Annotated in this window: 55 protein-coding genes (2 of these 55 cut by a window edge); 25 read left to right on the forward strand and 30 right to left on the reverse strand. The window is 70.3% G+C overall.

Features of this window, described 5'->3' with window-relative positions; translation table 11 throughout:
• The 3 genes in view from NQV15_RS16570 to NQV15_RS16580 are tightly spaced (at most 7 nt apart) and all read left to right on the forward strand, a layout consistent with a single transcriptional unit that may run on beyond the window.
• Window positions 1–601 carry the 3' portion of an aspartate/glutamate racemase family protein gene (locus NQV15_RS16570; protein ID WP_232403505.1) on the forward strand. Its footprint begins 203 nt before the window's first position, so only the last 601 of its 804 coding nucleotides appear in the window; its start codon lies beyond the left edge, outside the window; its stop codon occupies window positions 599–601.
• A complete protein-coding gene (locus tag NQV15_RS16575; RefSeq protein ID WP_232403506.1) occupies window positions 598–1935 on the forward strand; it encodes an FAD-dependent oxidoreductase in 1338 nt (445 codons plus the stop codon). Before NQV15_RS16570 ends, NQV15_RS16575 begins: the two co-directional genes overlap by 4 nt.
• A 7-nt stretch (window positions 1936–1942) precedes the next feature.
• A complete protein-coding gene (locus NQV15_RS16580; protein WP_232403507.1) occupies window positions 1943–3238 on the forward strand; it encodes an MmgE/PrpD family protein in 1296 nt (431 codons plus the stop codon).
• 17 nt (window positions 3239–3255) lie between these two features.
• On the opposite strand, the gene NQV15_RS16585 is transcribed toward NQV15_RS16580, so the two are convergent.
• From NQV15_RS16585 to NQV15_RS16625, 9 genes are all read right to left on the reverse strand, one after another.
• Window positions 3256–4107, reverse strand: a complete 852-nt coding sequence (locus tag NQV15_RS16585) for an alpha/beta fold hydrolase (protein ID WP_232403508.1) — start codon at window positions 4105–4107, stop codon at window positions 3256–3258.
• Window positions 4104–4967, reverse strand: coding sequence for an alpha/beta fold hydrolase (locus NQV15_RS16590; RefSeq protein WP_232403509.1), 864 nt, complete (start codon window positions 4965–4967; stop codon window positions 4104–4106). The genes NQV15_RS16585 and NQV15_RS16590 overlap by 4 nt, the downstream gene beginning before the upstream one ends.
• On the reverse strand, window positions 4967–6109 hold the full coding sequence (locus tag NQV15_RS16595) for an acyl-CoA dehydrogenase family protein (RefSeq protein ID WP_232403510.1): 1143 nt from the start codon (window positions 6107–6109) through the stop codon (window positions 4967–4969). Before NQV15_RS16595 ends, NQV15_RS16590 begins: the two co-directional genes overlap by 1 nt.
• Before the next feature lie 76 nt (window positions 6110–6185).
• On the reverse strand, window positions 6186–7064 hold the full coding sequence (locus NQV15_RS16600; RefSeq protein WP_232403511.1) for a VOC family protein: 879 nt from the start codon (window positions 7062–7064) through the stop codon (window positions 6186–6188).
• Between the two features lie 42 nt (window positions 7065–7106).
• Window positions 7107–8303: a flavin reductase family protein gene (locus tag NQV15_RS16605; protein WP_232403512.1), complete on the reverse strand. Its 1197-nt coding sequence runs from the start codon at window positions 8301–8303 to the stop codon at window positions 7107–7109.
• Window positions 8296–9084, reverse strand: a complete 789-nt coding sequence (locus tag NQV15_RS16610) for an ABC transporter ATP-binding protein (protein ID WP_232403513.1) — start codon at window positions 9082–9084, stop codon at window positions 8296–8298. Before NQV15_RS16610 ends, NQV15_RS16605 begins: the two co-directional genes overlap by 8 nt.
• Window positions 9081–9860, reverse strand: coding sequence for an ABC transporter permease (locus NQV15_RS16615; protein WP_232403775.1), 780 nt, complete (start codon window positions 9858–9860; stop codon window positions 9081–9083). Before NQV15_RS16615 ends, NQV15_RS16610 begins: the two co-directional genes overlap by 4 nt.
• Before the next feature lie 5 nt (window positions 9861–9865).
• On the reverse strand, window positions 9866–10666 hold the full coding sequence (locus NQV15_RS16620) for an ABC transporter permease (RefSeq protein WP_232403514.1): 801 nt from the start codon (window positions 10664–10666) through the stop codon (window positions 9866–9868).
• A gap of 84 nt (window positions 10667–10750) precedes the next feature.
• Window positions 10751–11734, reverse strand: a complete 984-nt coding sequence (locus NQV15_RS16625) for an ABC transporter substrate-binding protein (RefSeq protein WP_232403517.1) — start codon at window positions 11732–11734, stop codon at window positions 10751–10753.
• Between the two features lie 233 nt (window positions 11735–11967).
• Between NQV15_RS16625 and NQV15_RS16630 the strand changes: the two genes are divergently transcribed.
• The 6 genes from NQV15_RS16630 (at window position 11968) to NQV15_RS16655 (ending at window position 18323) form a co-directional block, all read left to right on the forward strand.
• Window positions 11968–12723, forward strand: coding sequence for an IclR family transcriptional regulator (locus tag NQV15_RS16630; RefSeq protein ID WP_232403519.1), 756 nt, complete (start codon window positions 11968–11970; stop codon window positions 12721–12723).
• Window position 12724: 1 nt separating this feature from the next.
• Window positions 12725–13453: an IclR family transcriptional regulator gene (locus NQV15_RS16635; protein ID WP_232403521.1), complete on the forward strand. Its 729-nt coding sequence runs from the start codon at window positions 12725–12727 to the stop codon at window positions 13451–13453.
• A 128-nt stretch (window positions 13454–13581) separates the two neighbouring features.
• Window positions 13582–14982: an MmgE/PrpD family protein gene (locus NQV15_RS16640; RefSeq protein ID WP_232403522.1), complete on the forward strand. Its 1401-nt coding sequence runs from the start codon at window positions 13582–13584 to the stop codon at window positions 14980–14982.
• A 40-nt stretch (window positions 14983–15022) separates the two neighbouring features.
• The gene (locus tag NQV15_RS16645; RefSeq protein WP_232403523.1) at window positions 15023–15862 is read left to right on the forward strand and encodes an alpha/beta fold hydrolase; all 840 of its coding nucleotides are present in this window, start codon (window positions 15023–15025) and stop codon (window positions 15860–15862) included.
• Window positions 15863–15876: 14 nt separating this feature from the next.
• On the forward strand, window positions 15877–17049 hold the full coding sequence (locus NQV15_RS16650) for an acyl-CoA dehydrogenase family protein (RefSeq protein ID WP_232403524.1): 1173 nt from the start codon (window positions 15877–15879) through the stop codon (window positions 17047–17049).
• 20 nt (window positions 17050–17069) lie between these two features.
• Entirely contained in the window at window positions 17070–18323 is a 1254-nt protein-coding gene (locus NQV15_RS16655) for a PucR family transcriptional regulator (protein ID WP_232403776.1), read from the forward strand.
• A gap of 4 nt (window positions 18324–18327) precedes the next feature.
• Here the strand turns inward: NQV15_RS16655 and NQV15_RS16660 are convergent, their stop codons facing one another.
• On the reverse strand, window positions 18328–19794 hold the full coding sequence (locus tag NQV15_RS16660) for a 4-hydroxyphenylacetate 3-hydroxylase family protein (RefSeq protein WP_232403525.1): 1467 nt from the start codon (window positions 19792–19794) through the stop codon (window positions 18328–18330).
• Window positions 19795–19933: 139 nt separating this feature from the next.
• Here NQV15_RS16660 and NQV15_RS16665 point away from each other — a divergent pair, with 139 nt between their 5' ends.
• The 4 genes from NQV15_RS16665 to dmpG all read left to right on the forward strand — a co-directional run bounded on the left by NQV15_RS16665 (window position 19934) and on the right by dmpG (window position 23576).
• Window positions 19934–20716 carry an IclR family transcriptional regulator gene (locus NQV15_RS16665; RefSeq protein ID WP_232403526.1) on the forward strand — a complete coding sequence of 261 codons (783 nt, stop codon included), beginning with the start codon at window positions 19934–19936 and terminating at the stop codon, window positions 20714–20716.
• Window positions 20717–20812: 96 nt separating this feature from the next.
• Entirely contained in the window at window positions 20813–21613 is an 801-nt protein-coding gene (locus tag NQV15_RS16670; protein WP_232403527.1) for a 2-keto-4-pentenoate hydratase, read from the forward strand.
• The gene (locus NQV15_RS16675) at window positions 21610–22560 is read left to right on the forward strand and encodes an acetaldehyde dehydrogenase (acetylating) (protein WP_232403528.1); all 951 of its coding nucleotides are present in this window, start codon (window positions 21610–21612) and stop codon (window positions 22558–22560) included. Before NQV15_RS16670 ends, NQV15_RS16675 begins: the two co-directional genes overlap by 4 nt.
• On the forward strand, window positions 22560–23576 hold the full coding sequence (gene dmpG, locus NQV15_RS16680; RefSeq protein ID WP_232403529.1) for a 4-hydroxy-2-oxovalerate aldolase: 1017 nt from the start codon (window positions 22560–22562) through the stop codon (window positions 23574–23576). Before NQV15_RS16675 ends, dmpG begins: the two co-directional genes overlap by 1 nt.
• Window positions 23577–23594: 18 nt before the next feature.
• Here dmpG and NQV15_RS16685 read toward each other — a convergent pair whose 3' ends face one another.
• Window positions 23595–25073, reverse strand: coding sequence for a mannitol dehydrogenase family protein (locus NQV15_RS16685; RefSeq protein ID WP_232403530.1), 1479 nt, complete (start codon window positions 25071–25073; stop codon window positions 23595–23597).
• Window positions 25074–25095: 22 nt separating this feature from the next.
• A complete protein-coding gene (locus NQV15_RS16690; protein ID WP_232403532.1) occupies window positions 25096–25509 on the reverse strand; it encodes a hypothetical protein in 414 nt (137 codons plus the stop codon).
• 66 nt (window positions 25510–25575) lie between these two features.
• Here NQV15_RS16690 and NQV15_RS16695 point away from each other — a divergent pair, with 66 nt between their 5' ends.
• Window positions 25576–26061, forward strand: coding sequence for a PGPGW domain-containing protein (locus NQV15_RS16695; protein ID WP_232403533.1), 486 nt, complete (start codon window positions 25576–25578; stop codon window positions 26059–26061).
• Here the strand turns inward: NQV15_RS16695 and NQV15_RS16700 are convergent.
• Window positions 26058–26645: a hotdog domain-containing protein gene (locus NQV15_RS16700; protein WP_232403536.1), complete on the reverse strand. Its 588-nt coding sequence runs from the start codon at window positions 26643–26645 to the stop codon at window positions 26058–26060. The genes NQV15_RS16695 and NQV15_RS16700 overlap by 4 nt on opposite strands.
• 99 nt (window positions 26646–26744) lie before the next feature.
• Here NQV15_RS16700 and NQV15_RS16705 point away from each other — a divergent pair, with 99 nt between their 5' ends.
• Both NQV15_RS16705 and NQV15_RS16710 read left to right on the forward strand, forming a co-directional pair.
• Window positions 26745–28301: an AMP-binding protein gene (locus NQV15_RS16705; protein ID WP_232403537.1), complete on the forward strand. Its 1557-nt coding sequence runs from the start codon at window positions 26745–26747 to the stop codon at window positions 28299–28301.
• Window positions 28302–28390: 89 nt separating this feature from the next.
• A complete protein-coding gene (locus tag NQV15_RS16710; RefSeq protein WP_232403538.1) occupies window positions 28391–29761 on the forward strand; it encodes a hypothetical protein in 1371 nt (456 codons plus the stop codon).
• A 162-nt stretch (window positions 29762–29923) separates the two neighbouring features.
• Here NQV15_RS16710 and NQV15_RS16715 read toward each other — a convergent pair whose 3' ends face one another.
• From NQV15_RS16715 to NQV15_RS16755, 9 genes are all read right to left on the reverse strand, one after another.
• Entirely contained in the window at window positions 29924–30481 is a 558-nt protein-coding gene (locus tag NQV15_RS16715; RefSeq protein ID WP_232403539.1) for a hypothetical protein, read from the reverse strand.
• Window positions 30482–30596: 115 nt separating this feature from the next.
• Complete coding sequence (locus NQV15_RS16720; RefSeq protein ID WP_232403540.1) at window positions 30597–31208, reverse strand: hypothetical protein; 612 nt, start codon at window positions 31206–31208, stop codon at window positions 30597–30599.
• Window positions 31205–32671, reverse strand: a complete 1467-nt coding sequence (locus NQV15_RS16725) for a WXG100 family type VII secretion target (protein WP_232403541.1) — start codon at window positions 32669–32671, stop codon at window positions 31205–31207. Before NQV15_RS16725 ends, NQV15_RS16720 begins: the two co-directional genes overlap by 4 nt.
• A gap of 2 nt (window positions 32672–32673) precedes the next feature.
• Window positions 32674–32964, reverse strand: a complete 291-nt coding sequence (locus NQV15_RS16730; RefSeq protein WP_232403542.1) for a hypothetical protein — start codon at window positions 32962–32964, stop codon at window positions 32674–32676.
• 100 nt (window positions 32965–33064) lie between these two features.
• Window positions 33065–34369: an ABC transporter substrate-binding protein gene (locus NQV15_RS16735; protein ID WP_232403543.1), complete on the reverse strand. Its 1305-nt coding sequence runs from the start codon at window positions 34367–34369 to the stop codon at window positions 33065–33067.
• An 89-nt stretch (window positions 34370–34458) separates the two neighbouring features.
• Complete coding sequence (locus tag NQV15_RS16740) at window positions 34459–35559, reverse strand: branched-chain amino acid ABC transporter permease (protein ID WP_232403544.1); 1101 nt, start codon at window positions 35557–35559, stop codon at window positions 34459–34461.
• Window positions 35556–36455 (reverse strand): branched-chain amino acid ABC transporter permease, encoded by a 900-nt coding sequence (locus NQV15_RS16745; protein WP_232403546.1) that lies wholly within the window; start codon window positions 36453–36455, stop codon window positions 35556–35558. Before NQV15_RS16745 ends, NQV15_RS16740 begins: the two co-directional genes overlap by 4 nt.
• A 10-nt stretch (window positions 36456–36465) precedes the next feature.
• Window positions 36466–37185: an ABC transporter ATP-binding protein gene (locus NQV15_RS16750; RefSeq protein ID WP_232403547.1), complete on the reverse strand. Its 720-nt coding sequence runs from the start codon at window positions 37183–37185 to the stop codon at window positions 36466–36468.
• Complete coding sequence (locus NQV15_RS16755) at window positions 37182–37940, reverse strand: ABC transporter ATP-binding protein (protein ID WP_232403549.1); 759 nt, start codon at window positions 37938–37940, stop codon at window positions 37182–37184. Before NQV15_RS16755 ends, NQV15_RS16750 begins: the two co-directional genes overlap by 4 nt.
• Before the next feature lie 211 nt (window positions 37941–38151).
• Between NQV15_RS16755 and NQV15_RS16760 the strand changes: the two genes are divergently transcribed.
• Complete coding sequence (locus NQV15_RS16760) at window positions 38152–39144, forward strand: winged helix-turn-helix transcriptional regulator (protein ID WP_232403552.1); 993 nt, start codon at window positions 38152–38154, stop codon at window positions 39142–39144.
• 11 nt (window positions 39145–39155) lie between these two features.
• Here the strand turns inward: NQV15_RS16760 and NQV15_RS16765 are convergent, their stop codons facing one another.
• Window positions 39156–40118: a winged helix-turn-helix transcriptional regulator gene (locus NQV15_RS16765; protein WP_232403554.1), complete on the reverse strand. Its 963-nt coding sequence runs from the start codon at window positions 40116–40118 to the stop codon at window positions 39156–39158.
• Between the two features lie 148 nt (window positions 40119–40266).
• Between NQV15_RS16765 and NQV15_RS16770 the strand changes: the two genes are divergently transcribed.
• Together NQV15_RS16770 and NQV15_RS16775 are read left to right on the forward strand one after the other, a co-directional pair.
• Entirely contained in the window at window positions 40267–41502 is a 1236-nt protein-coding gene (locus NQV15_RS16770) for an acetyl-CoA acetyltransferase (protein ID WP_232403557.1), read from the forward strand.
• A gap of 38 nt (window positions 41503–41540) precedes the next feature.
• On the forward strand, window positions 41541–43058 hold the full coding sequence (locus tag NQV15_RS16775; RefSeq protein WP_232403560.1) for a carotenoid oxygenase family protein: 1518 nt from the start codon (window positions 41541–41543) through the stop codon (window positions 43056–43058).
• Window positions 43059–43185: 127 nt separating this feature from the next.
• On the opposite strand, the gene NQV15_RS16780 is transcribed toward NQV15_RS16775, so the two are convergent.
• From NQV15_RS16780 to NQV15_RS16790, 3 genes are read right to left on the reverse strand one after another with little or no spacing between them, the layout of a single operon-like run.
• Complete coding sequence (locus NQV15_RS16780; RefSeq protein WP_232403563.1) at window positions 43186–43968, reverse strand: enoyl-CoA hydratase/isomerase family protein; 783 nt, start codon at window positions 43966–43968, stop codon at window positions 43186–43188.
• Complete coding sequence (locus NQV15_RS16785) at window positions 43965–44681, reverse strand: VOC family protein (protein ID WP_232403565.1); 717 nt, start codon at window positions 44679–44681, stop codon at window positions 43965–43967. The genes NQV15_RS16780 and NQV15_RS16785 overlap by 4 nt, the downstream gene beginning before the upstream one ends.
• A gap of 8 nt (window positions 44682–44689) precedes the next feature.
• A complete protein-coding gene (locus NQV15_RS16790; protein ID WP_232403567.1) occupies window positions 44690–46396 on the reverse strand; it encodes a class I adenylate-forming enzyme family protein in 1707 nt (568 codons plus the stop codon).
• A 246-nt stretch (window positions 46397–46642) separates the two neighbouring features.
• Between NQV15_RS16790 and NQV15_RS16795 the strand changes: the two genes are divergently transcribed.
• The 3 genes from NQV15_RS16795 to NQV15_RS16805 are packed head-to-tail and all read left to right on the forward strand — an operon-like array spanning window position 46643 to window position 49298.
• Window positions 46643–47449: an enoyl-CoA hydratase-related protein gene (locus NQV15_RS16795; RefSeq protein ID WP_232403569.1), complete on the forward strand. Its 807-nt coding sequence runs from the start codon at window positions 46643–46645 to the stop codon at window positions 47447–47449.
• 8 nt (window positions 47450–47457) lie between these two features.
• The gene (locus NQV15_RS16800; RefSeq protein ID WP_232403570.1) at window positions 47458–48438 is read left to right on the forward strand and encodes an NAD(P)H-dependent flavin oxidoreductase; all 981 of its coding nucleotides are present in this window, start codon (window positions 47458–47460) and stop codon (window positions 48436–48438) included.
• Window positions 48435–49298 carry a crotonase/enoyl-CoA hydratase family protein gene (locus tag NQV15_RS16805; protein WP_232403571.1) on the forward strand — a complete coding sequence of 288 codons (864 nt, stop codon included), beginning with the start codon at window positions 48435–48437 and terminating at the stop codon, window positions 49296–49298. Before NQV15_RS16800 ends, NQV15_RS16805 begins: the two co-directional genes overlap by 4 nt.
• Window positions 49299–49365: 67 nt before the next feature.
• Here the strand turns inward: NQV15_RS16805 and NQV15_RS16810 are convergent, their stop codons facing one another.
• Together NQV15_RS16810 and NQV15_RS16815 are read right to left on the reverse strand one after the other, a co-directional pair.
• Window positions 49366–49761 carry a nuclear transport factor 2 family protein gene (locus tag NQV15_RS16810; RefSeq protein ID WP_232403777.1) on the reverse strand — a complete coding sequence of 132 codons (396 nt, stop codon included), beginning with the start codon at window positions 49759–49761 and terminating at the stop codon, window positions 49366–49368.
• Between the two features lie 5 nt (window positions 49762–49766).
• Window positions 49767–51503, reverse strand: coding sequence for a class I adenylate-forming enzyme family protein (locus NQV15_RS16815; RefSeq protein WP_232403572.1), 1737 nt, complete (start codon window positions 51501–51503; stop codon window positions 49767–49769).
• 245 nt (window positions 51504–51748) lie between these two features.
• On the opposite strand from NQV15_RS16815, the gene NQV15_RS16820 reads away from it, so the two are divergent.
• The 3 genes from NQV15_RS16820 to NQV15_RS16830 are packed head-to-tail and all read left to right on the forward strand — an operon-like array spanning window position 51749 to window position 55154.
• Window positions 51749–52519, forward strand: a complete 771-nt coding sequence (locus NQV15_RS16820; RefSeq protein ID WP_232403573.1) for an SDR family oxidoreductase — start codon at window positions 51749–51751, stop codon at window positions 52517–52519.
• Window positions 52516–53565 carry an NAD(P)H-dependent amine dehydrogenase family protein gene (locus tag NQV15_RS16825; RefSeq protein ID WP_232403574.1) on the forward strand — a complete coding sequence of 350 codons (1050 nt, stop codon included), beginning with the start codon at window positions 52516–52518 and terminating at the stop codon, window positions 53563–53565. The genes NQV15_RS16820 and NQV15_RS16825 overlap by 4 nt, the downstream gene beginning before the upstream one ends.
• Entirely contained in the window at window positions 53562–55154 is a 1593-nt protein-coding gene (locus NQV15_RS16830) for a long-chain-fatty-acid--CoA ligase (RefSeq protein ID WP_232403575.1), read from the forward strand. Before NQV15_RS16825 ends, NQV15_RS16830 begins: the two co-directional genes overlap by 4 nt.
• A 39-nt stretch (window positions 55155–55193) precedes the next feature.
• Here the strand turns inward: NQV15_RS16830 and NQV15_RS16835 are convergent, their stop codons facing one another.
• Window positions 55194–55904 (reverse strand): VOC family protein, encoded by a 711-nt coding sequence (locus NQV15_RS16835; protein ID WP_232403576.1) that lies wholly within the window; start codon window positions 55902–55904, stop codon window positions 55194–55196.
• On the reverse strand, window positions 55901–56371 hold the 3' end of the coding sequence (locus tag NQV15_RS16840; RefSeq protein ID WP_232403577.1) for a long-chain-fatty-acid--CoA ligase. 1104 nt of this gene lie beyond the right edge of the window; 471 of the gene's 1575 nt are visible here — the last part of the coding sequence; its start codon lies off the right edge, out of view; its stop codon occupies window positions 55901–55903. Before NQV15_RS16840 ends, NQV15_RS16835 begins: the two co-directional genes overlap by 4 nt.

A 56371-nucleotide genomic window follows, 5' to 3' on the forward strand; every position in this document is an offset into this window, starting at 1 on the left:
CGAGGCCGCCCTGCGGGCGCAGGACGAGGGATATGACGCCTTCTTCATCGCGACGATCCCTGACACGGCGTACGAGGAGGTGCGGACCCTGGTCGACATCCCCGTCGTGACGTTCGGCCAGACCTCGGTGCTGATGGCCGGGATGCTGGGAGACTGCGTGGCGATCGTCAACTTCATCGCCGCGCTCGAGCCCCAGCTGCGCCGCAACCTGCGCAGCTACCGGCTCGACCAGCTGGTCGGCCCGATCGTGCAGGTCGAGGCGGGATTCACCGACGTCATGGGGGCCTATGCCGACCCCGAGCCGCTCATCGAGGCCTTCACCGCGGCCGCCCGGACCGCGATCGCCGCCGGGGCCACCGTCATCGTCCCGGGCGAAGGGCCGCTCAACGTGTTCCTGGCCGACCAGGGCGTGAACCGCGTCGACGACGTGCCGGTGCTCGACTCGCTCGGCACCTGCGTGCGGATCGCGGAGCTGCGGGCCCACCAGCACCGGGACTCGGGGCTGTTCCCGAGCCGGGTGGGGTTCTACGGATCGCAGCCCGAGCGCGGCCTCGTCGACGCCGCCCGCGCCTTCTACGGCCTGACGCCGGCGTCGCGATGAGCGAACCGGCCGACTGGGACATCGAGGTCGACGTCGTCGTGGTCGGCGGCGGGGCGTGCGGCGTGATGACCGCGCTCCGCGCCGCCCAGGACCCCGATCTCGTGGTGGCCGTGCTGGAGAAGTCGACCCGCGAGGGATGCAATGCGGCGATCTCCAGCGGCAGCCTCGCCGCCGGAGGCACCCGTTTCCAGCGGGCGGCCGGGGTCGACGACTCGCCCGAGCAGCACGCTCGCGACATCCTGGCGCTCAGCCACGACGAGGAGTGGGCGCACATCGTGCACGCCCTGTGCGCCGTCGCCCCTGATGTCGTCGAGTGGCTGGCCGATGAGCTCGGCTACCCGATCGAGATCGGGCTCGACATGCCCCGCGCCGGCATGTCGGTGCCGCGCCTGCACGCCGACATCGGACGGCTGGGCGGCGGACGGCTCATGGCACACCTGCGCGCAGCGCTCGATCGGATGCCCCACGTGGCCTTCGTCGACGAGTCGCCCGTCGTGGGCGTGGTCGTCGACGGCGGGACGGTGGTGGGCGTCGAGACCGTGCAGAACGGGCAGCGCCAGCGGGTGCGGGCCGATGCCGTCGTGCTCGCATCGGACGGCTTCGCCGCGTCCGCCGAGCTGTTGCACCGACACTGCCCCGACATCGGGGACCCGTTCTACGGCGGCGTCTCCACGAGCACAGGTGACGCCACGAGGTGGCTCGAGCCGCTGGGTGCGACGTTCCGCAACATGGCGGCGTGTCTGCGCAGCGGACTGGTCGTGGTGGACCGCGGGACCCGGGTCTCGCCGGCACTGCAGTTCAACGGCGCGGTGCTCGTGAGCACCGACGGGCGCCGGTTCACCGACGAGGAGGCTCATGGCTACTCCTCCATGGCCGGCATCCTGCGCGAGCAGCCCGGCGAGCGGGCCGCGATGATCTGGGACGCCACCGCGATGGCGACGGTCCGCGAGACCGAGATGATGCGGGACTGCTTGGCGGCCGGTGCGATCAGCGACCTGCCGGACGTCGCCGCTGTCGGCGGAGTCCTCGGGCTCACCGAGCAGGAGACGGCCCGCGCGCTGGCCCCCCTCCCGGACCGGCGTCCGCTGGTGGCTCCCTTCCACCTCGCCTGGGTCACGCACGGGGTGCTGACGACCCAGGGCGGCGTGGTCGTCGACACGGACGGCCGCGTGCTCGACGCCCACGGCGATCCGGTCCCCGGCCTGTACGCCGGGGGCGGCACGGTGTGCGGCCTGGCCGGGCCGTCCTCGGACGGGTACTCCTCCGGCAACGGACTGCTCTCGGCCCTCGGCTTCGGCTGGATCATCGGCAACGCCCTGGCAGGTGCCCGGTGAGCCGGGCGTGACCGACGGCCTGGCCGGGCTGATCGCGCGCTGGGCGCTGCCGGCCGCCAGCCGGATCCCGCCCGATGTGCAGGCCAAGATGCAGACGCACCTGGCCGACTCGGTCGCGATCGCCCACGCCGCATCGGTCCGGCGGGTGGGCCGGGACATCACGGCCGTGGCCGCTCGCAGCGGCGGCAACGGTCCCGCGCGGGTGCTCGGGAGCACCTCGGTGCGCCTCGGCCCGACCGGTGCGGCCTTCGCGAACGCGGCGCTCGTCCACGCCCTCGACCTCGACGACATCCATGACGCCGCCCGTCTGCACCCCACCGCCGTGACGCTCCCGGCCGCGCTGGCCGCCGCCGATCTGGTCGGTGCCGACCAGGCGGGGGTCGCCCGCGCGGCTGCCGTCGGCAATGAGCTGATGTGCCGCCTGGGGACAGCGGTCGCGCCCGACGGGACGGGCCCGGCGTCGGGATGGTTCCTGACCCAGCTGCTCGGCTACGTCGGCGCCGCCGTCACCGCCGGGCTCCTCCTGGGGCTGGACGAGGCGGCCGTGGTCTCGTCGATCGGTCTGGCCACGATGCAGGCGGCCGGCGCCAAGCAGGCGGGCTTCGGCACCGGGTCGACAGCGCGCGCGATCTACCCCGCATTCGCGGCCGAGGGCGGGGTCCGCTCTGCACTGCTGGCCGAGGGCGGCTTCGTCGGACCCGCGCGCGGCCTGGACGGCGAGGCCGGGATGTTCCCGCTCTACCTGGGGGGCCGGCTCGACGCGTCGCAGGCGCGTCGGCTGGTCGACTCCGAGCGCCGGTGGGACTTCCTGGACACCCAGCTCAAGCGCTGGCCGTCGTGCCGGCTGTCGCACCCGTACATCGCCGCCACGCTCCGCGCCCGGCCGCTGGTGCCGGCCGACCGGGTCAGCCGCATCGTGGTCGAGGCCAACCGGGCGGCCGCCCGCCTGTGCCGTCCCCTGGAGTCCAGGACCCGGCCGGTCACGCTCGCCGACGCGAAGTACTCGGTGCCGTTCATGGTGGCCTTCACGCTCGTCCACGGCGAACCGACCCTGGCCGGCCTGACCGATGCCTCGCTGACCGACGCGGCCGTCCTGCACGTCGCCTCGCTCGTCGAGGTGGTGGAGACCGGCACCGACTCACCGGGAGAGCCCGGTGCGCACATCGCCTTCACCGGCGACGGCCACCAGGAGATCGTCACCGCGACCGGCACGCCGCCCATGAGTCCGGCCGAGGCCCGGCGCAAGCTGGCGGCGTGCCTGGCCGGCAGCTCGTCCGACGACCTGCCGTTCGTCCCCGGGTGAGGCGTGCCGGCCCCGGTCTACGCCCGGCGCTCGGCCAGCCAGGCGCCGATCAGCCGGTTGAACTCCTCGGCCCGCTCGACCTGCGACCAGTGGCCGCACTGGCTGAAGATGTGGGCATCGGCGTGCGGCAGGACCTGCAGCAGCTCCCACGTGCGGGACACCGGGATCACGACGTCCTGCGTGCCGTGGATCAGCAGCACCGGGACGTCGAGGCGCGACAGCGCCTCCATGTCCAGCGGCAGTGCCTCACGGTCGCGATCGCGAGCCGCGACGACCTCGGCGAGGCGATCACTCGCGGTGTCGTTGAGGGCCGACCGGTAGCGCAGCGACACCAGCTCGTCGGTCACCAGGGAGGTGTCCACGACGAAGGTCTCCAGCGTCCTGCGGATGCCCTCCTCGGTGAGCTGCGGGTTCGAGTGGCTGGCCAGCGCCTTGGTCAGCTTCGCGCCCCCGGTGCCCATCGAGACGATGCCCAGGAGCCGCTCGGGGTGCTCGATCGCGAACTGGAAGGCCACCCACCCGCCGAGCGAGTTGCCGACGATCCAGGTCTTCTCGATGCCGAGCGCATCCAGCACCCGTACGGCGTGCTCGACCCAGGCACGGATGCCGTACTCGGTCCCGGGAGCGACGACCGTCTGGCCGTATCCGATCGAGTCGATCGCGATGCAACGACCGTGCTCGGCCAGCGACGGCAGGTTCAGCCACCAGTTGGCAGCGGCGGTGACGCCCGTGCCCGAGCCGTGCAGGAACAGGATCGGATCGCCCGTGCCGAGATCGTGCAGGTGGGTGATCTCGCCGGGCGCCGTCTCCAGCCAGGTGTCGTCCAGGCCGAAGAACTCGTCGGTCGCGTAGTCGGGGATCGTGGTCATGCGATGTCCTTCGCGTCTGCGGCGTGGTCGGCCACGAAGCCGAGCAGCAGCCGGTTGAACTGCGAGCCCCGCTCGTACGGGACCCACAGCCCGGTCTTCTTGAACAGGTGCAGCTGGGCGTCGGGGATCTGCTTGAGCAGGAACAGGGCGTTGTCGAATCCCTGCACCCGGTTCTCGGTGCCCCACACGATGAGGGTCGGGACGCCGATGCTGCCCAGGTCCTTCCACAGCGGCTCCGCCGGGACGCCGGCCGACTCCGCGCCGGCCCGACGCTCCTCGCCGCCCGCGACGGACTCGGCGTAGCGCTCCTCGACCAGCTCGTCGGTCACGAGCGTCTTGTCGAACATCATCAGCTCGAGGTACGCGCGCATCTTCTCGCGTGACGGCCCCTCGCCGCCGTAGTACGAGCGGATGGCCTTCTGCCCCTCGGACGGCGAGGCGCTGAACAGCGGCACCCCTCCGGCGCTGGAGACCAGGGCCAGGCGCTCGACGCACGCGGGGTGGCGCAGGGCCATCGCGATCGCCACCGCGCCACCGGTGGCCAGGCCGACCACCGTGGCGCGCTCGATGCCGAGCTGGGCCAGCATCGCCGCGAACAGATCGGCGTACGGGCCGTACTTGCCGCCCTTCAGCTCGATCGCATCGGACTGCCCGTACCCGGGCAGGTCGACGACCAGGACCCGCGCGTGCTCGGACAGCTCGGCCAGGTTGGAGCCGAAGTTGCCCCAGCCGGAGGCGCCCGGCGCCCCGCCGTGGATGCACAGCAGGACGTCCGGGCCGGTGCCGGCCTCGTGGTAACGAAGCGCGACACCGTCGACCGTGACGGTGCGCGAGGTGGACTCGGGGGTGATCGCCGACATCAGACCTTCACCGCGGCCGGGATCTGACCGCCGAAGTGGTTCAGGCCGTAGGCCTGGAACAGCGGACCGGAGTAGTTCTGCACGTGGTGCAGCGCGCTCTGGCAGTCGCGCCACATCCGCTGCATCGGGTGCGCCGCGTGGATCTGCGAGCCGCCGCTGACCTTGAACAGCTGATCGGCGGCCTCGGCGGCGCGGTGCGACGCCGCGACCTGGTTGCGGCGGATCTCGGCGCGCTCGCCCAGCGTCAGCAGGCGTCCGGAGCTGACGATGTCGAAGGCGCGGTCCATGTCGTGCAGGACGTGGCGGAAGCTGGCGTCGATGTCGGCCGCGGCCGGTCCGAGAGCCGAGAGCTGGAACGGATCGGCGCTGGCCGAGCCGAACCGGCTGCTGCGCTGGCGCGTCCACGCGACGTACGAGGCGAGCGTGCCCTGGGCCAGGGCGATGGTCGCGGTCGTGATCGCACCGGAGAACACGACGTTGCGCGGCATCGCGTACAGCGGCACGTCCCGGCCGGCGACCTGGCCGGCGCTGCCGTCGGTGACCGGGTTGGTGCGGATCAGCCGGTGAGACGGGACGAAGGCGTCCTTGACGACGATGTCCTTGGAACCGGTGCCGCGCAGCCCCATGACGTTCCACGAGTCGTGCATGATCTCGTAGTCGGCGCGCGGGATGACGAAGTGGATCGTCTCCCGGTCGGTGACATTGCCCTCCTGGTCGGTGATCAGGCCGCCGATCATGACCCACTGGCAGTGGTCGGTGCCCGACGAGAACGGCCAGCGGCCGCTGAACATGTAGCCGCCGTCGACCGGCCGCGCGCGGCCCATCGGCGCGTACGGGGACGCGACCCACGTGTCGGGGTCGTCGCCCCAGATCTCGCGCTGCATCTCGACCGAGCCCTGCGCGAGCTCGTGCGGGTGGACGCCCACGACCCCGGCGACCCATCCGGCCGCGCCGTTGCGCTGGCCGATCGCGTGGACGACGCGCAGGAAGTCGGTGGGGTGGTCCTCGAAGCCGCCGAAGTCCTTGGGCTGCAGCATCCGCACGACTCCGGAGGCGCGCAGCTCGGCGGCGACCTCGTCGCTGACCCGGCCCAGCTCCTCGGACACCGGGGCGTCCGCCTCGAGCAGGTCGGCAAGCTCCATTACGCGATCTAGCACGGCGTTCATGTCAAAAAGTTCCTTCTGTGGATGGTGCAGTCTGGGCGGGGCGACCGGTGGGTCAGTGGTGGTCGACGCTGTGGTGGCCCCACAGGTGCGCGGTGTCGTAGCGCGTGGGCGTCCAGGTCTCGTCGTCGATCTTGATGCCGCCGGTCCCGAACTCCAGCCCCACGTTCGACGGGGTGATGAGGTAGAAGCTGGTCATGCGGTCGTTGCTGTGGCGGCCGAACGTCTTCAGCAGACGCTCCGGCTCGGTCTCGATGTGCTCGAGGGCGCGGCCGATGACGTCCAGGTCGGTGACCTCCAGCATGAAGTGGCCGACGCCCAGCGGACGCCCCGGGATCTGCGGCGTGAACGCGAAGCTGTGGTGGCGCGGGTTGCAGTGCAGGAACGTCGCGTACAGGTCGGGCGTCAGATCGATGTGGTCCGACAGGCGGAAGCCCAGGACGTCCATGAACAGCCGCTCGTACTTCTCGCGGTCCGACACGACCTGCAGGACGTGGCCCAGGCCCTCGGTGCCGGCGACGAACTCGGCGCCGATCGGCGAGGCGAACCGTGCCGAGGACGTGCCCAGGCCCCAGTAGATCTCGTGGTCGTAGCAGTCGTCGGGGTCGCGGAAGCTGATCAGGTCGCTGACCCGGCGCTCCTTGGCGACCTCGGGCCCGGGACGCGTGACGACGTACCCCGCTGCCGTCAGGCGCGACTCGAGCTCGGCCAGCTCGGCGGGACCCTTGGTCTCCCAGCCGACGGCCGAGACCCCACCGGTCTCACCGGCACGCACCTCGAGCCGGTAGACCTTCTCGTCCGCGCGGAACCGCAGCCGGTCCTCGCCCATGCGGTCGGCCATCAGGCCCAGCACGCGCTGGCCGAAGTCCTCCCACACGTCGAGGTCGGTGGCGGTGAACTGGATGTAGCCAAGAGCTGTGACGCTCGCGGTCATGTCGACTCCTACTGGTTCGAAACGGGGGTGGTCAGGTGGTGGTCAGTCAAGGACGCCGCCCTCGCCGAACCGGGCCCAGATGAGATCGGCGACCTCGGCCGCGCGGCGCCGGACGAGCTGGCCCCACTGGGCGACCGTCGCGCCGCTGGCGCCTGCCGGCGGCCCGGACAGCCGGACCGAGAGCTGCAATGCGCCGATGCTGGGCACCGAGGCGGTGATCGACCGGACGTCGTACGTCTGGTCGTCCGAGAGCTCCGGCTCGTAGTAGTCCAGGTGCTCCAGGTGCATCGCCTGCACCTGACGCTGCCGGTGCGGGGTGGGCTCGCCGTGGATGTAGCGGGTGACGTCCTGCCAGGTCTCCTGGTCCGGTCCCTCGCCGACCAGCGAGAGCGAGTAGCCCTGCTCGGCCACCCGGTGCGCCAGCTCGGCGCACCGGCCGCGGACCTCCTCGGCGCTGCGCGGCAGCCGCCCGATCCACCGGTCCACGGCCGTGTCGTCGGCAGGGTCCAGGTGCACCGAGCCGGCGGGCGGGACGTTGGGCAGACGCAGGCCGATCTCGAAGAACGTCCTGGTCGCTGATCCGCGCTCCGTGCCGATCACGACGTCGTGGTCGCCGATCAGCGCGAGCAGCGAGACGTCCGCACCGACCTCGGCCGCCAGGTCGGCCAGCGGCTCCATCGCGGCCTCGCTGAGGCGCGAAGCCCGGATCAGGTCGTGATCGGCCGGCGCCAGGAACGACGACGGCGCGAAGCCGCCGAACCCGCCTTGGAAGAACAGCAGCGGGCAGGTGGGCCGCTGCACCTCCAGCGAGCGCACCCGGCCCAGGACGATGAAGTGGTCGCCGGCGTCGACGATCTCGTGGTAGTCGCACTCGATCCAGGTCACCGACTCCTGCAGGATCGGCGCACCCGACGGGGAGGGTCGCCACGAGACGTCCTCGAACGACTCCGCTCCGCGCCAGCTGCCGACGAGGTCGGCCTGGTCGGCGGCCAGCACGTTGACGCAGAACGTCTCGGCCTCGCGCAGCTTGGCGAACGTGCGCGACCCGCGGTCAGGCAGGAACGCCACCAGGGGCGGGTCGATCGACACCGAGGTGAACGTGCCCACGACCATGCCGACGAGCTCGCCGTCGGACAGCGTCGCGGTGATCAGCGCGACACCGGTCGGGTAGTGCCCCAGGGCGTTGCGGAACGTCAGCGGGTCGATGGCGGCCGGGTCCGGCGCCGTCGGCTCAGACATGGCGGATCAACCGGTGGACCTGGCTGCGCAGGTCGGCGAACCGGGGCAGCGCCTTGGTGGCGACCTGCTCACGCTCACGGGGCAGGTCGACCGTCAGCATCTCGCGGATGCCGGCGGGCTTGCCACCGAGGGCCAGCACCCGGTCGGACAGGTACACCGCCTCGTCGATGTCGTGCGTGACCAGCAGGATCGTGATGCCCAGGTGGTCGCGCACACGCAGCAGCAGGTCCTCCAGATCGGCGCGGGTCTGCGCGTCGACGGAGGCGAATGGCTCGTCCATGATGACGGCGGCCGGCCGGTAGGCCAGCGCACGGGCGATCGCGACGCGCTGCTGCATGCCGCCGGACAGCTGCCACGGATAGGAGCCCGTCGCATCCGCCAGGCCGACCTCGGTCAGCGCGTCGATGGCGATCTTCTCCCGCTCGGCCTTGTCCAGCCCTGCCGAGCGCAGCGGGAGGACGACGTTCTCCAGCACGCTGAGCCAGGGCATCAGCGAGCGGCTGTAGTCCTGGAACACGATGGCCAGGCCGCGCGGCGGCGCGTCGATGCGGCGCCCGTCGAACAGCACCTCGCCCTCGCTGGGACGGCGCAGTCCGGTGAGGCACTCCAGGAGCGTCGTCTTGCCGACGCCGGAGGGACCCACGATGCACATCAGCTCGCCGCGCTCGACCTCGAAGTCCAGGCCCTTGAGCACCTGGTGGTCTCCGTACGCGTGGCCGACGCCACGCACCTGCAGGACCGGACCGGTCTGGCTGCCGGCGCCTGGGATGGTCTTCGTCATCGCTGGTCTTCTTTCTGGTTGGTGTAGCCGCGGTGCCAGGCCAGGACCCGGGACTCGAGCAGACCGAATGCCTTGTTCGTCGCGTAGCCGATGAAGCCGAGGACGATCAGGCCGGTCCACATCGCGACGATGTCGAACGTGCGCTGGGAGTTGAGGACGAAGTAGCCGAGCCCGCCGGGCGAGCCGACCATCTCGGTCAGCACCATCGCCACGACCGACATCGACAGGGCGACGCGGGCTCCGGCGAACACCTGCGGCATCGCGGCGGGGATCACCAGGTGGCGCAGGCGGTGCCAGCGCGTCAGCCGGTAGCTCGCCGCCACCTGGTGCAGGACGGGATCGACGGCGCGGACGCCCTCGACGGTGTTGAGCAGGATCGGCCACATCGAGACGAAGGCGATCGTGACGACCTTCATGTCGTTGCCGGTGCCCAGCAGCAGCATCATGATCGGCAGCAGCGCGACGCTGGGCAGGGCGCGCATGAACTCGACCAGTGGACGGGTCGCGTCCTCGAGAGCAGCCACGGAGCCGAGCAGCAGTCCCAGGGCGACCGCGACGACGAAGCCGATCGCGAACCCTGATAGCAGCCGGATGATGCTGGGCACGGCGTCGTCGACCAGGTGGTCGAAGAACCACAGCTCACCCAGGCGGCTGGCGATGTCGGACAGCGCCGGCCAGTAGAAGGAGGTGCTGCCGGCCGAGGCGAACCACCAGGCCGCGATCAGGAGCACCGGGAGCCACAGCTCCCAGGCGACGGTCTTGGCGACCTTGACCATGACGTTCACAGGGCATCTCCCGTACGGACCGAGGAGTGCCACCACAGGACGCGGCGCTGCAGCAGCACGAAGAGCAGGTTGAGCACCAGGCCGAGCAGTGCGGCGCTGAAGGCGAACAGGAAGGCCCGGTCGACGTCGTTGAGCTGCATCGCCTGCAGCAGCAGGTAGCCCAGGCCGTCGGTGCCGCCCAGGAACTCCGAGCTGATCGCCATCAGGAGCGAGATCGTCGCCGCGATGCGCAGCCCGGCGAACACGAACGGGAACATCGAGGGCGCGACGATGTAGCGCAGACGGTGCCAGCGGCTGAGGTGGTAGGCGCGGCCCACCCGCTTGAGCTGCGGGGAGATCTGGCCGACCGCGTAGCTGGTCTGGATGATGACCGGCCAGACCGCCGACACCAGGATCAGGACGACACCCAGCGTGCGGGTGGCCCCGAACAGGAGCAGGAACAGGGGCAGCAGCGCGATGGCCGGCACCGTGCGGCCGAAGTCGATGACCAGCTGGGTGCTGCGCCGGGTGGCCTCGTTGGAACCGATCAGCAGGCCGAGCGGGAGCCCGACGAGCGTGGCGAGGGCCAACCCCAGGAGGGCGGTCTGCACGGAGGTGGCGATGTTGCCCCAGTACTCGCCGGTGGGGACGACGTCCCGGGCCTCGGACAGCAGGTCCGCCGGGGTCGGGAATCCGCTGCTGGAGCCGGGGCCGATGGCGAACAGGTGCCAGACCACGAGCGCCACGATGATCGCGACGAGGCGAAGCAGCAGCCGTCTGGAGCGCGAGGGCGCCTGCGGGGGCTGGGTGCGGGTCACGGCACAACCTCTCCGGGTGATGTGTGTGGGCAGGGGAAGGACGGTGCGCCGGCTCGCCCAGCGAGCCGGCGCACCGGGGGCTCATCAGGGCTTGAACAGGATCTTCTGCGGCGAGGGCGCAGCCTGCTCGAACATGTCGTAGCGCTTGAGGTAGGCGATCGAGGTCGCGATGTCCTCGACGGTCAGCGGCTTCTCGGCATACACCGGCAGGGCAGCCTTGGCCAGGACGTCGGCGGGAGCATTGAGCACCTTCGCGGCGGTCTTGACCAGCAGGTCGCTGTCGCCGTTGACCTTGACGTTCGCCTCTCGCACGGCGTCGCCGAACGAGGCGATCAGCTCGGGGTTCGCCTTGGCGAACTTGCCGGTCGCCACGTAGACGTAGGCCGGTCCGCCGCCGCCGGAGTTGGTCGGCCCGACGACCCGCAGCTCGTCCTTGGCCCGCTCGATCGTGCCCACGGGCTCGGACGTCGTGGTGGCGTCGGCCTGCTTGGACTTCAGCGCGGTCAGCGGATCGGGGCTCTCGGTGAACTTGATCTTCGAGCTGTCTCCGCCGGCGTCATCGACGGAGCCCTTGAGATCGACCCACGGCTGGCTCTTGATCTGCGGGACGGCGATGGTCTTGCCGGTCAGGTCGGCCAGCGTCTTGATCGGGGAGTCCTTGCGGACCCACACGTTCGCGAAGCTGTAGTCCTCCTGGCCCTCGGGGATGCCGCCGTCGGTGGCGCCCGCGATGTAGACCAGGTCGAGACCCTGGCTGGCGGCGACCATCGACGTCGCGGTGTCGAGCAATGCGATGTCGACCTTGCCGCCGATCAGCTGGGGGACCATCTCGGAGGAGGTCTTGGCCGTCGTGATCTTCACGTCGAGGTCGTGGTCACCGAAGATGCCCTCGCTCTCGGCCGCATAGGCAGGCGCCCCGTTGAGCGATGCGAAGACCGCGAGGTTGACCTTGCCACCGGACGCATCCGATCCGCCGGACGAGTCGGAGTCCCCGGAGGAGCAGGCGGAGGTGGTGGCCAGAACGACGGCAGCGGCCGCCGCGAGGGCACTGAGACGCAGAGAAGCCATGTGTTTCGAGTCCTTAGTCATGCCGGGATCCGGCGTCGATCGGCCGTCGACGACGGCGTGTGACGAGCCTTACAAACCACGGTCCGCGGTTGGACCGATCACTCACCGAGTGGAATTTGGATTCAGGGGGCGAGGAGGTCGGTTGTCCGACCATGACCCACGTCACGTATGTTCAGCCATGCTGGAGCCGGTTCCACATACCGGAACGTAACAGAGGAGCACGGATGACGGACATGACCGGGAGACGGGGCGTTCTCGCCCGCGCATTCGACATCCTGGGATGCTTTGCGGGCGGCGCCGAGCGATCCGTCGCCGACGTCTGCCATGCCACCGATCTGCCGCCGGCGACGGTTCACCGGATGCTGGCGACCCTGGCCGAGCACGGCGCGATCGAGCGCACCAGCTGGGGCCGCTACCGCCTCGGCCCGAGCCTGTGGCGCCTCGGCCACGACGTGCACGAGATCCGCCGCCTGCGCGACTGCGCGCGCCCCGCGTTGATCGACCTTCACGCCACGACCCGGCTGCCGGTCGCCCTGGCCACCCGCGAGGGCGACCGCCTGCAGGTCATGGACAAGATCGCCGGCCGCAAGGTCGCCGGGTGGGCGTGGACCGCGCTCGGCACCCCCCTGCTGACCCAGCACCCCGGCGGACTCGTGCTGCTCGCGTGGGGGGCCACCCCCCAGCACCCCGGCACCCAGGCCCCGCCCGCCGGGCGCGACGAGTTCGCGTGGCGTCAGGAGCTGGCCGAGATCCGCCGACAGGGCTTCTGCCACAGCCGGCCGGCCGACGTCGCCGCCAACCCCGCGATCTGGGCCGCGGCTCCCGTGTTCTCCATCGACAAGTCGGTCACGACGTGCGTCATCATCGGTGGCGTGCACGGAGAGCACCCACCGGCCGCCCTCGGGCGACTGGCCCGCACGACGGCGACCGAGATCTCCGCCGGTCTGCGCCGCGGCGTCACCAGCCCTTCGCAGGGTGCCGAGGCCTGACATGGCTGTGATGACCAAGGCGGTCCACGCGATCGACCTGATCGCCCGGGCGCATCTGCCCGTCAGGCTGGGCGACGTGGCCGAGGCCCTGGGCATGCCGAAGTCATCGGCGCACCGGCTGCTGACCGAGCTGGCCGCGCACGACATGCTGCGCCGCGACGACACCGGTCGCTTCCTGCTCGGCCCCCGGCTGCTGTCGTGGGGCGTCGCCGCCGAGCTCAGCTACGACCTGCGTGGCATCGCCGAGCCGCACATGCGACAGCTCAGCCACGCCAGCGGTGAGAGCGTCAACCTGCACGTCATCCAGGCCGATCACCGGGTGTGCATCGCGGCCATCCGCGGGGCGGAGAACCTGTTCCCGCCCGTCTCGGTCGGCGAGGCGCTGCCGCTGGGCATCGGCGCATCCGGCAAGGTTCTGCTCGCCTTCTGCTCCGAGTCGCTGCAGGACCAGGTGATCGCATCGCTGTCGGCCGCGGGCGGGCCGGCGCCCACGCGCGAGCAGCTACGGGTGATCCGCACCAACCGCTGGGCCACCTCGATCGACGAGCAGCGCCTCGGACTGTCCGCGGGCGCAAGCGTCATCATCGGCCCCGGCGGCCGGGCACTCGGCGCCCTCGCGATCGGCGGGGACGTCGACCGCTTCCCCCCGGACCGCCTCGAGGACCTGCGGACCGCCGTGGTCAGCAGCGCGCAGGCCATCAGCGCGCAGGTCACCGGGCGCACCGGCTGAGCCGCTGCCACCCGACCTCCCCCGGGCCAAGGACCTTTCCGCTGGATGCGAGATGGCGACCACGGTCGCCGCCGCCCTCGAAGACTGGGGGTGCGCCATCTCGGCGCCTGCCCACCGAGAGGATGCCAGTGAGCGTCGCCACCCTTCCGCAGAGCGCCGGAGCCACGGCCCAGGTCGCTGCCTTCGCCAGCGCCGCCGACCGGCGCCGCGATCCGGCGACCCGCGACGCGCTGCGACGTCTGGTCGTGGACACGGTCGGAGTGACCGTCGCAGGTCTTGCGACCGAGCCGGTCACGCTGCTGCACGGGTGGCTGACCGACGAGGACCGGGGAACCGGTGATCCCTCCGGCGCCGCGGTCTGGGGCACGCCCCGCATGATCGGCCCCGCCGACGCGGCCCTCCTGAACGGCACCGCGGCCCACGTCCTGGACTGGGACGACGCGGCGCCCTCGATGGCGATGCACCCGGCGGCCGTCCTGCTGCCCACCCTGTTCGCCCTCGCCGCGCGGCGCCGGATCACCGGCGCCCAGCTCGATGACGCCTACTGCACCGGCTCGGCGGTCTTCCGGGCGGTCTCGGAGATCCTTCCCCACGCGACGCACTACGGGCGTGGCTGGCACAACACCTCGACGACCGGTCGTCTGGCGGCCACGGCGGCCGGTGCCGACCTGCTGGGCCTGACGCCGCTGCAGACCCAGCACGCCCTGGGCATCGCCGCGTCCCATGCCGCGGGCAGCCTGGCCAACTTCGGCACCATGACCAAGCCCCTGCACGCCGGCACTGCCGCCCGCGACGCCGTCATGGCCGTGGGGCTGGCCGCCCGCGGCTTCACGGCCAACCCCGACCAGCTGGAGTCGCGCGGCGGATTCCTCGACCTGTTCGGCGACCACGACCCCGAACGCGCTTCGACCCTGCGCGACCGGCTCGACCACTGGTCGACCGCGTGGACCGGCGACTACGCCATCAAGGCCTATCCGTCGTGCTTCGCCACCCAGCGTGCGATCGACGCCGGCATCAGCCTGCGCGAGGAGATCGGGAGCGCGGGCATCGAGCGGATCGAGGTGACCCTCGAGGCCGGGGGGACCCGCCCGTTGCGTGACGAGCTGCCCACGACCGGGCTCGAGGCGAAGTTCTCGCTGGAGTACACCCTGGCCCGGGCCCTCGTCAGCGGCGACGTGTTGCTCGCGGACTTCGCCGACGATGCGCTCGCGCACCCCGGTGTGGCCGAGCTGATGCCGCGCATCACGCTGACCGAGCGCCCCGCATCGTCCGAGCCGGGCCACACGGTCGTGCGCCTGCACACCGTCGACGGCCGGTTGCTGACCCGGACCGTCCACCACTCGCGCGGAGACTCCCACAACCCGCTGTCGTCCGGCGAGCTGTTCTCGAAGTTCCGCCAGTGCGTCGGTGGCGACGCCGCTGAGGCGACCCGCTGGTTCGACGCGCTGCACGCACTGCCCGACTCCGACGCCCCCTGCGACGTCCAGCCGCTGCTCGCCGGTCCCGGCGGCACGGCCCCCACCCGTTGAGCGCATCCCGCTCTCGTCCGACCCCAAGGAGAACCCGACCGTGACCGACACCTTCACCGAGGAAGCCACCAGCCGCTTCGTCGAGACGGCCAGTGGCCGCCTGCACTACAACGAGTACGGCAGCGGTCACCCGGTCGTCCTCCTGCACGGCTCGGGCCCCGGCGCGACCGGATGGAGCAACTACGCGCGCAACATGGAGGTGCTCGGCCAGAACTTCCGCTGCCTGGCGGTCGACATGCCCGGATGGGGCAAGTCCGACACCGTCTCGTACGACGAGCGTGACCACGCCGCGACGGCACAGCACTTCCTGGACGCGCTGGGCATCGAGAAGGCGGCCTTCATCGGCAACTCGATGGGCGGCGCGACGTCGATCATGTTCGCCGCGACCCAGCACGACCGGGTCAGCCACCTGGTCACGATGGGCGCCGGCGTCGGCGGGGCACACCTGTTCGTGCCCGGCGGCGGGCCGAGCGAGGGCGTCAAGGTCCTGCAGCGCACCTACCGCGACCCGTCGCTGGAGAACTTCCGCGACCTGGTCGACATCATGACCTACGATCCCGAGCACGCCAGCGACGAGCTGGTCCGCCAGCGCCACCAGGCCGCGGTCGACCACCCCGAGCACATCGCGAGCTTCGCCGCCGGCATCGGCCGCCCCCGGCCGCACATGGCCTCGCACGCCCAGATCGCCGGCATCACCGCGCCGTCGCTGTTCTTCCACGGCCGCGACGACCGCGTCGTGCACTACGAGAGCACGCTCAAGCTGGTCTCGCTGGTGCAGAACTCGCGGGCCGTCCTGCTCGCCCGCTGCGGCCACTGGGCCCAGCTCGAGCACGCCGACGAGTTCAACCGCACCGTCACCGACTTCCTCCTCCACAACTGAACGGGGCATCTGCCATGAACGAGGTCCACGAACGCATCCTGGCCCGGGCCGACGAGCTCGCCGCCGAAGCCCCGCTCAGCGACGAGCAGGGCAGCCTGACCGACACGACCGCCGACATCCTGCGCAGCTGCGGAGTCATGCGGATGCTGCAGCCCAAGGAGTTCGGCGGGATGGAGGCCAGCCCGGTCGACTTCTTCCGCACCCTGTTCGACATCGGCGTGCAGTCGTCGTCGGCGGGCTGGGTCGCCGGTGTCGTCGGCGTCCACGCCTTCGAGATGGCGCTGATGGACCACACGCTGCAGAAGGAGATCTGGGCCGATGACGCCGACACCTGGATCGCGTCGCCCTACGCGCCGCTCGGACGGGCCACACCCGTCGAGGGCGGCTACCGGTTCACCGGCCGGTGGCCGTTCTCGTCGGGCACCGATCACTGCACCTGGATCATCCTCGGCGGACTGATCGTCGACGCGGACGGTGCGCCCGTCCCGGGCGGCAGCCGGCACTTCGTCCTGCCCCGCGCCGACTACGAGATCATCGCCGACTCGTGGGACGTCGTGGGACTGCGCGGCACCGGCAGCAAGGACATCGTGATCCGCGATGCCTTCATCCCCGAGCACCGCGTGTTCGACCCGACGCCCATGGAGGACGGCGGCCTCGCCGACAGCGTGGGTCGCGGCGACTCGCCGTTGTACCGGATGCCGTTCCACCCGATGTTCACCGCCGGCATCACGACCGCGACGATCGCGATGGCGCGCGGCGCGCTGACCGCCTTCACCGAGGCCATGCAGCACCGGGTCACGGCCCGTGGCGTCAAGACGGCCGACAACCCGCACCAGCTGGCCGTCCTCGGCCGCGCGAGCGCCGATCTGCAGGCCGGCGAGGTGCAGCTGTTCGGCGACATCGAGTGGATGTGGGACAAGGCGCAGCGCGACGAGCGCTTCTCCGCCGAGGACCGTCTGCGTGTCCGTCGCAACCAGGTGCGCATCTCCCGCAGGGCCGTCGACGTGGTCGACGAGCTGTTCCTGAACGCCGGCGGATCGGCGCTGCGTTCGGACTCCACGCTCCAGCGGTACTGGCGCGACATCCACGCGGCCCTGAACCACGCGAGCAACAACGCCGACCCGATCTACCAGGCGTACGGCCTGAACTCGTTCGGCAACCCGTTGCCGAAGACCGTGCTGTTCTGACCGGTCAGGTGACCCCGGTGATGCCCTCTCGTGACCACGGGAGGGCATCGTCGCGTCCGGACGGGACCGCTGCCCCGGACGTCTCCGCAGGCTCACTGGGACGACTGGTCGACCGGCTCGGCACCGACCTGGACCGACCGGTCGTGCTCTACGACCCGGCGATGAACGTGCTGGCCTTCAGCGCGCACTCCTCGCACGACGTCGATGCCAACCGCAGCGCTGCGATCCTGTCCCGCCGGACGCAGCCCCGCGCCCTGGAGCTGGTGCACGAGGCGGGCGTCCACCGCGCGCACGTCCCGGTCGTCGTCCCGTCCGATGCTGGGCTGGCCGACCGGATCGGCATGCCCGTGCGTCACGGCGGCGCCCTCCTCGGCTACCTGGTGTGCGTCGCCGAGCCGGGCGATCTGCCCGTCACGGACCGCTACCGCTCGATCGTGGTGGATGCCGCCGCCGACCTCGGCCTGCTGCTGCACGCGGGAGACCTGCAACGACGCACGCACCGCGCCGCGACCGCGGCGACGGTGCGTGACCTGCTGGGCGACGACCCGGCGATCCGCGGGGACGCCGCCGGTCGGCTGCTGCGCCAAGGCATGCCCGCATCCAGCGCCGGACATCTCGTGCTGACCTTCTCGGGTCTGCCGCCCGGCGCGGACCCCGGGCACTCGTCGCTGCTGGAGCTGGAGGTGCTGCTGGACCGGGCGACCGGCACCGTCGCCTCGTCGGTCATCGGCGCCGTGATCGGTGGCGCCGCGGTGCTCGTCCTGCCCGTCGCGCCGGACCACCGACGCACGGTCCAGCGGCTGGCCGACCAGCTGCCGGACGAGGTGCGCCTGGGCATCGGAGCGCCGCGCACCGACCTGGTCCATGTCGCGGGCTCGGCCCGCGAGGCCGCCCTGGCGCTGTCCGGGGCCTGGCACGATCCGGCGCGTCACGGACGCATCGCACGGTGGCGTGACCTCGGGGCCGATCAGCTGTTGCTACGCCTGCCGCTGGACCGGATGGGGCCGGCCGACCTGCCCGAGCCGGTGCGGCTGCTGCTCGCGGCACGTGGCGGCCTCGAGCTGGCCAGGACGGCCGAGAGCTATCTCGACCACGGCGGCGATGCCCAGGCCACGGCGCGCGCCATCTCGATCCATCGCAGCACGCTGTACTACCGGCTGGACCGCATCGCCGCGCTGATCGGCGTCGACGTGCGTGACGGCTCGGTCCGCCACGAGCTGCACACCGGCCTGCGGGTCGCGACCCTGTGCGGACTGCGCCCGGTGGCCGGCTGACCGGTCATCCGCGCAGTCCGTCGGCCAGCAGCCGCTCGGCCATCCGCTCGGCCTCGCCGGTCTTCGGCGAGCTGAAGAACAGGACGCGTCCGATGATCGGGTCACCGGTGTAGTAGCGCTCGTACAGGGCCTGCCGCGCAGCGAACGGGCTGCAGGTCATGTCCCACACCATGCGCATGACCTGCAGGCGACGCTCGGCCGGCACGTCCGGTCCGTGCACGTACTTCTCGATCAGGTGGCCGATCTCGTCGTTCCGGAGCTCGCCCTCGGTCATGGCGATGGCGCCGCTGCCCGCGACGAGCCGCAGCACCTCGACAGCCTTGGCGATCGCCTCGGGGAAGAAGAAGGTCAGGGCCGAGATGCCGACCCGTGACTCCACCTCGGGCTCACCGGGCCCCGGCGCCACGGCGTCCGCGCCGGCCCGCCGGTTCGCGATCCGGCGGGACAGGTCGAGCGCGATCCCGTCCAGCAGGCCCTCGGCGACGTTCAGGCGTCCGACGACCTCGCCGATCTCCTCCTGGTAGCGCGGCGTGCCGGCGCGGCCGGTCGTGCGGGCCGCGACGGTCGCGAGCCCGGCCAGGAACCGCAGCTTCGCGGTGCTGCGAGCCGCCCCCTGCAACGGGCCGTAACCGACCGCATTGCGCACGATGCCGTTGTACGCGTCCAGATCGCCCGCGACGACGACCCGCTCCTCGGGCACGAACACCTCGTCGAACACCAAGATGGCATCGCTCTCGTCGAAACGGCTCGACAGCGGGGTGTCGAAGCGTCCGTCGCCGCGGTCGTAGGCCTGGCGGCACACGATCGACAGCCCTTCGGTGGCCAGCGGCAGGGTGAAGACCAGCGCATACTCCTCCTGGCCCGGCCGGCGGGGGACGTACGGACCGACGAACACCTCGTTGGCGACCGGCGCCAGCGTCGACAGCAGGCGCGCGCCGCTGACCACGATGCCCCCGTCGCGCCGCTCGACGACGTGCAGCGCCTCGGGCGGGGCGTCCTGCGTCGACCGGTCGCTCTGCGGGTCGACCAAGGTGTGGGTGACGGCCAGGTCCTCGCGCCGCAGGCGCTGGATGTACTCGCCCAGCCGGTCGGCCTCCGCCTGCTTGCCCACGAACAGCAGGCTGCTGCGGATGTCGAGCAGGTAGGCGTTCATGAAGTCCGGCAGGCGGCCCATCATCCCGTACGTCAGGTCGGTCCTCAGCCGATCGCACCGCAGCCGGGCGAGGACGTCGTCGTGGTCCTGCGCCTCCAGCAAGGTGGTGCTGTGGACCTCGCCGCTGTCCGCGTCGGTGGTCGTGAGGACGCCGGCCAGCTCGGGATCAGCCTGGGCGTCGTACAGCGCACCGAGCGTCGACAGCACCCCCTGGAACGCCGGGTGCGCCGTCACGTCGTCGACGCGCTCGCCGTCCACGAACAGCCGGCGCCCGTCCTGCAGGCTCTGCCGGTACTGCTCACCAGTGCGAATCGCCATGTTTCAGATCTCCTCGTCTCGACGTCCTCGACCCGCAGCGTAGGTTCGCCGGGCCACCCGATTCATCGGCCGGGACGCGGAACCTGGCGGCCCGGAGTCCGACACCGTGTCGGACGACGCCGCCGGGCAGACTGGGTCCATGAGCACCACGCCGGCAGCGCAGGAACTCGACCCGCGCTCCGTGCTGGCCAAGGTCATGGCGGTGCTGCACGCCTTCGCGGTCGACGATCGGTCGGTGTCGCTGGCCGAGCTGGCCCGGCGCACCCAGCTGCCCAAGGGCACGCTGCACCGGGTCTGCAGCGACCTGGTCACGGCACGCCTGCTGGACCGGGCCAGCGACGGCTACCGGCTCGGCGGGCACCTGTTCGAGCTGGGGATGCGGGCCTCGGTCGAGCGTGGCCTGGTCGACGTGGCCACCCCCTTCATGGAGGACCTGTACGAGCTGACCCACGAGACCGTCCACCTCGGGGTCCGGGAGGCCGCCGAGGTCATGTACGTCGCCAAGATCGGTGGGCACCGACAGGCACCGTCGCCGTCGCGGGTCGGCGGCCGGCTACCCCTGCACTGCACCGCGATCGGCAAGATCCTGCTCGCGCACGCACCGGCCGGGCTCGTCGACGAGTACCTGTCGCGCCCGCTGGAGCGCCGCACGCCGCGCACCGTGATCGCACCGGGCCTGCTGCGCCAGCAGCTGACCCAGGTGCGTGAGACCGGGCTGGCCTTCGAGTACGAGGAGTCGGCGGTCGGCATCGTGTGCGTCGCCGCGCCCGTGCTGGACGTCGAGCACGGCGTGGCCGCGGCGCTCAGCGTCACCGGGCCCGTCACCCGCTTCGACCCTCGACGCCACGCGAACGCCGTCCGGGCCGCCGCCGCGGGCGTCCAGACGACCCTGGCCCGGCAGGCCGCTCTGCGGGAGGACTGACCGCCACCCGCATACCGGTGAGCGGAACACCGGGCTGGCTGCGGCAGGCCCCACGCCGTGAGACTGGGTCGACAGCACCCACGACGGAAGAGATCGATGAGCTCCACCGCAGCAGCGACCTTGGCAGCAGCCGACCGGCTCGAACAGGCCCAGAGCACCCTCCGCCCCACACCCCCCGTCCGCGACATCCTCGGGTCCACCGACATCACCGCGGCCTATGCCGTCCAGGACGAGGTGAACCTGCGTCGCCGCGCGCGCGGGGCTCAGGTCGTCGGTCGCAAGATCGGCCTGACCTCTCCGGCGGTCCAGCAGCAGCTCGGGGTCGACCAGCCCGACTTCGGTGTCCTGTTCGACGACATGGTCCACGCCGACGGCAGCACCGTGCCCACCGGCCGCCTCCTGCAGCCCAAGATCGAGGCCGAGGTCGCCTTCGTCCTGGCCCAGGACCTGGACGGCGAGCTCGACCTGGCGACGGTCCGCGGTGCGGTCGATTATGCCGTCGCCGCCCTGGAGATCGTCGACAGCCGCGTGGCCGACTGGGACATCACGATCACCGACACCGTCGCCGACAACGGCTCCAGCGCGCTCTACGTGCTCGGCACCCAGCACGTGAGGCTCGACGAGGTCGAGCCGCGGGACGTCGAGATGTCGATGAGCATCGACGGCGAGGTCGTCTCGACCGGCAACGGCGCGGCCTGCCTCGGCGACCCGCTGGAGGCCCTGCTGTGGCTGGCCCGCACCGCCCAGGAGATCGGCGACCCGCTGCGCGCCGGTCAGGTCGTCCTGTCCGGCGCCCTGGGACCCATGGCCCCCGTCGTCGCCGGCAACTCAGTCCAGGCGCAGATCAGCCGACTCGGCTCGGTCTCCGTCAACTTCAGCACCGAGGAGAACGCATGACCCGCACGAAGGTGGCCGTGATCGGCTCCGGCAACATCGGCACCGACTTGATGTTCAAGGTGCTGCGCCTGTCCGACACGCTCGAGATGGCGGCCATGGTCGGCATCGATCCCGCCTCGGACGGTCTCGCCCGAGCGGCCAAGCACGGCGTGCCCGTGATCTCCGACGGGGTCGACGGCCTCATCGCGATGGACGGCTTCGACGAGATCGAGATCGTCTTCGACGCCACGTCGGCCAAGGCCCACGAGGCGAACCACGCCAAGCTGGCGCCCCTGGGCAAGAAGCTCGTCGACCTGACCCCGGCCGCGATCGGCCCCTACGTCGTCCCGCCGGTCAATCTCGAGGAGCACCTCGACGCGGACAACGTCAACATGGTGACGTGCGGCGGGCAGGCCACGATCCCGGTCGTCGCCGCGATCTCGCGCATCACCCCGGTGCCCTACGCCGAGATCGTCGCGTCGATCGCGTCGAAGTCGGCCGGCCCCGGCACGCGCGCCAACATCGACGAGTTCACCGAGACCACCTCGGCGGCCATCGAGGCCGTCGGTGGCGCCGGCCGCGGCAAGGCGATCATCATCTTGAACCCCGCCGAGCCGCCGCTGATCATGCGTGACACCGTGCTGGCCCTGATCGGCGATGCCGACCATGACGCCATTCGCGAGTCGATCCACACCATGATCGAGCAGGTCGCGGCCTACGTGCCCGGCTACCGCCTCAAGCAGGACGTCCAGTTCCGCAAGCTCGAGGAGGACGAGCCCGTCCACACCCTGACCCCCGAGGGCTCACCGGCCGTGACCCACCAGGTCACGGTCTTCCTCGAGGTCGAGGGCGCCGCGCACTACCTGCCCGCCTACGCCGGAAACCTCGACATCATGACCTCGGCCGCCCTGCGGGTCGCCGAGTCGCTCGCCGCCCGCTCGACCACCAAGACCCCGGAGACCGTCTGATGACCAAGATCTTCGTCCAGGACGTCACCCTGCGTGACGGCATGCACGCCATCCGCCACCGCATCAGCCCCGATGACATCCGCCGTGTCGTCACCGCACTCGACGAGGCCGGTGTCGACGCGATCGAGGTCGCCCACGGCGACGGCCTCGCCGGCGGCTCGCTGAACTACGGTCCCGGGAGCCACACCGACTGGGAGTGGATCGAGGCCGCGGCCGACGTCCTGAAGAACGCCCGCCTCACGACGCTGCTGCTGCCCGGGATCGGCACGATCCACGAGCTCAACCGCGCCTACGACCTCGGCGTGCGCTCGGTCCGCGTGGCGACCCACTGCACGGAGGCCGATGTCTCGGCCCAGCACATCCAGCACGCCCGCGAGCTCGGCATGGACGTCTCCGGCTTCTTGATGATGAGCCACATGGCGCCGGCCGAGAAGCTGGCCGAGCAGGCCAAGCTGATGGAGTCGTACGGCGCGCACTGCGTGTACGTCACCGACTCGGGCGGACACCTCACGATGAAGGCCGTCGCCGAGCGGGTCCGGGCCTACCGGGCCGTGCTCGACCCGGCGACCGAGATCGGCGTCCATGCCCACCAGAACCTCAGCCTGTCCGTCGCCAACAGCGTCGTCGCGGTCGAGGAGGGCGTGACCCGGGTCGACGCCTCGTTGGCCGGGCTGGGCGCCGGCGCCGGCAACTGCCCCATCGAGCCGTTCATCGCCGTGGCGAACCTCGAGGGCTGGGAGCACGGTTGCGACCTCGCCGCACTCGAGGATGCCGCCGACGACATCGTGCGTCCGCTGATGGACCGCGCCGTCCAGGTCGACCGCGAGACGCTGACCCTCGGCTACGCGGGCGTGTACTCCAGCTTCCTGCGTCACGCCGAGAACGCGTCGTCCCGCTACGGCGTCGACGTCCGCGACATCCTCACCGAGGTGGGACGTCGCAAGCTCGTCGGCGGCCAGGAGGACATGATCGTCGACATCGCGCTCGACCTGAGCCGCGACGTCGTCGCGAGCTGATCGCTCGTCGCGCTCACGTCACCGCTCACCCGGGCCTGACGTGAGCGCGGCGACCGCAGCGCGCGCGCCGTGGTCGCGCAGGCCCTGCAGCGCCTCCACGTAGGCGGCCACGAAGCGCGAGTCGTCGCGGAGCTCCTCGAACATCGACAGCTCGAGCATCGCCGTGGGATCGTCGCCCTGTCGTGATGCGGCCGCGGCGATCTCGTCGTGGCGCACGTCGTTGAGCTCGAGCGGCCGCCCCTCGTCGTCGGTGCCTTCTGCGTAGCGCGCCCATCCGGCCAGCGCGAGGACCGCCCGGTCGATGTCCCCGCCGGCCGCGAGCTGGGCCCGGACGACCGGGAGCAGGAACTTGGGCAGCCGCTCGGACCCGTCGACGCACTGCCGGGCCAGGGTGTCGGCGATGGAGCCGTTGCCGAAGCGCTCCATGAGGGTGGCCCGGTAGTCGGCGAAGTCGACATCGGGCACCGGCTCCAGGGTCGGCTGCGCCTCGTGCTCCATGTAGCCGCGGATCAGCCGCGCGAAGTCGTCGTCGTGCGCGGCGTCGTGGACGTGCGTCAGCCCGGCCAGCGAGCCGAGGTAGCCCATGACCTGGTGGCTGGCGTTCAGCAGCCGCAGCTTCATCAGCTCATAGGGGCGCACGTCGTCGACGACGCTGACACCGGCGTCCTCCAGCGGCGGTCGTCCGGCGCTGAACTCATCGCTGATGACCCACTGCAGGAACGACTCACAGGTGACCGGGCAGGCGTCCTCGATGCCGAACTGCTCAGCCACGAAGGCGCGGTCCGCGTCCGTGGTCACCGGGGTGATGCGGTCGACCATGCTGTGCGGGAACGCGACGTGCTGCTCGATCCATCCGGCCAGCTCCTCGTCACGGAGCGCCGCGAAGCCCTGGAACGCCCGCCGGGCGACGGCGCCGTTGGCCTCGATGTTGTCGCACGAGACCACCGTGAAGGGGTCCAGGCCGCGTCGCCGACGGCGGTCCAGGGCCTCGACGACGATGCCGAACACGGTGGCCGGGGTCGCGCCCGGCTCGAGATCGGCCCGGATCGCAGGGGCGTCGGCGTCGAAGTCGCCGTCGCCGCCGATCAGGTTGTACCCGCCCTCGGTGATGGTCAGCGACACGATGCGGGTCGTCTCGGACGCCATCTTCTCGATGACCGCATCGACGTCGTCCGGGGCGAACAGGTACTCGACGATCGAGCCGATGACCCGCGCCTGCGCGCTGCCGTCGGGATGGCGCTCCACCACCGTGTACAGGTGGTCCTGCCCGTCCAGCGCCTCCTGCATGGCGCGGTCCTGAGGCAGCAGGCCGACCCCGCAGATGCCCCAGTCGGTGGCCCCCGCCGCGAGCAGCCGGTCGACGTACACGGCCTGATGGGAGCGATGGAACCCGCCGACCCCGACGTGGACGATGCCCGCCGTCACGGCCGACCTGTCGTACTCGGGGCTGCCGACCTCGGGCGGAAGCTGCTCCAGTGATCCGTCGCTGAGCTTCATGGGCACGCTCCTTCGATGGGGCCTACTTCGTCGTGAGCACCTGCACGTGGCACGTACCACCCTCGGGGGCTGCGGGGATCTTCGCGACCTGGAACTCGATCGACCCACCCGCTGCGACCTTGGGGACCTGCTGGGTCCTGGCCTGCTGCGGGTTCGGCGCCGGCGCCCCGACGAAGACGGTGACCTGGAAGGTCACCGTCTTCTTGGTCGCATTGGACAGGACGCCGGACGCCGTGAACGTCCCCGAGCCGTCCCGCTCGCACCGGAAGCGGGACAGGGCCGCCGGGACCGGCTCGCCGGTCGGCGCCGGGGTCATCGGGATGGCTGCCTCCTGGCCCGCCGCCGGGACCGTCCTCGTGGGGGTCGCCCCGGATCCGTCCGAGTCCGCGCCGCACGCAGCGAGCAGCAGGAGCAGGAGCAGGGCCGCGGTGCGCATGGGACCATCCCATCACGGCCCGACCTCGACACGGCGCAGGCTCGCGCCCGCCTGTAGCGTCGGGCCATGAAATCCAAGCGGTTCCTTCGACGTGTCGGGATCGAGGTCCTCGGCTGGACCCTCGTGGTGGTGGGCCTGGCGGCCCTCGTCCTGCCGGGTCCGGGGCTGCTGTGCCTGTTCGCCGGCCTCGCCGTCTTGTCCCAGCAGTACGAGTGGGCCGAGCGCAGGCTGCGTCCGGTCGAGGTGATGGCGCTGAAGTCCGCCGCCCAGGGCGTCGAGACGTGGCCCCGCATCGTCGCCAGCTGCATCGGCGCGTTGGCCATCGGCGCGGTCGGCATCGTGTGGGGCATCCGGCCGGACGTCCCCGGCTGGTGGCCGCTCGCGGAGCGCTGGTGGCTGCCCGGCGGGTGGGGCACCGGGGCAACGCTCATCGCGTCCTCGCTGATGGCGCTGGCCCTCATCGTCTACAGCTACAAGCGGTTCCACGGCCTCAGCGAGCAGGAGGCCCAGATGATGGCCGAACGCCTCGCCAAGGGCGAGACCAGCAGCTAGCGCAGCTCGACGAACAGCGAGTCGACCTCGGCGCACAGCGTCTCGCCGGCCCACATGTCGCCGCGGATGAACCGCTTGCGGCCCTCCACCCGGTCCACCCAGGCCCGCACCCGCACCGGCGTGTCCAGCAGGACCGGCGAGCGGAAGTCGGACTTCAGGTAGGCGGTCCGGGCCGGCTTGCCGTCCGCGGTCGCCAGGACACCCAGCACCTCGTCGAAGACGGTCAGGATCGCACCGCCGTGCGCGGCTCCTCCCCCACCGAGGAAGAACGGCCCGAACGTCAGGGTCCCCTCGATGCGGTCCTCCTCGGACAGGTCCACCACGACCGGTGGGAGGGCCAGGTGCCCGCGGGACGGCAGCCTCGTCGCGAGGTACCCCGAGAGTCGTTCGCGCTCCGGCCGCACCATGGGAGCCAGGGTGTCGGTCCAGCCGCGCAGGTCGCCGGCCAACCGGTCCAGGAGCTCCGCATCGGGTGCTGCGGTCGCCAGCGCGTCGTGGAACGCGTGCACCGCGTCGAGCACCGACGAGAAGGCCGCCACCTGCTCCGGGGTGGCCGCCGGGTTGTCGAACGGGGTGTCGCTCACGTGGTGACTTCTCTCCTCGGGTCCAGAGCCGGAGTCAGGCTAGACCGCACCACACGGTCGGCGCGGCGCGGGGCACAATGGGGTGACCCGCGTCACTACATGGAGGCTGATGTGTTCTTTCCGTTGACCGTGATGGACTTCCTCGACCGCGCCGTGACGGTCTATCCCGACCGCATCGCCGTCGTGGACGAGCCGAACCAGCCGGCGCCTTCGTGGGGCGAGATCACCTACGCCGAGATGGGTCGTCGCGCCAAGGCCCAGGCGGCCACGCTGGACGAGCTGGGCGTCCCCGTCGGTGGCCGGGTCGCAATCGTGTCGCAGAACTCCGCGCGCATGCTGACGTCGTTCTTCGGCGTCTCGGGCTGGGGACGCGTGCTGGTGCCGGTCAACTTCCGGCTCGCTGTCGCCGAGATCCGCTACATCATCGAGCACTCCGGCGCCGAGGTCATGATGGTCGACCCCGATCTGCGCCACCTCGTCGACGAGATCGACTGCAAGCACATCTTCGTCCTGGGCGAGGACGACGACAAGATCTGGGGCTCGACGGCCGAGCCGAAGGCATGGGAGGCCGACGCAACCTCGAAGGAGAACGCCACCGCCACGATCAACTACACGTCCGGGACGACGGCGCGGCCCAAGGGCGTCCAGCTGACGCACCGCAACAACTGGCTCAACGCGACGGTCTTCGGCTGGCAGGCCTCGGCCAACGATCGCGACGTGCACCTGCACACCCTGCCGATGTTCCACGCCAACGGCTGGGGCTGGCCGTTCATCATCACCGGGGTGGGCGGCAAGCACGTCGTGATCCGCCAGATCGACGGGACCGAGATCCTGCGCCGCGTGCAGCAGCACGGCGTGACCGTGATGTGCGCCGCTCCGGCGGTCGTCACGGCCGTCCTCGACGCCGCCAAGACCTGGGAGGGCGAGATCCCCGGGCGCGATCGCGTCCGCATCATCGTCGCCGGAGCGCCGCCGCCGACGCGCACGATCGAGCGGGTGCGCGAGGACCTCGGCTGGGAGTTCATCCAGATCTACGGGCTCACCGAGACCGCTCCCCTGCTCACGATGTCGCGGATGCGCGCGGAGTGGGACGACCTCGACGCCCACCAGCAGGCGGTCAACCTCGGCCGGGCCGGGGCGCCCGCGATCGGCGTGCGGATGATGGTCGACGACCAGGGCGAGGTGCTGGCGCAGTCCAACCACAACCTGGCGTCGTACTGGGAGAACCCCGAGGCGACGGAGCAGGCGCAGGCCGGCAACTGGTTCCACACCGGCGACGGAGGGACGTTCGAGGACGGCTACATCACGATCGCCGACCGCAAGAAGGACGTCATCATCACCGGCGGCGAGAACGTCTCCTCGATCGAGGTCGAGGACGCGCTGATGTCGCACCCGTCGGTCAAGGAGGTCGCCGTCATCGGCATCCCCGACGAGAAGTGGGGCGAGCTGATCACCGCGCTGGTCGTCCTCGACCCGGACGAGGACCCCGTCGACGACGCCGGCCTCATCGCGCACTGCCGCACCCACCTGGCCGGCTACAAGTGCCCCAAGCGGATCGAGTTCCGCGACGAGCTCGCCCGCACCGCCACGGGCAAGCTGCAGAAGTTCAAGCTGCGCGAGGAGTTCTGGAAGGGGCACGACCGCCAGGTCAACTGACGGTTCCGGTCGCCCGCGCCGGCCGGCCGTGGATAAACTGCCGACACCACAGGGAGCTGGGGCCAGGGGGTCGACGTGAGTGACGTGCCGTGACGGCGCTCGACCTGCACGGACTCGCGACCCGCGGTCAGCTGTTGCGCCGCGCCGACGAGACGATCGCCGCATCGGAGGCCGCCCTGTTCGCCGCGCGTCGGGCCCTGCCCGTCCTGGCCTGGTCGATCGGGCTGCTGATCATCAGCTTCGCCCTGTCCGGCTCCGACATCGAGTCCAGCAGCACCGGCATCGCCTTCCTGACCGATCTGGTCATCGTGTGGTGGCTCGTCGCCCGGCTGGTGCCCGGGCGGGCGTTCATCGGTCAACTCGTCGCCGCCGTCGTGTTCGTCGTTGCCGGCTCGATCCTCACGCCGGTCGTGGAGGAGCTGGGGGACAACGCCTCCAGGAGATTGTTCTTGGCCACATGGGGCGTGCTGGCGCTCGGTCAGGTGGTGTCGGCCTGGCGCTACGTCGCGACCTCGAGGCGCCTCGTGCGGGTCGTCGAGGCGGCGATCTCGGCTCGCCGGGAACCGGCTGGCCGCCTCCTCGACGACAGTGATGTCGTGCCTGAGATCGCCACCGTCCACGATCTGCGCGACCGGGCCGACTTCGACGAACTGGTCAATGGGCTCACCGGCCGGTACACCGGACGCCTGTACGATCTGCGCGTCCTCAAGCCGACCTTCATCCTGATGGTTCCGGGCCTGCTGGGGCTGACCTTCTTCCTGGCCCCCCTCGTGGGAGCCGACCTCGGCGAGTGGGCCGCCCTCGTCAGCATCAGCGGACTGTTGTTGCTGGCACCATGGCTCTGGGCGTCGTTCGCTGACATGAGCGCGGTCCTGCTCTCCCGGCAAGGCGAGGCCAACCGGGTGGGTGTCGAGGCGCAGCTCTACGGCCTGCGACGTCAGCACGCCGCAGGCGCTGCGCACATCGCGCCACGCCGCTTCTCGGTGATCGCCACCCCGGTCGGCGCGGTCCTCGCGGCGTCCTGGGTGGCGCTGCTGGTCATCCGGATCCGCACGGCCAGCCCGCTCGCGCTCGTGATCGCGGCAGCGATCGTCCTGGTGATCACGGCGGCCGTCACGATCCGCGTGCTGCGACGGCGCTCCCACACCCGCATCTTCCCGCTCGAGGGTGACGGCGACTCCGTGCTCCAGTCGCCGGCGCGCGCCGTGACCCTGCGACTGACCGACGACGGTCTCGAGATCGACGACATCGCCGGCGCGGCGCACTCCCGGACCATCCCGGTCACCGACATCCTCGCGATCGAGCCGGTGTCCGGCACGGCCGCTTTCGCCGGCACCGCCCTCGGCATCGTCACGACCGACGTGCCGGTCGTGCTGGCCGGCAAGGACGTCGAGGACGAACCCGCGATCGTGCAGCTGCGCCGGCGGCTCAGTTCGCCGGGTCAGGGGTGCAGGCGGTGAGAAACGACAACTCTCACCGGCCGAACGTAGCCCACAACCCCGCTGGGCCTGACGTTCTTACCGACACGCCCGGCGTGTCTCGGTCAGGACGTCAGGCCCAGCGCGGGGGCGACTCGGCCGCGAGGGCGGCCGTACCGGTGACTGCGCTGGGCGCGAGACGGTTCACTGCTTGTCGGCGGGGTCGGGCGTGCAGGCGGTGAGGAACGACTTCGTGTTGCCGTCGATGATCTCCGGCAGCGTCAGCCAGCCTTCGCGGCGGACGTAGGCAGTGCCGTCGCCCGAGTGCTTGACGCCGTCGGCCTTCACCGGCTCGAGGTCGGACGTGGACTCCCCCACAGCACCGGCCGGACCGTCCAAGATCACGTCCATCTCGGAGTAGTCGCGCCAGTCGAAGCCGGCCGGGAGGGCCTCGGTCGTCGTGAAGCCGTCGACGACGACGCCGGTGCCGACTCTGAGCCGATCGACCGTGTGCGCCGCATCAGCAGCCAGCTGGGTCCGCAGCGAGTCCGTGTCGCCGTCCCCGCTGAAGATCAGGGCGATCTCGTCGACTCCGTCGCACGGCGTTCCGGTGAGGATCTGCAGCTGCGCGCCGTCGACCTGCAGACCCACCACCCGCGGCAACGAGGGCGCCAGCTGGTTTGTCGTGTCGCACCCCGCCAGCAGTCCCGCCGCCGTCAGCAGCACCAGACCCGACAGAGCGCGGCGCGCGTCAGGCCTCATCTCTCGAACGTAGCAGCGCACAACCACGCTGGGCCTGACGTTTTCACCGACCCGCCCGGCGTGTCTCGGTCAGAACGTCAGGCCCAGCGCGGGGGATCACCAGGCAGACGATGACTCAGCCAGAGCCTCCGGCAGGGTCGGGGGTGCACGCGGTGAGGAACGACTTCGTGTTGCCGGCAAGGATCTCCCGTGGGGTCAGCCATCCCTCGTCCCGGACGTAGGCGGTGCCGTCGTCCGCGTGCTGCGCGCCCTGCTTCTTCAATGGCACGAGATCGGACGTGGCTCCTCCGATGTCGCCGTCCAGCCCCACGAAGCCCACGTCCATCTCGGAGTAGTCGCGCCAGTCGAAGCCGGTCGGCAGGGCCTCGGTCACGGTGAAGCCAGGCACGACGACCTCGCTCCCGACGGTCACCTGCTCGACCGTGCGGCCGGACGACGCCACCAGCTGACCCCGGGGGAGCTTCTTGCCGTCCTTGTCGACGCCGCCGCTGAAGAGCACGAAGATCCGGTCGACACCCTCGCACGGAGTGCCGGTGACGATCTGCAGCTGCTCGCCGTCGACCCGCAGACCGACGACCTGCGGCAGCGAGGGCGCGAGCTGGTTCGTCCGGTCGCACCTGGCCAGGAAGAGCACCACCCCGAGCACCACGAGGGCGACGACGACTCGCAGCCCGGTCGACACCGCGCGGGTGACGCCTGCCGCGACGTGCCGCAACGACGTCCTCAACGGTAGCCGCCGTCCTTCAGGCCGGCGTCCTCCTCGGTGTCGTTCTTTCCCCTGATCTGTTCCCAGATGTAGGAGCGGAGGAACCCACTGTGACCCTTCTCGGCCCACTGCTGGGAGTGCATCTCCTCGTGGTGCAACAAGCGATCGAGATCGAGGCTGCCCTCGCTGATCGAGCCGTCGTCGTCCTGGTAGCGCGTCCGGCCGCCCTCCACCGTCTCGCGCAGCACCGCCGCGGGATCGTCGACGTCATCAATGTTGAGCATGAAGATGTCGCCCCACGTGGTCCCGCCCTTCTGGCTGTAGACGCTCTGCAGCCAGTTGCCTCCGAGCCCCATCAGCATGCCGTTGGGCGTCGTGACCAGGCGCCCACCGTTGTCGTGGACGAATTCCACGTCGTCCTTGTAGCTCCAGTCGTTGCGCTCCTGCCGGTCGATGATGCGCTGGACCTCGTCGGCCGAGTACGGCGTCTCGTCGAAGTCGTTGTCGGTGCTCGCCGATCCGTAGTCGGTGCCGGCGTTGAGGATGTACGTCATCAGCACGGCCTTGCGCGCGTCGTCGTCGCTGATGTCGTCGGGAAGCACGAAGAAGGACTTGCCGTCCCGGTCCTTGACCTCCTCCAGCCCGTCCAGCACCGCGAAGTCGTCCGGGCCGATGTCGTGCGTGCGGGCGATGTCGAGGATCGTCTCGGCCGAGACGCCGCGACGGGCCGCGTTCTCCAGCCACGTGCGGTAGGCGTCCGACTCGATTGCGCCGTCCAGCAGCCCTTCGCTGCGCAGCCGAAGCTCCAGCAGCAGGGCACCGGCCTCCGGGTGGTCGCGCAGGTACTGGTCACCCTCCGGCCCTGTCATCGACCCGACCACGATGGCGGCGACACCGGACAGGCCGGTGAGGCGTCGCAGGTCCACGGGGGCGGCTTCCTGGGCTCCCTCGAGCAGCCGGCCGATGGCGGCACCTGCGTCGGTGTACTCCGTCAGCAGCGCCTGGGCGTCGCGGCGATGCTGCGCGAGCCCTTCGTCCGCTCGGGTGATGCGTTGCGAGATGCCACGACGCTCGGCCGACGGTGGGTCGCTCGCATCGTCCGGCACGGGTACGTCGTCGAGTTCTGATGCAGCTGCTGCCGCCTGCTGCTGCGCACGGGCCGCCTCCACCTCGAGGTCCCGGGCCCGGCGTTGGTAGTGGCGCAGGTCCGTGGCCCAGCCGTCGAGAGCTCGGCGGGAATCCTCCAGCGCGGTGCCGGCGGTCTCGACGACCGGTCGCAGCTCGAGCCTGAACAGATCGTCGAAGGCCGTGGCCACGGCACCGTGCCATTCGTCGATCGGGGCACCGTCGAGCAGTGCCGCGACGTCCTCGAGCGCCCGCTTGACGGACCGGAGGGTCGAGACCGCATCCTCCACCGCCTCGGCGTCGCCGGGGGCGGGATCGAAGCCGAGGGCCGGGTAGTCCGCCGCGCTGGTCGAGGCCATCGTCACTCCGGCCTGGGCGTGGTGGCGGACAGGCGCTCGTCGACGGCGGTCAGCGTCTCGTCCACGACGTCGAGCGACTCGGCCATCTCGGCGCCGAACACACCCAGCTGACGCATGCCCCGGATCCACTCCTCACCGAACGACCCGACCCGGGCCACCAGATCGGGCGGTCCGACGTCAGCCGGCGACAACCGGCCGAGCTGCCGCACGGATCGATCCGCGATGGACTCGATGGACATCGCCTTGTCGCGCACGCCCTGCAGCGCCGCGGGCGTGATCTCCAAGTCGCTCATCGCCCTGAACGTAGCAGCGCAGACGCCACTGGGCCTGACGTTTTGACGGACACACCACCGGCGTGTTGGTCAAAACGTCAGGCCCAGCGGGCTCAGGGGATCAGGGGCGGATGCTGATGACGTCGCCCGAGGGGACGAAGCGCTTCTCGTCGGCGACCCACTTGATCGTGCCGAAGCCGTCGATGCCGGTCAGCAGCTCGGGCGTGCTGTACCACTTGACGCCGTCGATCATCATCGGCGCGTCGTAGTCCTGGTCGCGGGCGGCTTCCATGACGCTCAGACGGGTGAGCCCGTCCTTCGAGGCGGCAGCCTGCTTGAGCGTGTTGATGACCAGGTCGGCCTGCGTCCAGCCCGAGACCGTGACCGCGTTGCCGGCGACCTCCTCCGAGACCTTGGCGGCCTTCAGCTGCGACAGGTACTCCTTGACGGCGGCGTCGTCCTTGTTCTCCGGTGCCATCGGGTCCTTGCCGAAGGTGCCGAGCTCGATGCCGTCGGCAGCCTTGCCGGCCGCGATGTACTCGACCGCGTTGACGCAGTTGGTCGGCTTCAGGACGAGCTTGGGCTGGTAGCCCACGCGGCCGCGGGCGGTGTCGAACGCGCCACAGGTTCCGGTGACGCCGCCGTGGTAGACGACCTCGATGTCGGCGCCCTTGAGCGTCGTCGCCGCGGCGACCGGGTCCGAGTCCTGGACGATCTTGTCGATCTTCAGGTCGGCGGCCTTGGCAGCTGCCTGGAAGGCCTCGCTCTGCACCTTGCCGGAGGCCGTCGCGTTCTCGGCGATGCCGACCTTGACGCCCTCGGGGTAGCGGTCCTTGATCAGGCCGACGAGGAACTTGGCCTCGTTCTTGGCCATCGGCAGGATCGTGGTGGTCCACGGGAACTGCTCGATGTCCTCGTAGTCAGCCGTCGAGGTGCTGGGGTAGAGCATCGGCACGCAGGCCGCGTTCTGGTCGTCGACCATCGCGCTCAGCGGGCCGGTGCCGAAGGTGGCGAGCGCGTCCACCTTGACGCTCTCGATGAACTCCACACCGTTGGCCTTGGCCTTGTCGGGCTGGTACGCGTCGTCCTTGTACGTGACCTTGATCTTGACGCCGTCGACACCGCCCTTGGCGTTCTCGGCCGCGATGCGGGCGTCGTAGCCTGCGGCGGCCAGCTCGACCGCACCGGCGACCGGGCCCGAGAGGGGCGCGCTGTAGCCGATGTCGAACGTGCCCTTGATCGGGGCCGTGACGGCCTCGGGATCGTTGCAGTCGTCCAGGTTGATGCTGAACTTCGACGGGTCCGAGGCGGTGTCCGACGAGCTCTTGGAGTCGCTGCCGCCGCCGCACGCGCCAAGGGCGAGAGCGGCCGTGACGGCAAGCGGGATGGCCAGGCGGCGAGCGCCGGCAACCTTCGAGATCAACATGTGATGCCTTTCGTGTACGTGTGGGCAGTTGCGAGAGCACCTGCCAGGACTGGGGTCGTGCGGGTCGTGCGGGTCGTGCGGGTCGCCATCTACTGCTTCCGGGCCCCTTCCGGCTTGCGCGGAATGGCAGGCGTGACGACCACGACCTTGCGCACCGCCTTGGTGAGTCCCCCGACGATTCCGGACGGCGCCACGAAGATCACGAAGATCAGGACGACGGCGAACAGCACGGCCGACGACTGCCCCTGGCCGAGGTCGGCTGTGTAGTACGGGACGAAGACGACCGCCAGCGCACCCAGGAGCGGCCCGCTGCGGGTCGCCTCGCCGCCGATGACCAGGCCGATGAGCAGGGTGATGCCGGCCAGGAGCGTGAACGAGCCCTCCGCGAAGAGGCTGCCGATGTACATCGCGAACAGGCTTCCGGCGACGCCGGTGACGGCGCCCGAGACACCGAATGCGGTCGTCTTCATCACGGCGATGTTGATGCCGGACGACGATGCGGCGATCTCGTTCTCGCGGATCGCGATCATGGCCATGCCGTACCGGCCACGCACGAGGTTGTGCAGCACCAGCATCACCAGCAGGAGCATGACGACGCACAGCCAGTACAGCCACACGCTGCGCTCACCCAGGGTGAAGCCGGACCACTCGGGCGGACGCAGCTGCTGGCGGCGGATCGTCATGCCCTCGGCGCCTCCGGTGAGATCGTCGAAGTGCGCGACGATCTCGGGGAATGCGACGCCGAACGCCAAGGTGACCATCGCCAGGTAGAGCCCACGGATGCGCAGCGCCGGCAGTCCGACCAGCAGACCCACGACGAAGCACACCACCAGAGCGGCGGGGATCGTGGCGAGCGGGTCCCACTCGTACTTCACGACGAGCACGCCGGTCGTGTAGGCGCCGAGGCCGAAGAAGGCCGAGTGGCCCACCGACAGCAGGCCGATGTAGCCGCTGGCGATGTTCAGCCCGGCGATCGCGATCGCGAAGATCGCCACGCGGGTGAGCTGGCCCTGGTTGAAGGGATCGAGCTGGGAGCCCCACAAGATGATCAGCACGGCCGCGACCGCACCGGCGACGACCATCGCGGTGTGCGCGCGGCTGCCGCGCCTGATGACCCGCGGGCCCTTCATACGGCTCGGCGTGTCCTGCGGGCTCACGCTCTGGGCCGGGTCCAACATCTCGGTGCTCACACGCGCTCCAATCGGCGGGTTCCAAACAGTCCAGTGGGCTTCACCGTCAGCACCGCGACGATGAGGATCAGCGCGAGGGTCAGGGAGAAGGAGCCGCCGATGAAGGTGGCGTAGCCGTTGATCATCGCCAGGCCGATGCCCATGACCAGGCCGCCGACGACGGCGCCCTTGATGCTGTCCAGGCCGCCGAGCAGCGCCGCGGCGGACGCGAAGATCAGCACCTGGAACATCGAGGAGAGATTGAGCTGGCCCGGCGGGATCGTCGGCACCAGCATCACGCCGGCGAGCGATCCGATCGCGGCCGAGAGCCCCCAGCTGATCGTCAGGATGCGCCCGACCTTGATGCCGCACAGCGCCGCCGACTCCGGGTTGGTGGCGACCGCTCGCATCTCCAGGCCGAGGCTCGTGCGCTTGAACAACAGCGTCAGACCGACGACGACGCCGATCGTGAAGACCCACACCAGCGCCGAGTCGTAGTGCAGCCGGGCACCGAGGATCGAGAAGTAGCTGCCCTCACCGGACGGGAACATGGTCGGGAAGACCTTCTCGTCCGAGCCCCAGATCCAGCCGTCCAGGCCGTTGAGGCCTGTGAACAGGCCCAGCGCAACGATGAGGATGGCCGTCTCGTCGCGCTTGCGGACAGGACGGATGAGCAGCCGCTCGGCGACCGCGCCCATGATGAAGCCCAAGATGATGACGGGCAGCAGGACGAGCCAGATGTTCAGGCCGCGCTCGGTGAGCCACCAGGCGACATATGTCGTGAAGAGGGCGAACTCGCCCTGGGCGAAGTTGATCGTCGACGAGCTGCGGAACACGACGACCAGGGCCAGTGCGATCAGCACGTAGATCGACCCGGCGGTCATGCCGGAGAAGAGTCGAGACAGGAATATGTCCATCGAATGAGTCCTAATAGCCTAGGTACGCTTGGCGGATGTTGTTGTTGTCGCGGAACGACGCCGCCGAGCCGGACGACGCGACGGCGCCGACCTCCAGCAGGTAGACGCGCGAGGCGATGTCGAGCGCGAGCTCGGCGTTCTGCTCGACCAGCAGCAGGGCGGTGCCCATCTCGGTGCTGATCCGGCCGAGGGTCTCGAACAGCTCCTGGATGATCAGGGGCGCGAGGCCGAGGCTGATCTCGTCACACATCAGCATGCGAGGACGGCTCATGAGGGCCCGGGCGATCGCGAGCATCTGCTGCTCGCCGCCGGACAACGTGCCGGCCACCTGCTTCGAGCGCTCCTTGAGCCGCGGGAAGATCTCGAACCAGCGGTCGATCTCCTCATCGACCTGCTTCTTGCCCGACAGGTTCGTGCCGCCGACGCGCAGGTTGTCGATGACGTCCAGCGCCGTGAGCGTCCCGCGTCCCTGCGGGACCAGGCTGAGGCCGTGCTTGAGCATCTGGTCCGGACGCGGGTTGCCCGCGGGGGCACCGTCGATCAGGATCGTCCCGGTGTGCGGGATGAGCCCGGAGATCGCGCTCATCAGCGTCGACTTGCCGGCACCGTTGGCGCCGAGGACGACGACGACCTCGCCGTTCCCGACCTCGAGGTCGATGTCGTGCAGGACGTTGATCTGTCCGTAGCCGGCCCGAAGGCCGCGGACCTCCAGCAGTGGTGCGACTGTCATGCGCTCTTCCCCAGGTAGGCCTCGGCCACCGCGGGGTCGCGCTGGACCTCCGCCGGTGAGCCGTCGGCGATGGTGCGACCGAAATCCATGGCGACGACGTGGTCGGAGATGCCCATGACCAGGCCCATGTGGTGCTCGACCAGCAGGGCGCTGAAGCCGAAGTCCTTCTTGAGGCCCACGATCAGCTCGCCGAGCTCGTTGACCTCGGAGTGGGTCAGTCCGCCGGCCGGCTCGTCGAGCAGCAGCAGCGAGGGGCGACTGATGAGGGCCCGCGCGAGCTCGACCCGCTTGAGGGTTCCGAAGGGCAGCCCCGCGGCCGGGTGGAAGGCGACGTCGAGAAGATCCAGACGCTCCAGCAGCTCCCAGGCCTCGCCCTCGATGCGGCGCTTGCTGGAACGGGTCGTGGGCCAGCTCAGCAGGGACGGCAGCAGGTGGGGCGTGTTGACGCTGTGCGCACCGATGACCGTGTTGTCCAGCACCGACAGCGACGGGAAGAGCGCGAGGTTCTGGAACGTCCGCACGATTCCGTGGCGCACGACCTGGTCGCGACGCAGCGACAGCAGGTCGTCGCCGTTGAACCGGATCGTTCCCTCCGCGGGACGGTAGATCCGCGTGACGCAGTTGAAGAGCGAGGTCTTGCCTGCCCCGTTGGGGCCGATCAGACCGCAGATCTCGTTGTCGGCCACGGTGAAGCCCACTCGATCCAGTGCTGTCACGCCACCGAAGCGCATGACCAGATCGGATATCTCCAGCACTCTGGCCCTCCTCTTCCTGCTCGAAATTGCCACGGCGCCTGCCATTGCTGAGCGTGACACCGGTCACTATAGTTAGCAACGTGACTAAGGTATACAGCATCCGCCGAGGGCGGTCAACGAGTCCGTCCGGGCCGCTGCCACGCGGTCCGGACGCCGCTGCTCGCCGTTGCACGGGAGTGCCGATGGTCCCCGCTGCTGATAGGGATGAGACATGACGAGCGGCAATCAACGCACCCCGGACGTGGGCGATGCCGCGACCCCTCTCGAGCCGGACGGTCCCAACTCGATCGCCGTCGCGAATGGCCTCCTGGGCGACGAGTGGTCCCTGTGGATCATCCGGATGGCACTGCGCGGAGCGACGCACTACACCGACTGGCTGAAGCTCGGACCGATCCCCGGCACCGCCCTGACGACCCGGCTCGCGACCCTCGTCCAGGCCGGAGTCCTGGTCAAGCACCGCTATCACGAGCGTCCCGCCCGGTACGAGTACCTGCTGACCACCCGAGGCCGTCAGGTCTGGCCGATCCTCATCGCGATGTGGGCCTGGGAGCGCAGCTGGGTCAGGGACGAGACCGTCGTCCTGCCCCGCATGCGGCACACGACGTGCGGCAGCTTCACCGAGCCGGTCCTGACCTGCGACTCGTGCCGGCGAGCCATCCGGTGGCGCGAGATCGACGGCCGCATCGGGCCGAGCGGCGACTGGTCACGCAACCTGCCGATCACGGCACGCCGCCAACGATCACGCTCGGACAAGCGACCGAGCGAGGTGGTCGACGAGACCATGGAGCTGATCGGGAACCGCTGGTCGATCGCGATCCTCGGCGCATCCTTCCTCGGGGTCAAGCGCTTCAACGACTTCCAGAGGCGGCTGTCGGCCTCCCCCACGATCATCGCCGACCGGCTCCAGGCCTTCTGCGAGCTCGGGGTCCTGGATCAGGTGCCGACGGCCGAGCGCGCCGACTGGATGGAGTACCGCCTCACGAGCAAGGGCCTCGCATTCCTGCCCGTGGTGCTGCTGGTGATCCAGTGGGGTCACCGCTGGTTCGTGGCCCCCGACGGTCCCGCGCTGATCATGCAGCACACCGTCTGCGAGTCACCGCTGCACGTCATCTTGACCTGCAGCGCGTGCCACGAGCCGCTGCGCGGCCACACCATCGAGGCCGTCCACGCGGACGACCCCGGAACGCCCGCCCCGCCCGGCTGAGCCGACCGGAGTCACTGACCGCCGAGCACCAGACCCAGCCCGGCGCGGTCCTCCTCCGGACCCTCGAAGCCGATCTCACGCCGCACGAGCGGCTTGTTGCAGCTGTTGCAGGTGAACTGCGGATCGAGCTCGGCGCCACACGCCAGGTGCGTCAGCGACAGCCCGGACTCCCCGTCCTCGGAGAGCCACCGGGCCGCCCAGCTGTTGATCGTCGCGGTGACCGAGAAGAAGTCGATGCCCTTGGGTGTCAGCCGGTACTCCTGCCGACGCCCGCCGGCCGTGACGGACTCCCGGGTCAGCATCCCCGTCTCGACGAAGAGCTCGAGGCGCTGGGTGAGGGTGACCGGCGAGATCTTCAGGTGGGACTGGAACTCGCTGAACCGGCGGCTGCCCATGAGTGCGTCGGACAGGATCAGGGTCGACCACCGGTCCCCCAGTACGCCGGAGGCGTCGATCGGACCGCTCATCGCGGTGGACCGTCTCGAGCGCCGGCTCACGACGTCCAGCAGCAGCCGGTCGTCGACCACCCCCTTCACGTCGCGGGCCGTGAGACCGATGGCACCGCAGCTGCCGCAGCCGAAGACGGGGCGGGTCGAGTGCCCGCACGCGTGGTGCCGCAGCCGCAGGGCCGCGTCGCGGTGGTGCCCTCCGGCCCAGGTGCGGTCCCAGGTCCACAGCGCGATCATGACCCGCCACAGGTCGATGCCCGCCTCGGTCAGCAGGTACTCGTGGCGCGGAGGATTCGACTGGTACGCCCGGGTGTGCAGCAGACCGTCGTCCACCAGTGCGCGCAGGCGCCGGGACAGCACGGGATCGGAGATGCGCAACGAGTCCCGCAGGTCCTGGAATCGGCGCTGCTCGGCGAAGATCGCCCGCACGATGCGCACGGTCCACATGTCGCCCAGGAGCACGAGCGCACGCCCCAGCGGGGACGCGGTGCCCTCCACCTCGCCGGCACCCACGTCGTTGGTCACGACGACCAGCGTAGTGCAGCCGGAGCAACCGACGGCCTGGCAGGCAGTATTCATTGACAAGTGACTTTTGATCTTGTAGTAATTGGATCAGACGATGTGGCCGCGACCGTGCCGCGACGTCGTTCCCGATCACCTCCGGAGGCACGTCATGACGCAGGACCTGTACGTACTGGGCGGGGCCCAGACCGACTTCGCCCGCAACTGGGCCGCCGAGGGACTCGGTCTGATCGACATGCTGCGCGAGGTGCTTCCCGCCACGTTCGCCGATGCCCAGGTCGACCCCACCGAGGTCGAGGTCGTGCACGTCGGCAACCTGGCCGGTGAGCTGTTCTCCGGGCAGGCGCAGCTGGGCGGCCTGGTCGTCGCCGCCGAGCCCGCGCTCGTGGGACGTCCGTCCACCCGCCACGAGGCCGCTTGCGCCTCCGGCAGCACGGCGATCGTCGCCGCCGGCGCCGACATCTCGTCGGGCCGCTACGACGTCGCGCTCGTCGTCGGTCTGGAGCTGATGCGCAACGTCTCGGCCAAGCAGGCCGCCGACAACCTGGGCACCGCGGCGTGGGCGGGACGCGAGGCCCTCGACGCCGAGTACGCCTGGCCCGCCCTGTTCGCGGACGTCGCCGAGGAGTACGACCGGCGCTACGGCCTCGATCACGCCGTGCTCGGCCGCTTCGCCCAGATCGCCTTCGACAACGGCGCCCGCAACCCGCTCGCGCAGACCCGCGCGTGGTCCTTCCCCGACGGGTCGTTCGCCGAGGACGACACCGTCAACCCGCTCGTCGAGGGCCGCCTGCGCAAGACCGACTGCGGCCGCATCACCGATGGCGCTGCAGCCATCGTCATCGCCAGTGCCGAGTACGCCGCCGAGTGGGCCGCGACCCGCGGCCTCGAGCTGGACCAGCTGCCCCGCATCACCGGCTTCGGGCACCGCACCGACACGCTGCTGCTGGCCGACAAGCTCTCGGCGTCCCGCGACAGCGAGCATCTCTTCCCGCAGCTGCACGGCGCCATCCAGGACGCGTACGGCCGGGCCGGACTCACCGGCATCGAGGACATCGATGTCGTCGAGATGCACGACTGCTTCAGCATCACCGGGCTCGTGACCCTCGAGCACCTCGGCCTCGTCGGAGGCGGCAAGGGCGGCTCGGTCGTCCACGACGGCACCATCGAGCGGACCGGGAGCCTGCCGGTCAACCCCGGTGGCGGCCTGCTCTCGGCCGGCCACCCCGTCGGCGCCACCGGCGTCCGCATGGTGCTCGACGCCGCCCGCCAGGTCACCGGCACCGCCGGCGTCCTGCAGGTCGACGGTGCCAAGCGTGTGCTGACGGTCAACGTGGGCGGATCGTTCACCACGGCCGTCTCGTTCGTCGTCGAGACCACGGCCTGATCTCCACCCCCCCCACCACCAGACACAGAAGGAACGCCATGGACCTCGACGTCGTAGGACGCATGCTGTCGACACTTCCCGCCGACGACGACCACCCGTACCGCACCGGGCCGTGGCGGCCGCAGACCACCGAGTGGAAGGCTGACAACCTCGACGTGGTCCAGGGCCAGATCCCGACCGATCTGGACGGCGTGTACCTGCGCAACACCGAGAACCCGCTGCACCCGGCGATCAAGAACTACCACCCGTTCGACGGCGACGGCATGGTCCACGTCGTCGGCTTCCGCGACGGGACCGCGTTCTACCGCAACCGATTCGTCCAGACCGACGGTCTCGCCGCCGAGACGGAGGCCGGGAAGAGTCTGTGGGCCGGGCTCGCCGAGCGACCCAGCCTGTCGCTGATGGACCACGGCTGGGGAGCCCGCGGACGACTCAAGGACGCCTCCAGCACCGATGTCGTGGTGCACAACGGCGTCGCGTTGACCAGCTTCTACCAGTGCGGCGATCTCTACCGCCTGGACCCGCAGTCCCTGGACCCGCTCGGCAAGGAGACCTGGAACGGCGCGTTCCCGGGCGAGTGGGGCGTCTCGGCACACCCCAAGATCGACGACGCGACCGGTGAGATGCTGTTCTTCAACTACAGCACCGAGGCCCCGTACATGAACTACGGCGTGGTCGACGCGAACAACGAGCTGGTCCACTACACGCCGATCGAGCTGCCCGGCCCGCGCCTGCCGCACGACATGGTGTTCACGGAGAACTACGCGATCCTCAACGACTGCCCGCTGTTCTGGGATCCCGAGGGCCTCGCCCAGGGTGCGTACGCTGCGCGGTTCCACCGCGACATGCCCATGCGCCTGGGCGTCATCCCCCGCCGCGGCGGCCCGGACGACATCCGGTGGTTCGACTGCGAGGCCACCTTCGTCCTGCACTGGGTCAACGCCTACGAGGACGGCGACTGGATCGTCGCCGACGGCTTCTTCCAGGAGGATCCGTCGCCGGCCGACAACGGCATGGGTGACAAGTGGCAGCGCGCCTTCCGGTTCCTGGCCAACGACCGCATGAAGCCACGCCTGCACCGCTGGCACCTCAACATGGTGACGGGCGAGGTGCGCGAGGAGCAGCTGTCCGACACGATCAGTGAGTTCGGCATGATGAACGGCTCGTACGGCGGGCGCAAGCACCGCTACACGTACGCCGCCACCAGCAAGCCCGGATGGTTCCTGTTCAACGGCATCGTCAGGCACGACAGCCTGACCGGCACCGAGGAGCACTACCGGCTCGAGGACGGCGTGTACGGCAGCGAGTCCTCGATGGCACCGCGGGTCGGCAGCACGGCCGAGGACGACGGCTACCTCATCACCCTGACCACCGACATGAACCAGGACGCGTCGTTCTGCCTCGTGTTCGACGCATCGGACATCGCCGCCGGCCCGGTCTGCACGCTGCGCCTGCCCGAGCGCATCTCCAGCGGGACCCACTCGACGTGGGCCGCCGGGTCCGATCTCAACGACTGGGCGACGGCCGACGACCCCGCCACGGCGGTCGGGCTCTGAACCCCGCCCCTTGAGCCACCCCGCCCCTTGAGCCACTCCGCCCCTTGAGCTTGTCGAAAGGACTCCTTTCGACAAGCTCAAGGGGCGACTACTACTCAAGGGGCGACTACTGCTCAAGGGGCGACTACTACTTGCCGGTGAAGACCGGGGGGCGCTTCTCCAGGAACGCGGCGACGCCCTCGCGGTGGTCGTCGGACAGCTGGCACTCGGTCATCGCGGCGACGTGGCCGACCAGGTGCTCGTCGCGCGAGCGGGCGGACGACTCGTTGATCAGCTGCTTGACCCGCTGCGTCGCGAACGGCGAGCCGCTGGACACGCTGAGCGCGAGCGCCCGCGCCGCGGCCGTCAGATCCTCCGGCGCGACGACGTCGAGCACGAAGCCGATGCGTCGCGCCTCGTCCGCATCGATGAAGTCACCGGAGAACACGAGGCGCTTGGCCACCTGCGGGCCGACCAGACGCGGCAGCAGCCACGTGCCCGCACCCGTGTCGGGGACGAGACCGCGCTGCACGAAGATCCACGAGAACCGGGCCCTCGTCGAGGCGATCCGGAAGTCGCACTGCGTCGCCAGCTCGACGCCCAGGCCTGCGGCCGGCCCGTCGATCGCCGCGATGACCGGCTTGGTCGAGTCGTGGAGGAACCAGTGCCGTCCGTCGGTGTGCCCGCGCCGCTCCTGCGGCTCGGTGCCCGGCTCGACGTCGCGCAGCTCGGTCAGGTCGGTGCCGGCGCAGAACTGGCCGGGGACGGCGGTCAGCACGATCGCGCGCACCGACGGATCCGCCTCCGCGGCGTGGGTGAAGTCCCGCAGCGCGTCGTACATCGCATAGCTGAGCGCATTGCGCTTCTCGGGCCGGTCGATCGTGATGATGCCCAGACCGTCCTCGACCGCGTACCGGACGTGCGCGGTCATGCCGTCACCGTGGCCGCGACGAACCGGAAGTCCACGCCCCCGATCCGGACGCTGTCGCCGATCCGGTCCGGATCGGTCGCCTCGACATCGACCGCCACGAGCCCGGTGACGTCCTGCGCAGGCACGAACCGCAGCACGGTGTCGCCCATCGGCAGGGTCGTCGGGCCGTCCAGCGGCAGGTCCAGCACCTGGGACCAGGTCTGCGCCATCGCCGCGGGATCGGGCGTGGCCAGGTCGGCGCCGACGATGTCGCGCGCGACGTCGGTGCACGAGGCGGCGAAGATGCGCGGCGCGAAGTGCCAGCTGTCGGCCGGCTCGACCTGGTCGATCTCGGCCAGGGTACCCAGGGACTTGGGGTGCCACTGCGAGATCTGGTTGCCCTCGAAGTCCTGCGCGAACAACGGCTCGATCCCGAGCGCAGCCGCCCGGTCGATCGCGGCCTGCTGATCGTCGACCTGGACGACCAGCATGTAGCCGACGGGCCCCTTGCGCTCCACGAGCCGGCCCGGACCGGAGTCGGGTGACAGCGGGGCGCACAGCTCGATGAACGTGTCCGCGAACGAGCAGACCTCGTGCTCGAAGCCGAGCTCGGCCATCGACTCCGGGTCGCGGGTGCCGGTGATGAAGCCGAATGTCTCGCGGCACTGCGCAAGGGCGTCCTCCAGGTCTGGGACGAGCAGGACGACCTGGCGGATACGAGGAAGGGTGGACATGAGGACTCCTACTGGTGGGCGGGCTGGGCAATGCGGGAGCGGAGCTCGCGCTTGAGGATCTTGCCGATCGCGTTGCGCGGCAGCTCCTGGACGATCTCGAGGCGTTCGGGCCACTTGAACTTGGCGACGCCCTGCTCGGCGAGGGGGGCGATGATCTCCTGCAGCGTCGGCTCCTGCCCGGGCACGCGCGGCACCACGAACAGGCAGACCCGTTCGCCCAGCCGGTCGTCCGGCATCGCGACGGCGGCGACCGCGGCGACGCGCTCGTCGGCGATCACGAGCGCCTCGATCTCGGCGGCCGAGATCTTGAACCCGCCCCGGATGATGAGGTCCTTGGCCCGGTCGACGTGCGTCAGGTACGCCTCGTTGTGCGCGCTGATCTCGAACACGTCGCCGGTGCAGAACCAGCCGTCCTCGTCGAAGCCGTGGCGATCCTGGTTCCAGTAGCCGGCGAAGATCGTGGGCCCCTTGAGGCGCAGCTCGCCGGCGCGTCCCGGCTCGGTGATCTCCTGGCCGTCGTCCAGGCTGACCAGGCGTGCCTGCATCGCCGAGGCCACGTCGATCCGGTACGGCATGCCGGGCTGGCCGTACCGCGGGAAGAACCGCCCGCGCTCCGCCGGGTCCGGCACCGTGTCGGGGTCCCCGTAGAGCACGCCGCCCTCGTTGGAGCCGAACAGGTTGAGCACCTCGACGCCGTGGTCGTTCTCCCACCGCGCGATCATCCAGCCCGACAGCGGCGCAGAACCCGAGCCCACCGCACGCAGGGTGGACAGATCGTGCTCCTCGAAGGCCACGTCGTCGAGCACCAGCGTGTCGAGGACCAGCGGTGGGGCGCACGTGTAGGTGACCTGCTCGGCCTCGATCTGCCCCACGAACACGTCCAGGTCGAAGGGGTGGTGCTGAACCAGCGTGGTGCCCAACAGGAGCCACGGCATGAACATGCCCGCCAGTCCCCCACCGTTGACCATCGGGAACGGGTTGAGCAGGATGTCCGACGACGTCAGCCGGGGCGACTGGATGCACGACAGGCCCAGCACCTCCCAGTCACCGTACGCACGGGGCACGCCCTTCGGGCTGCCCTCGGTACCCGAGGTCCAGACCAGCGTCACGCAGTCATTGGGGTGCCGGTCGAGCCGTTCGAGATGGCGGCGCAGCTGCGGGGAGTCGTTCGAGGCCGCGGCCATGAGGCCCTCGAGCCCGCCGGCACCCTCCACGGGCTCGTCGCCGAAGGCCAGGACCGTGTGCAGCGTCGGCAGGTCGGCGGCCAGCTCGACGTGCTCGGCCGCGAGGCGCCTGCCGGTGGCGTGGGCCGCCGAGACGAACACCTCGACACCCGCGGCCTCGCCCATTCCTCGCAGCTCGTGGCGCTGGTACTGCACGGGGAACGGGGTCACGATCCCGCCGAGCCGGGCGACGGCCAGCAGCACGATGGGCAGCTCGACGGCGTTGGGCAGCTGGACACCGACGACCACGTCGCGGGTCACGCCGTGCGCGAACAGCACACGGGACAGCCGATCGACCTGGTCGCCGACCTCGGCCCAGGTCAGGCGCCGTGGTTCGCCGTGCAGGAAGGACGCGCGGTTGGGCGGGTCTACCAGGGAGATCTGGTCCGGCACCTCGATGCGGTGCCGGTCCAGCAGATCGGTCCACGTGCGGCCGGACCACCAGCCGGCGCGCAGATGCTCCGCGGCGCTCTCCTCGGAAAACAGACGCACGGCGTCCCACCTCTCTGCTCCATGTCGGTGACCGCCCTCATGCTAGACGAGCCATTCCGAAACTACTAGATAGCAAGTGACTATCATTCGAGCAGCACTCACGGCAGAATGGGGCACACCCCCACGTTCACGCCGCTCACAGACGAGCGGAATCGAGGAGTTGACCGCCATGCGACGACGGCCCACAGCATCCGACCTTATTAACTTCACCAGCGATAGTCGCCGATCGCAGCGCGGAACCGTCGCATGAGCGATGCCGACCCGGTCCTGGTCACCCACGACGCGGGAGTGGCCGTCCTCACCCTGAACCGCCCCGAGCGCAAGAACGCCTGGACGGTCGGCATGCAGGGCGACTACTACGGCGCCCTCGCCGCGGCCGCCGGCGACCCGGACGTCCGTGCGATCGTGGTGACCGGGGCCGGCGGCGCGTTCTGTCCCGGCGCCGACACCCGGGCGCTCACGACGTACACCGAGACCGGCACGACCAATCCTCTCGCCGAGCAGATCGAGCAGCCCGAGTGGTTCCCCAGCACGATCGCCAAGCCGATGATCGCCGCGATCCAGGGCCCCTGCGCGGGGATCGGCCTCGTGCAGGCCCTGATGTGCGACATCCGCGTGGCCGCTGCGGACGCTCGCCTGTCGACGGCCTTCGCCCGTCGCGGGCTGCCGGCCATGCACGGCGGTGAGTGGCTTCTCGAACGCATCGCCGGCGCCGCGGTCGCGCACGAGCTGTTGCTGACCGGCCGCACCTTCGACGGCACAGAGGCTCAGCGCCTCGGGGTGGTCCACGAGACCGCCGCCGATCCCCTGGCCCGGGCGACCCAGATCGCCCGCGACATGGCCACCGACTGCTCGCCCGCGTCGATGGCGCACATCAAGCAGCGGCTGTGGACCAGCCGCGAACGCTCCCTCGAGCAGACCGTCGTCGAGGTCGATGCCGTGCTCGACGGCTTCCTCGCCTCGGAGGACTTCCGCGAGGGCGTCACCAGTTTCCAGGAGCGTCGCTCCCCCCAGTTCCGCGGGTTGTCACACCCGACCGGACCCGCCCAGTGAAGGACACCATGAAAACCCCCCTCTCCCAGCCCCTGCGTCTGCCCGTGGTCGCGGCACCGATGTTCCTGATCTCCGGGCCAGACCTGGTGATCGCCGCCTGCACGTCCGGCATCGTCGGATCCTTTCCCGCCCCCAACTGCCGCACCGCCGACGAGCTCGACAGCTGGATGGGCACGATCACCGACGGGCTCACGAGCGCCGCGGCCGCCGACCCCGACGCGATCGTCGCCCCGTGGGCGATCAACCTGGTGACGCACCGCACGAACGCGCGCCTGGCCGACGACCTGCAGCTGGTCGCGCAGCACCAGCCCCCGATCGTCATCACCGCGCTCGGCTCGCCGGCACCGGTGATCGACACCGTGAAGGCGTACGGCGGCATCGTGATCGCCGACGTCGTCAACCTCAAGCTGGCCCAGAAGGCGGCCGCGATGGGCGTCGACGGCCTGGCGTGCGTGTCCACCGGCGCCGGTGGACACACCGGCCACCTGTCGCCGTTCGCGTTCATCTCCGCGGTCCGCGACTTCTTCGACGGCATCATCACCGTGGGCGGCGGCATCACCGACGGCCAGGGCATCGCCGGCGCCGTCGCGGCCGGCGCGGACCTGGTCTACATGGGCACGCGCTTCCTGCCGACGACCGAGAGCCTGGCCCAGCCCGAGTACAAGCAGATGGTCGTGGACCACGGCACGGACGATCTCATCGTCAGCTCGGGCATCACCGGCACGGACGCCTCGTGGCTGCGCCCCAGCCTGGTCGCCAATGGTCTCGACCCGGACAACCTGGTTGCCCCGACGGCCCGCAACTACGACTCGACCGAGTCCCCCACCAAGAAGTGGAAGGACATCTGGGCCGCCGGACAGGGCCTGCAGACCATCCGCGCGATCGAGCCGGTCGCGCAGGTCGTGGACCGCCTCGAGGTCGAGTACCGCGCCGCCCATGAGCGCTTCACCGCCCTGGGACTTCCCTCCTCGACCACGGTGCACGCATGACGTACGAGACGATCGTCTGCACCGTCACCGACCACATCGCCACGATCGAGCTGAACCGCCCCGAGGCGATGAACTCGATCGACCAGACGATGCTGGACGAGCTCACCGCGGTGTTCGCCCAGACGAATGCCGACCCCGACGTGCGGGTGGTCGTGGTGACCGGCCGCGGCAGGGCGTACTGCGCCGGTGCCGATCTCTCCGGGGGGTCGGCATCGCTGGACGCCGAGGAGCGCGGCTGGGCCGAGGAGATCGACGAGTTCCGTGACGGCGGCGGGCTCATCACGCTGCAGATCTTCGAGTCCACCAAGCCCGTGATCGGTGCCGTCAACGGCGTCGCCGCGGGCCTCGGCGCCACGATGCTGCTCCCGATGGACATCATCCTGGCCTCGGAGACGGCGCGGTTCGGCTTCGTGTTCGCCAAGCGCGGCATCGTGCCGGAGGCCTGCTCGACCTGGTTCCTGCCCAAGAAGGTGGGGGTCAGCACGGCTGCGGAGTGGTTCTACACCGGTCGCATGGTGCCGGCCGCCGAAGCGCTGGAGGCCGGTCTGGTCCGCAGCGTCCACGCCCCGGACGATCTGCTGCCCGCGGCGTACGCCCTCGCCCGCGAGATCGTCGAGAACACCGCCCCGGTCGCCGTCGGCATGATCCGCCAGATGCTGTGGCGGTTCGCCGGCTCCGAGCACCCGATGGACGCCCACCGCATCGACTCGCGAATCAACTTCGAGCTCGGCCGGACGCCCGACGTCGTCGAGGGCATCACGTCGTTCCTGGAGAAGCGGCCGCCGCAGTTCCCCGGCCGACTGCCCGGGGACGCTCCGTCGTCCTACCCGTGGTGGACCGAGCCGTCCTTCCGGCAGTAGCGCGGCACCACGCACAACGGCTCGATCCCCGCGGGGATCGAGCCGTTGTGCGTGGCAGGTCGGACGGTCAGTGACCGAAGTCCTGCGTGATGCCCATGCCGGCCAGCAGCGTCGGGCGGTCGTAGTACTCGACCCACTTGGTGATCTTGCCGTCCGCCATCGACATGATGCCCACGACGGGCACCTGCCCGTGGTTGCCGTCAAAGACGAAGTCGTCGACCCGCTCGACGAATACCCGGCCGTCGATGACGCCGAGGGACTTGATGATCAGCTTCATGCTGGTGGCCTTGCTGCCCAACAGTGCGATGCGCTCGCCGACGGCCTCCTTGCCGACCAGCGGCTCGTGCATGACGCTGTGCAGCACGCCGTCGTCGGCGAACAGATCAGTGACGGCGTCCCAGTCCATCGTGTCCCAGGCCGCGAACATGGTGCGGGCCAGCTCGAGCTTCTGGTCATCGGTCATGGTGGTCACGCGTTGACACCTTTCGTGGACGTGATGCGCAGATCGCGCTTGAGGATCTTGCCGACCGGGTTGCGCGGCATCTCACCGACGACCTGGAGGCGCTCGGGCAGCTTGAACGAGGCGATCTTGCGCGAGCGCAGGAATGCGACCAGCTCGTCCAGCGCCATGGTCGCGCCCGGCTTGAGGGTGACGATCGCCGCGATCCGCTCGCCGAGCACTTCGTCCGGGTCACCGATCACGGCGACGTCGATGACGTCGGGGTGCTCGGCGATGAGAGCCTCCAGCTCGACGGGGGCGATGTTCATGCCGCCACGGATGATGAGGTCCTTGGCCCGGTCAAGATAGTGCAGGAACTGTCCCTTGTCCCCTGCGATCTCGAACAGGTCACCGGTCTTGAGGTAGCCCTGCTCGTCGAACGGGGACGGTCGCCGGTCGCCGTGCAGGTAGCCCGCGAAGACCGTGGGCCCGCTGATCCGCAGCTCGCCGCTGCGGCCCGGCTCGGTGATGTCCTCGCCGGTGGCGAGATCGACCAGCCGGACGCTGGTCTGTTCCGCGATGCGCCCCGAGTAGGTGACGCCCTCGGTGCCGTAGCGCGGGAAGTACTGTGCGCGATCCATCGGGTCGGGGAAGTCCTCGAGGCTCGAGAGCAGGCTGATGCCCTCGTTGGAGCCGAAGAAGTTGATGACCCCGATTCCGAACTTCTCCTGCCAGCCGCGAACCATCGTGGGCTGCAGCGGGACCGAGCCCGAGCCCAGGCGGGTCAGGCTGCTCAGATCGACCTTGGCGAGCAGCTCCTCGTTCTGCAGCAGCTGCCACAGCAGCGCGGGAGGCGCGACGGTGTAGGTCACCTTCTCGGCCGAGATCTGGCCGAGGAAGGTCATCAGATCGAACGGGTGGTGCTGCACCAGTACGCAGCCGACGCGCAGCCACGGCAGGAACATGCCGTTGATACCGGCCATGTTGACCATCGGGAACGGGTTGAGCAGGACATCGTCCTGGGTGAGGCGGGGCGCCTCGACCGTCGACCAGCAGATCGCGAGCCAGTCGTGGTGGCAGCGCGGGACGCCCTTGGGCTCGCTCTCGGTGCCGGACGTCCAGCACAGCGTGAGGCAGTCGTTCGCGTCATTGGGGTCCGCTGCGACCTGGGCCGCGACGCGGTCCCGCTGCTCGGCCGTCGCAGCCGTCGGTGCGATGTGCAGGACGCCGTCGGGGACACCGCCGGCGATCTCGGCATCGGGACCGTACGCGATGACGGTCCGCAGCGAGGGCATGCGGTCGAGCGCAGAGTGGATGTCCTCCAGGGGCGAGCGCCCGCCGAACTGGGCAACGGTCACGAAGGCCGCGAACTCGCCCTGGTTCGTCATGCCGACGACCTCGTGCTCGCGGTACTGCATCGGCAGCGGCGAGATGACCACGCCGATCTTCCACGCTGCCAGGTAGACCTCGGCGAGCTCGATCGTGTTGGGCATCTGCAGACCCACGATGTCGCCCCGGCCGAGGCCGAGCGCGAGGAACCGGTCGGCCAGGTACGTCACCTCGGCGTCGAGCTCGGCCCAGGTCAGTCGGCGCGGCCCGGCTCCGGTCAGCGCGACGCGGTTCGTCGGATCGACGATCGCGAGCTCATCGGCACGGGTCCGCACCTGGTGATCGAACAGCTGGTCGACGGTCTCGCCGGTCCACCAGCCCCGTCCCACGTAGTCCTGGACCTTCTCGGCGGGATGAAGTCCCCGAGGCATCGTCATGACAGCTCCTGACACATATGGGATGACCCCCACGGCGAGGCGACGAACAGCCCTTTGTGAGTGACACTCCAATTAACAATGTGATACACATTACTACAGTAAGCAGAGCGAGTCGTCAACGACTCCTCGCGCACCTCGACGGATTGGATCCACGCCGTGATTTCGTTGCAACCGCAGATCTGGAACCGGGCTCCGGGCTCCTCGGAGCCCGCACCCTGGATCTCCTGCCGGACCGGTGAGCGCGCATGAGCAGCCTGCGCGGAGCGCCCGTCGAGGGTGCCACGATCGTCATCACGGGAGCCAATCGCGGCATCGGGCTGGCCTTCGTCCAGGAGGCTCTCGCAAAGGGTGCCGCCAAGGTCTACGCCGGCGTGCGCGACCTGGGAGACATCACCCCCGAGCTCGCCGCCACAGAGGCCGAGCCCGTCCGGCTCGAGGTCACCAGCACGGACGACATCCGGGCTGCTGCTGCTCACTGCGCCGACGCGACGGTCCTGATCAACAACGCCGGCCTGCACGCCAACGACCGGCTGGTCAAGGCCTCCGACCCCGACGCGGCCCGCCGCGAGATGGAGGTCAACTTCTTCGGCCCGCTGGAGACGACGCGCGCCTTCGCACCCGTGATCGCCGCCAACGGTGGCGGGTCGATCGTCAACGTCCTGTCCGTCGCGGCCATCGCGCCGACGGCCTTCATGGGCGGCTACTCCCCCGCCAAGGCCGCCGCGCTCTACCTCGGGGGCATCGCCCGCGCCGAGCTCGAGCCGGACGGCATCACGGTCACCTCGCTCATCGTCGGCTCGGTCGACACCCGCATGGCCGCCCACGTCGACGGGAACAAGGAGGACCCTCGCGACATCGCGAAGGCCGGTCTGAAGGCCATGTCCCGCGGCGAGTGGACCTGCGACACCGACCGCATGGCGTACGAGTCACGGGCCCGGCTCGCCCTCGACCCCGTCCGCTACGAACGCGCGCTGGGCAAGCTGCTGTTCGTCTCCGACCTGAGCACCACGGCATGAGCACGCCGATCCGGGTGGCCCAGTGGGCCACCGGCGCGGTGGGCAAGACGATCCTGCGCGGCATCATCGATCGTTCCGACCTCGAGCTGGTCGGGCTGTACGTCTACGGCGACCGCAAGGTCGGCAAGGACGCCGGCGAGATCGCCCGCCGCGAGACCACCGGGGTCATTGCGACCCGCGATCTCGACGAGCTGATCGCGACCCGGCCACAGGTCGTCATGCACGCACCGCGTCTGCAGGTGCCGTACGAGAAGCACGACGAGGACCTGCTCACGCTGCTGCGCGCCGGCATCAACGTCATCACCACCGCCGGCCAGCACTTCCCGCGGGCCCACGGATCGCAGCGCGAGCGACTGTTCCTGGACGCGTGCGAGGAGGGCAACAGCACGCTGTTCGGCGTCGGCGTGAGCCCTGGCATCATCGGCGAGCGGCTGGCACTGGGCCTGACCGGTGCCAGCGTGACGCTCGACAGCATCACGATCGACGAGGTCCTCGACGCCCGCTCGATGCCGGACCCCGACTTCGCCTTCACCGTCATGGGCATGGGCTCGGACCCCGCCCAGCTCGACGGCAGCGGTCCCCTGCCGACCCTGTACGCCGCCCTGTACCTCGAGACCATCGCGTTCATGTGCGAGCAGATGGGCGTCACGTACGACGAGATCCGTCCCGACCACGTCGTCGTCCCGGCCAGCAGGGATCTCGAGGTCGCGGCGGGGCACATCGCCGCCGGCACGGTGGGCTCCACCGAGTGGCGCTGGCACGCGATCGTGGACGGCAAGCCGTTCCTGACCCTCGCGATCATCTGGACGATGGAGCCCGACCGCGAGGAGTACGCGGGCCGCGACCACTGGACGATCCACTTCAAGGGCAAGCCCGAGATGGTCGTGACCCTCAACCTGGTGGAGCCGGACGAGCCCGGCAGCCGGACCACCGCCGGCCAGTTCGTCACCGCCGGTCCGGCGCTGCGGGCGATCGAGGCGGTCGTCGACGCCCCCGCCGGAATCTTCGAACCGCCGGTGTTCGCACCCTTCCGGATGGACAGATGAGCGCTGCGCCGGGCTATCTGGACCCGCACTACTCGCTGCACCCCGATGGGAGTCGCGTCGAGCGGCTCGAGGACATCGTCCGCAAGCGCGCGGCGGCCACGCCGGAGCTGCCCGCCGTCATCGCGCCCGAGGGGACGACGACGTTCGCCGAGCTCGACCGGCAGGCCAACCGGGTCGCGCAGGCGCTGCTCCGCGACGGGGTGGTCCCCGGGGATCGGGTCTCGTACGTCGGCGAGAACGCCGCCTCGTTCCTCGCGGTGCTCTACGGGGCCTCCAAGATGGGCGCGATCCCGACGGCACTGAACTTCCGCCTGGCGGTGCCGGAGGTCGAGCACATCCTCGGCGACACCGAGCCGGCCGTCGTGGTGCTCGGCCGGGGGCAGGAACGGCTGGCCGCCGCCGCGGCAGCTGTCGGCAGCGTCCGGTCGGTCGTCACGGTCGAGGACGGCCCGGGCACCACCGGCTGGGTCTCCTGGCTGGACCGCGTCCGTGAGGACGATCCGGGGTACGCCCGTGGCGCCGACGAGACCGCGCTGATGTTCTACAGCTCGGGGACGACCGGCCGGCCCAAGGGCATCGAGCTGACCGGCCCCAACCTGGGTCAGGCACTCGCCGCGATGCACTACCTCCTGGAGTTCGACACCACGGCGGTCGCGCTCGCACCCATCCCGTTCTTCCACGTCTCGGGCCTCGGGCTGGCGCTGGTGGCCACCCTGAACGGCTCGGCGCTGCTGCTGCGCAACCCGACGTCCCCCGCGGACCTGTGCCGCATCCTGCAGGAGGAAAAGGTCACCCACGCGGTCGCGGTGCCGACGGTCATCCAGTTCCTGATGGCGCTGCCGCAGGTGCGCGAGGGCGACTGGTCCCGGCTGCGGTACATGATCTACGGAGCGGCCCCGATGCCCGAGTCCGTGCTGCGGGACGCCACCTCGGTACTGGGCTGCAAGTTCCTGCAGAGCTACGGACTGACCGAGTCGACCGGCGGGGTCACGATCCTGATGCCCGAGGACCACGACGTCACCGGCGCGACGAGCCACCGGCTGCGGTCGGTCGGCCGCCCCATGGCGAATGTTCCCGTGCGCATCGTCGATCCGGTGACGCTCGAGGACCTCCCGGCGGGCGAGCGCGGCGAGGTGCTCATCGGCGGCGGACACGTGATGCGGCGCTACTGGCGCGATCCGGCGGCCACCGCAGCGACCCTCACCCCGGACGGCTGGCTCCGCTCGGGTGACGGCGGCTCGTTCGACGAGGACGGCTACCTCTACCTGCACGACCGGCTCAAGGACATGATCGTCTCGGGCGGGGAGAACGTGTACCCCGCCGAGGTCGAGAGCATCCTCACCGGCCACCCCGACGTGGCCCAGGCCGCCGTCGTGGGAGTGCCCTCGCAGACCTGGGGCGAGTCGCCGATCGCGGTGGTCGTGCGGGTGCCCGGCGCGACGCTGACCGAGGCCGAGCTGATCGCGTGGTCGCGGGAGCACATGGCCCACTTCAAGTGCCCGATCTCGGTGGCATTCGTCGACGAGCTGCCCCTGAACGCCAGCGGCAAGCTGCTCAAGACCGAGCTGCGCTCGACGTACGGGAGCTGACCCCTCCCCGCCGCCGGTGCCGCGGGGAGGGGGTCCGGGTCAGACGAGGGTGAACGTCACCCCGCTGATCGTCACGGTGCGCTCGGCAGGCTCACGACCCGCGACCACGGCCAGGTCGACGCCGGTCATCATCTTGGCGTCGCCCTGCACGAAGCGCACCGTGCGCGAGCCGAGCTGCAGCTGCGGCACGTCGTCGACGACGCTGACCTCCAGGCCGAACAACGTGGCCCACTTCGCCGACTGCGCCTGCGGGTCCGGTGAGCTGATCTCGACGGCCAGCACGTCGTCGACGACCGGGGCATCGGGTACCTCTGCGTCGACATCGTCCCAGAACCACGCGTCCGGGTCGGCGATCTCGTCCAGCTCGACGAGCAGACCCAGATCGCCGGGGTGCAGCTGCACGATGCGGTGGCCGTAGGCCTCCAGGTCGTGGGCCCGACGGATGCCGAGGGCGTCCGCGGCAGCCAGCAGCGGCCCCAGGTCGTCGACCTGGATCGCGAGGCCGTATCCGCCGCCGACGCCGCCGGCCTTGGCGATCCAGCCGTTGATCGGCGCCTCGGGGGTCAACGGCCCCACCAGCTCGAGGTGAGCCTGCGGCCCGACCCGGAACGTCTGGTCGTCCATGCCGATGTCCTCCAGGAGCGGATCGGCGAAGCCGGCGGCCAGGCCGAATGCCGACCGGAGCTCGGCACTGGCCGACTCCATGTCGCCGGTGCCGATGATGACCTGACGGATCGTGGTGAAGCTCATCCGATGTTCCTCTCGTGTCCGGCCCACCAGGGGGCACGGAGCTCGCGCTTGAGCACTTTCCCGGACGGGTTCCGGGGAAGCTGGTCGACCACCTCGACGGCGGTCGGGCACTTGTAGTGCGCGAGCCGCTCGCGGGTGAAGGAGATGAGCTCGGCCGGGTCGATCGTCTCGCCGGCGCGGGGCACCACCACGGCCAGCGGCGTCTCGCCCCACTTCTGCGACGGCACACCGATCACCGCGACCTCCTGGACCGCGGGGTGGGCCATGATCGCGTTCTCGACCTCGGCCGGGTAGATGTTCTCTCCGCCGGACATCAGCAGATCCTTGATCCGGTCCTTGAGGAACAGGTAGCCGTCGGCGTCGAGGTGGCCCGCGTCACCGGTCCGGAACCAGCCGCCGGGCCAGAACGCCTCGGCGGTCGCCTGCGGATTGCGCCAGTAGGCCGTCGTGACGCCGGGTCCACGGGT

Origin of the sequence: Aeromicrobium wangtongii (genome assembly GCF_024584515.1) — a bacterium.
GTDB classification, from domain to species: Bacteria; Actinomycetota; Actinomycetes; order Propionibacteriales; family Nocardioidaceae; genus Aeromicrobium; species Aeromicrobium wangtongii.

Bases quoted from the DNA above. Each gene is read 5' to 3' on its own strand.
- NQV15_RS16575 (WP_232403506.1), top strand. From the start codon at position 598: ATGAGCGAACCGGCCGACTGGGACATCGAGGTCGACGTCGTCGTGGTC.
- NQV15_RS16585 (WP_232403508.1), bottom strand. From the start codon at position 4,107: ATGACCACGATCCCCGACTACGCGACCGACGAGTTCTTCGGCCTGGAC.
- NQV15_RS16590 (WP_232403509.1), bottom strand. From the start codon at position 4,967: ATGTCGGCGATCACCCCCGAGTCCACCTCGCGCACCGTCACGGTCGAC.
- NQV15_RS16595 (WP_232403510.1), bottom strand. From the start codon at position 6,109: ATGGAGCTTGCCGACCTGCTCGAGGCGGACGCCCCGGTGTCCGAGGAG.
- NQV15_RS16600 (WP_232403511.1), bottom strand. From the start codon at position 7,064: ATGACCGCGAGCGTCACAGCTCTTGGCTACATCCAGTTCACCGCCACC.
- NQV15_RS16605 (WP_232403512.1), bottom strand. From the start codon at position 8,303: ATGTCTGAGCCGACGGCGCCGGACCCGGCCGCCATCGACCCGCTGACG.
- NQV15_RS16610 (WP_232403513.1), bottom strand. From the start codon at position 9,084: ATGACGAAGACCATCCCAGGCGCCGGCAGCCAGACCGGTCCGGTCCTG.
- NQV15_RS16615 (WP_232403775.1), bottom strand. From the start codon at position 9,860: ATGGTCAAGGTCGCCAAGACCGTCGCCTGGGAGCTGTGGCTCCCGGTG.
- NQV15_RS16625 (WP_232403517.1), bottom strand. From the start codon at position 11,734: ATGGCTTCTCTGCGTCTCAGTGCCCTCGCGGCGGCCGCTGCCGTCGTT.
- NQV15_RS16630 (WP_232403519.1), top strand. From the start codon at position 11,968: ATGACCGGGAGACGGGGCGTTCTCGCCCGCGCATTCGACATCCTGGGA.
- NQV15_RS16635 (WP_232403521.1), top strand. From the start codon at position 12,725: ATGGCTGTGATGACCAAGGCGGTCCACGCGATCGACCTGATCGCCCGG.
- NQV15_RS16650 (WP_232403524.1), top strand. From the start codon at position 15,877: ATGAACGAGGTCCACGAACGCATCCTGGCCCGGGCCGACGAGCTCGCC.
- NQV15_RS16655 (WP_232403776.1), top strand. From the start codon at position 17,070: ATGCCCTCTCGTGACCACGGGAGGGCATCGTCGCGTCCGGACGGGACC.
- NQV15_RS16660 (WP_232403525.1), bottom strand. From the start codon at position 19,794: ATGGCGATTCGCACTGGTGAGCAGTACCGGCAGAGCCTGCAGGACGGG.
- NQV15_RS16665 (WP_232403526.1), top strand. From the start codon at position 19,934: ATGAGCACCACGCCGGCAGCGCAGGAACTCGACCCGCGCTCCGTGCTG.
- NQV15_RS16670 (WP_232403527.1), top strand. From the start codon at position 20,813: ATGAGCTCCACCGCAGCAGCGACCTTGGCAGCAGCCGACCGGCTCGAA.
- NQV15_RS16675 (WP_232403528.1), top strand. From the start codon at position 21,610: ATGACCCGCACGAAGGTGGCCGTGATCGGCTCCGGCAACATCGGCACC.
- dmpG (WP_232403529.1), top strand. From the start codon at position 22,560: ATGACCAAGATCTTCGTCCAGGACGTCACCCTGCGTGACGGCATGCAC.
- NQV15_RS16685 (WP_232403530.1), bottom strand. From the start codon at position 25,073: ATGAAGCTCAGCGACGGATCACTGGAGCAGCTTCCGCCCGAGGTCGGC.
- NQV15_RS16690 (WP_232403532.1), bottom strand. From the start codon at position 25,509: ATGCGCACCGCGGCCCTGCTCCTGCTCCTGCTGCTCGCTGCGTGCGGC.
- NQV15_RS16695 (WP_232403533.1), top strand. From the start codon at position 25,576: ATGAAATCCAAGCGGTTCCTTCGACGTGTCGGGATCGAGGTCCTCGGC.
- NQV15_RS16705 (WP_232403537.1), top strand. From the start codon at position 26,745: ATGGAGGCTGATGTGTTCTTTCCGTTGACCGTGATGGACTTCCTCGAC.
- NQV15_RS16715 (WP_232403539.1), bottom strand. From the start codon at position 30,481: ATGAGGCCTGACGCGCGCCGCGCTCTGTCGGGTCTGGTGCTGCTGACG.
- NQV15_RS16725 (WP_232403541.1), bottom strand. From the start codon at position 32,671: ATGGCCTCGACCAGCGCGGCGGACTACCCGGCCCTCGGCTTCGATCCC.
- NQV15_RS16730 (WP_232403542.1), bottom strand. From the start codon at position 32,964: ATGAGCGACTTGGAGATCACGCCCGCGGCGCTGCAGGGCGTGCGCGAC.
- NQV15_RS16735 (WP_232403543.1), bottom strand. From the start codon at position 34,369: ATGTTGATCTCGAAGGTTGCCGGCGCTCGCCGCCTGGCCATCCCGCTT.
- NQV15_RS16745 (WP_232403546.1), bottom strand. From the start codon at position 36,455: ATGGACATATTCCTGTCTCGACTCTTCTCCGGCATGACCGCCGGGTCG.
- NQV15_RS16750 (WP_232403547.1), bottom strand. From the start codon at position 37,185: ATGACAGTCGCACCACTGCTGGAGGTCCGCGGCCTTCGGGCCGGCTAC.
- NQV15_RS16760 (WP_232403552.1), top strand. From the start codon at position 38,152: ATGACGAGCGGCAATCAACGCACCCCGGACGTGGGCGATGCCGCGACC.
- NQV15_RS16770 (WP_232403557.1), top strand. From the start codon at position 40,267: ATGACGCAGGACCTGTACGTACTGGGCGGGGCCCAGACCGACTTCGCC.
- NQV15_RS16775 (WP_232403560.1), top strand. From the start codon at position 41,541: ATGGACCTCGACGTCGTAGGACGCATGCTGTCGACACTTCCCGCCGAC.
- NQV15_RS16780 (WP_232403563.1), bottom strand. From the start codon at position 43,968: ATGACCGCGCACGTCCGGTACGCGGTCGAGGACGGTCTGGGCATCATC.
- NQV15_RS16785 (WP_232403565.1), bottom strand. From the start codon at position 44,681: ATGTCCACCCTTCCTCGTATCCGCCAGGTCGTCCTGCTCGTCCCAGAC.
- NQV15_RS16795 (WP_232403569.1), top strand. From the start codon at position 46,643: ATGAGCGATGCCGACCCGGTCCTGGTCACCCACGACGCGGGAGTGGCC.
- NQV15_RS16800 (WP_232403570.1), top strand. From the start codon at position 47,458: ATGAAAACCCCCCTCTCCCAGCCCCTGCGTCTGCCCGTGGTCGCGGCA.
- NQV15_RS16805 (WP_232403571.1), top strand. From the start codon at position 48,435: ATGACGTACGAGACGATCGTCTGCACCGTCACCGACCACATCGCCACG.
- NQV15_RS16810 (WP_232403777.1), bottom strand. From the start codon at position 49,761: ATGACCGATGACCAGAAGCTCGAGCTGGCCCGCACCATGTTCGCGGCC.
- NQV15_RS16815 (WP_232403572.1), bottom strand. From the start codon at position 51,503: ATGACGATGCCTCGGGGACTTCATCCCGCCGAGAAGGTCCAGGACTAC.
- NQV15_RS16820 (WP_232403573.1), top strand. From the start codon at position 51,749: ATGAGCAGCCTGCGCGGAGCGCCCGTCGAGGGTGCCACGATCGTCATC.
- NQV15_RS16825 (WP_232403574.1), top strand. From the start codon at position 52,516: ATGAGCACGCCGATCCGGGTGGCCCAGTGGGCCACCGGCGCGGTGGGC.
- NQV15_RS16830 (WP_232403575.1), top strand. From the start codon at position 53,562: ATGAGCGCTGCGCCGGGCTATCTGGACCCGCACTACTCGCTGCACCCC.
- NQV15_RS16835 (WP_232403576.1), bottom strand. From the start codon at position 55,904: ATGAGCTTCACCACGATCCGTCAGGTCATCATCGGCACCGGCGACATG.